Below are 54,876 nucleotides of genomic sequence, written 5' to 3'. Positions count from 1 at the left end.
ATTCAACCAGGCAAGCCCGCTCAGAATGCCTATGTTGAACGTTTTAACCGTACGGCCCGGCACGAGTGGCTCGATCTGCAAGGCTTTGCTAGCATTGAACACGCACAAGAGCTTGCGACTCAGTGATAATGGCAGTACAACAATAAGCGGCCGAATACCTCAATCGGAGGTGTCCCGCCACGGTGGCTACTACAGGCCGCATAACCCTCTACTTTTAACGGCGGTTTAAAAGTGGGGGGATTACACTCCACTGCGAGTAATCAATTTCACTTTCTAGCCTGTTAATTGGAGAAGCTGCGCTTTGCACGAAGAACCAGTGCCACGGTGATAGCGTAAATACAAAATAGCGTCGCAGTGAGTGTTTACACACTGAACATACAATTAGGATTGCGGACTGGCTTTGCTCGTAGATAACACCCCTCCCCGTACTGATCAATCTTTCTAGCTCCCTCACACGCCACCTTTTTACTCCCTGTTGTATGTTATTTGGAAGTGAGTGACTGAGCCCAAAGCTGGTTTGTATTGGGCATTTCACAAACATGGTGAATACAATTCTCGCCATTGACACGCCTGCCAAGTACCCTTAGGATATGCACTGATTCATTTTAATGTATACGTAAAGTGATCATTGTTGCTCAATAAGTATAACGTTTGAATTAATTGACGGTAGAAACATTAGATGGGAGCCATATGAAAAATCATAATAAGCTTAATAAATCATTACTCGCAAATACGATTTCCTTGCTTTTGGGTACAGCAGTAGTGATGCCCAGCACTGCTCAAGAGGTACAGGGTGATGCCCTAGCTGAAGTCGTCGTTACAGGTATTCGAGGAAGTTTACTCAGATCCATGGACATAAAACGCGATTCTGAAGGCGTAGTAGATGCCATCTCCGCGGAAGATATCGGCAAATTTCCGGCGACAAATTTAGCTGAATCACTTCAACGTATTCCGGGTGTTTCAATTGATCGCGTTAACGGGGAGGGGTCCCAAATAACCGTTCGTGGATTTGGGGCTGACTTTAATCAAGTCACTCTAAATGGACGAACAATGCCAACGGCAAATGTTCCAATTGTAGGGGCAGGTAATAGTGGAAATGCTTCAGGCGCTTCGGGCCGAGCATTTGATTTTTCTAACCTCTCCCCTGATGGCGTCCAAAAATTAGAAGTATTTAAAACAGGTAGAGCCGATATTTCTTCAGGTGGAATTGGTGCGACGGTCAATGTTGTTACAAATCGCCCCTTGAGTACGCCTGGGATTCAAGCCACTTTAAGCGCTAAAGCCATTCATGATACATCAGTCGATGGGGGAAGCAGCACCACTCCTGAGGTTGGAGGTTCATTTAGTTGGGCTAACGATGATAGTACTTTTGGTGTTAGTTTTTTTGGTAGCATGTCTAATCGTGATAGTTCCGCAGCAGGAGCTACATCTTCCTCTTGGAATGTTATTCCTTATTCTGAGTTCTTAGGGCTTACCACAGAGAGCACGCATATAGAAAATGCCCCTGCCGACCCAGGCCAATATGTCACACTACCTAGAGATAGTCGCTATCAATTTTCGGAATTTGAAAGAGAGCGTGCTAACGGTCAGTTAGTCTTACAATTTTCCCCTACTGACAAAATATCTTTGACCACAGATTATACCTATGCTGTAAATGAAGGAAAAGAGGAAAAAGTAGAGTTCAGTAATTGGTTTAATCGACCTTTTACAGAGGTTATTTTTGATGACAGTCCTGTTCCAACCGCAATTTACCTGAAAGAAAACGCTAGCAACAAAGGGGGAGCATTACCACAGATATTGAGAGCTACCAAAGATGAATTGAATTCATTAGGACTTAATATTGAATATAATGTGGATGAAACTCTCACGTTAACTTTCGATGGACATTCATCAGAAGCAGAGGTGACACCAAACACACCAATGGGTTATACGGAGACTAACGTAGGTCTGGACCATAAATATGGTATATCTGGTACAGACTCCGTATCTCATGCTGTTGACTATAGTGGTGATATTCCAATTCGAACAGTTGAAACATTGTCCGGTACTACTGTAATGCAGCCTGAAATCGTGGCTAGTCAAGTAGCCAATGGAATCCGTAAAGTCTCCCAGCTCAATGAAATAGATCAGTATGACTTTCGTGCTGACTGGGAGCTAGATGATGGGGCTACTTTAACGGTTGGCACAAATTACCGAAGTCAAACTAATACAGCTAATAGAAACAGCTATCAACAAATACTTGGGAATTGGGGGTCTGAGTTTCCTGGGGACGTAGAAGATCTAGCTCCAGGAGTACTTTCAACATTCTGTTTGTCGTGTAAATTCGACGGATATACCCTAGGAGGAGGAACAACTACTGTCGGCGGATCTCCAAATAGTGATGTTTACGCAATACGTGGCAATGCCGAAGATATTTTTTCGGCACTATCTCCTGCTTATGACGCTGGTTACTCTGGAGCCCCATCTCGATCTTTGACTACAACAGATAGCGCATTAGATATCATTGAAGAAGATGTAATGTCGACATTCATCCAACTGACGAATATGTTTGAAATCGGCGGTCTGAATGCCCACCTAAATATTGGCCTTAGATATGAGAAAACGGAGGTAACGGCGAGGACTGAGTCATCTCCTACATCGGCTATTATTTGGCAGGGAAACAATGATTTCGCAAGCGCTGCAGCTGCAGCCGGAACAGGCTATTCCTCAAACTCGTCATATGACAATGTACTTCCCAATATTGATCTTTCGGTTGATTTAACCGAAGAAATAAAAGTTCGAGCTTCTTACAGTAAGACCCTCGCGAGGGCCACTTACAACAACCTATATGCGAGTGATGAGGCTAACACACCATCCGGACCTACCGCATTAGGCAATATTGTAACAGGTTCCAAAGGTAATCCAGGGCTTCAACCGCTAGAATCAGATAATTATGATATATCGTTTGAATGGTACTTTGATGAAACTAGTTATGTCTCGGCTGGTTTATTCTCTAAGAGAGTACGAAATTTCGTGGGTCGAGAAACAATTAATGGTAGTTTATTTGGCTTACGCGATGCTACCTCAGGCGCTGCTGGGACACGTTCGGGAGCGGCGTTAGATATATTAGATAGCTTAGGTGTTTTAGCTAATGAAGACAATCTATTTGCCGCAACGGTTTATGTCGATCAATTAGGATCCATGGCTGACGCAAAGGCAATGTTTGTTAATAATCAGGGACCTGATGGTAATATTGATGAGGCGGAGTATGACCGATTAGAAGGTGGTTTTGAGGTGGTTGCAAACAGTAATGATCCACTGTTCAGTTTTGCACTGAKCCAGCCGATAAACAATGAAACAGCCGAAATAAATGGTATGGAACTACAGGCCCAGCATTTTTTCGGTGACACTGGTTTTGGCGTCGCTGGTAGTTATACCCTTGTTGACGGTGACGTAGAATATGATGTATCCGGTGCACCTGACGTATCACAATTTGCTCTACCAGGCTTAAGTGACACAGCAAACCTCACCATAATTTACGAAAATTATGATTTCTCAAGCCACCTTTCCTATAACTGGAGAGACGAGTTTCTTGCATCGTCGAATGATGGTAGTGGATTCAACAACCCTATTTTTATCGAGGAATACGGCCAATTAGACTTCAACATAAGTTACTCTATTAATGATAATTTTTCATTGTCTTTCGATGGAATTAACCTAACTGAAGAAGACTCTCGCTCGTTTTCTCGTTCGAATACAGACCTACATTTTCTGCGAGAAAACGCAGCACGTTATTACCTAGGAGCTAGATACAAGTTATAGCTGTTGGACCAATAAACCGCCTATTAAGGCGGTTTATTTTCTTCTATGAAAATTATCGAAGGTCTTTGTCATATAGAGAGTTTTAATGTAGGGATTAATTATTTGTAGGACTTGAAACCTGATTTTACTGATGCCCCGATGAACACAATGTTATTTTAAAATATGGTTCTCCGTGACAGCCCCATGAATAACAATAATGCATGGCAAGGGCTGTTTTAATATCATGTATCCGATGACAGCAGTGAAGTCAGGCGGCATTTACTACCTCATATGTGATTATTTCAGTAATTAGTTAAATCAATTTCTCGCGTGTTGTAAAAAATAATAAGAAGATTAACAGTTAATTCCTATTAGCTACTTATTCTAAACTCACTTTAAAGGATTCAGAAATGGAACCAGTTCAAAAAGTGGTCATTGCCGGTGGCGGTACAGCTGGATGGATTGCAGCCGCGACTTTGTCGAGTCAATTGGGAAGTTTGATTGATATCACCCTTGTTGAATCTGCGGAAATACCAACTGTTGGTGTTGGCGAGTCAACCATACCTACTCATAGAGCGTTTCATCGTCTTATTGGGATTGATGAGCAAGAGTTTATGCGAGAGACTCAGGCGACATTTAAACTAGGAATAGATTTTATCAACTGGGGAGATATAGGTGAACGCTACTTTCATGCCTTTGGTAAGATTGGTCGTTCAACTTGGATGGGTGACTTTCAGCACCTTTGGCAGCATGCTTATTTGTCTGGTCTATGCGGAGAATTTCACGATTATTCGTTTGAGTATCAAGCTGCAAAGGCCGGGAAATTTTCAACTAAAATCGACACAAGTATTAACTATGCATATCATTTAGATGCAAATTTATACTCATCCTTCCTAAAAAAATTTAGCCAACTTAGAGGAGTTGAAAGAATAGAAGGAACAATTGAAAAGGTAGAGCTAAACGACACAACGGGTTACATACGCCATCTTTTACTTAATAATGGAACAATAGTTTCAGGTGATTTGTTTATTGACTGTACGGGATTTAAGGGACTCTTAATTAACAAGGCATTAGGTGTGAATTTTGAAGATTGGTCACATTGGTTGCCTATGGATAGAGCTTGGTCGGTGCAAACTAGCGCTATACAAGATATTCCTCCATATACAAAATCAATTGCTCATGGAGCAGGATGGCAATGGAGAATACCTCTACAAAATAGAGTAGGAAATGGTTTAGTTTTTTGCAGTGAATACATCTCTGATGATGAGGCGCATCAATTACTTATGCGCAATCTAGAAGAAGATGCAACTTCAGAATCGAGATTTCATGAGTTTACTACCGGAAAAAGAGAAAAGATATGGAAAAAGAATTGTGTTTCTATCGGACTTTCTAGTGGATTCCTTGAGCCTCTAGAGTCTACTAGCATTCATCTTAGTCAAATTACAGCGATGCGTTTAGTGAAAATGTTTCCCTTCGGGGGTATGGACGCCTGCCTTCAAAAACAGTTTAATACTTATATTGACGGAGAATTTAATAGTGTAAAAGATTTTCTTATTTTACATTATAAGCTTACAAAACGGCCAGAGAGATTCTGGAAACAAGCTGCTGCCATGAAAATTCCTGATACGCTTAAACATAGGGTGGAGTTATACAAAAAAACATCAATTGCGATCAAAAACGACATGGATTTATTTGGAGTTGATTCGTGGAATCAAGTACTCCTAGGCCAAGGGTTGAAGATAGAGGGGTTTCACAAAATGGGGCAACTAGTACAAAAAGAACACTTACAAAAAGCATTCGATGATTTAAAGTCAAATATTGATCTCGCTGTTGATAGGCTGCCTCTACATTCACATTTTTTGCTTGATTATGAAATTATAAGTTCACGTTAAACGAAAATACATGATTCATATTAATACACTTAATCATATCATAATGTAGATAGACCTACCCTCTTCGCCCAAGTTACTCATGAAAAGTAGACACCCTGTATATTTATATTGACTCTATATGGAGGTGTACAAAATCACACGTAAAAAGCACCAGAACTACACTGAAGAATTTCGCAAAGAGGCCATTAAACGATCTGAGAAGTCAGGGGTCATTCAAGCCCAAATAGCCAAAGAGCTGGGCATCAGCGCTCAAAAGATCTTGAACTGGAAAAGGCAGTTCAACCGATTGTCGTATAAGCAGTTCAATTCCGTAGATGGCGTGGATTACTCGAAACAAGAAAGCGAAGAGCTTCGTAAACTCAAGCGCGAGAACAAACGCCTGAAAGAGGGGATGGAATTCTTAAAAAAGGTTTCGGCGTACTTCGCGAAAGACCAAGAGTGAAGTGCGCGCTAATCCTCGATCACGTGGGCCAATACAGCATCAGCTTGATGTGCGAGGTGCTGGGCGTTCATCGTTCTGGCTTCTGTCGCTGTCGATATGCTCCAGAAAGCAAGCGTGAGGCCCGCAAAGAACAGGTAACCTCATTGGTTAAAGATACCTTTGAAGCTGATTACGGCGCTCCTAGGATAGCGCAGGAGCTTAATGCGCTTGGCCACAAATGCTCCGTTAACTTCATCGTTAAAATTATGCAGGAGCAGGGCATAGAATGAGGAGCTTACAAGGATACGAACTGTATGGCTTAGTTACTATGTGACCTCGAACATATGATCAAATAATTTATCCTAGTCTATTGGCTATTCTTTACTTATATTGACTGTACCTGAAAATTTCCTGCGCCATGCTGAATGGTATTTTGTTATCCTTTGCTAAAATTCAAATTAATTTTTAAAAACAGATTGATGCCCATGAATAATATTCGTTGTTTTCTATATTTTCCGTTTTCGATATTGATTGCGTTGTTGTCCTGCCATACCCTCGCCGCCGCTGATAGCAGCGCCTTAGACTCGAGAGGTTGGCAAGTATTAGATGCCGAGGGCGTCCCAACGGCACGGCATGAGGCGTCGGCAGTGGCGTTTGGGGGTAAGCTTTACTTACTTGGCGGGCGACGTATCAACCCGACCGATGTATATGACCCAGCGACGAATCGGTGGGAGGCTAAAGCTAAACCACCCATAGAGATTCATCATTTTCAGGCGGTGACGTTGGGAGAAAAAATCTATTTGTTGGGAGCAATGACGGGTGGTTGGCCCAATGAAAAACCGTTATCCAAGGTGATGGCTTATGTGCCTACCGAGGACCGCTTTGAAGTGTTGCACGATATCCCGGCGGACCGTCAGCGAGGCGGTGCGGGTGTGGTGGTTTACAACAATAAAATCTATATCGTAGGCGGTATTATCAATGGCCATATGAATGGTTATGTCAATTGGCTTGATGAGTACGATCCACGTACAGGTGAGTGGCGTGTACTGCCCAACGCACCGCATAAACGTGATCATTTCTCGGCAGCAGTAATCGGCGATAAGCTATATGCGTTTGGCGGTCGACAGTCGAATCATGCGGTTGGTAATAACTTTGGTCCGTCACAGTTGTTTGGCGATATTTTTAATTTTTCGACAGGTAGATGGCTACCGACTGATGCCAGTATGGAGCTACCTACAGGGCGCTCTGGGTCGATGGTGATGACCTGGCGGGACCGATTGATAGTGGGCGGAGGCGAGAGTGATACTCAAGTCCCAGCTCACAATGATGTAGAGGCTCTTAACACCAATACCAGCTCCTGGAGCACGTGGCCTTCGCTCGCGCGGGGGCGTCACGGCACTGCCTTTGTGATTATCGATGGCTACGCTTACTTGGCGTCGGGCTGCGGTAAACGTGGCGGTGAACCAGAATTAAGCAGTATTGAGCGTTTTAAATTACCTCCATCAGATGACGCGGTGGCACGTGTTGGTACTGCTATTAAGCCTGTGTCCGAAACTGAGCCAGAGCAAAGCCAAAAGATGCAGTCAATGCAACATCACAGCATGACGCTGAGCTTTGAGGGCCCTGACACCAAAGAGAGTGCTAATGTAAACCCGTTTACCGATTATCGTCTTCTGGTTGAGTTTCGTTCCGGTGATAAGCGCCATTTAGTGCGGGGCTTTTATGCGGCCGATGGTAATGCGGCAAATACCGGCGCGAGTGCAGGTAATGTGTGGCAAGTGCGCTTTAGCCCAGAGACGACGGGTACGTGGGAATATAGTGCGAGCCTAAAGCAGGGCAGTAATATCGCGCTTGAGCGCGACCCGCTACTGGGTAAAAGTGTCGCGATTAGCTCGGAAAGTGGCCGCTTTGAGGTGCTTGAGTCAAACAAAAAGGCACCGGACTTTCGCGCTCCAGAGGCCGGCTTACTGCACACTCAAGATGGATACTTTACCTTTAAACAATCGGGTGATCATTGGCTGAAAGGTGGTACCAACAGCCCGGAAAACCTGTTGGCTTATGTCGATTTTGATAATACACGTAGATTAAATAACGAAGCTCGTAGCGGCGAGGCGGCGCCTGACAAAGCCATTCACAGCTACGGCCCCCACAAAAAAGACTGGCTTCCGGGTGACCCGACGTGGGGCGACGGTAAAGGCAAGGCAATTGTGGGGGCGATGAACTATTTAGCCTCGGAGGGCGTAAATGCGGCTTACTTTTTGACGTTAAATCTGAAGGGCGACGGAAAAGATGTGTGGCCCTACACTCAGCCCGATGAGTTTACGCGCTTTGATGTGAGTAAATTGGAGCAGTGGAATATCCTTTTTGAGCATATGCAAGCTAAAGGTATTCTGCTGCATATCGTGACGCAGGAGACTGAAAACGAGCTGTTGTTGGATAACGGCGATACTGGCCCGCTGCGGTCTTTATATTACAGTGAATTAATCGCCCGCTATGCACACAACCCCGGTTTGGTGTGGAACTTAGGCGAAGAGAACGGGCCGGTTCACTGGAGCCCCGAAGGTCAAAACGATGCCCAGCGGCGAGCAATGGCTGCATTTTTTAGTGCGAACGATCCTTATCAGCACCCAGTGTTTTTACACACCCACTCGCTTGCGGTTGAGAAAGACGAGGTTGTCGGGCCGCTGTTAGGGTTGCAAGCACTGAAAGGGCTGTCATTTCAGGTATCCAACCGCGCGACGGTAAACAGTGAGACGCGCAAGTGGCGCGAATTGTCTAACAGTGCTGGCGTGCCATGGGTTATTACTATGGATGAAATTGGCGAGTGGCACACTGGTGCTATACCCGATTCTTATGCCGGCACGCATACCAGCTTGCGACGCCACGCGCTATGGGGGCATTTGTTGGGCGGCGGGGCGGGTGTTGAATGGTATTTTGGCGCGCGCTTCCCATCAAATGATTTGTCGGTAGAGAATTTTCGTACACGTCACAATTTGTGGGCGCAAACACGGCACGCGCTGGACTTTTTTACCGCCTATTTGCCCTATTGGGAGATGATGCCGTGCACCAGCGGAGTTATTGATCGCAGCGACAGTTATTGTTTTGCTAAAGAGGGTGAGCTCTACTCGCTTTATTTGCCCGAGGGGCGTACCGGGGTGATAAAGCTTCCAGGGCCGCACCGCTATGAGTTAACGTGGTTTGATCCACAACACGGCGGCGGGTTACAGCTTGGCTCGGTGGAGTCTGTGCAAGGGTCTGATTTGGTCGAGGTAGGCTTGCCACCGGTGAATGATGGGCGTGATTGGGTGTTGCTTGTTGAGGAGCTGTAGAGTACTTAATAGAACTGACTAATTCTCAGATTTTTGTTCTATATATTGTGAAATATCAAAGCTAAGCTTTGGAAGCCAATAGAAATACTATGTGAGGTTGTAATCCCCCCAACTTAAAAGAAATAAATTAGAATTATTGGGGGGATTACAATCTAGCTCCATGTTTTGGGCAGATATGCTTGGTTTCTTAGTCCTTTACACAGCCGATTATGAGGGCCTGTGATTTAGGTATCGCTTCAGGGTGTACTAATGGTACCAATAGCGGCGACAACACCGCCCCTTGGATCGTTGACAGTAGAGGTCATGCGTATACCGCTCGACGATTGATCGAAGCGAGTTTGGCGCTTGTCATACATCTCTCGAAAAAGACGACTTAGGTCATTCGGTTGACTATCGAGAATCTGCATGAAGGTTCCGTTGTCGTTGACATATGGGACCGCAAACTGATGGGCAAACATCAAAGAGCTAGTTGTAGAGCTAAATACGATCACACCTTCGGAACCTCGCAATCCAAAATTTCGATCTGCAAAGTAAAGCCCGCCCCAAATTACATCATCTGGGTCGTTGGCTCCAAAAGAATTACGGCTTCTGATCTGAATTTTGGGTGAGTCTAGATCGCCAGTCGAATAGTCAGACATGAAGTTTTTCATTTCCCCATGTTCCATGTGAAGATTTCCGGAACTTTTGTTCCAGTTTTTTACTTCGAGCATGTCATCTGTATCATTGTAAATAACGCCAAGAATTTTCTTTGGGTTTTGTAGAAACAAGTACAATAAAACGGCAGCAAGAACGATAATTATGACAGTGATTGCAGTTTTCATGCCAAGAGAAGTGATACCGGTACGCGTTGCTTGAAGTAGAGTTTGACCTCCGCGCCATGCATTCCATGTCAGTTTTCCCCAAGCAGTTCCCACTGTAAACAACGAGCTTGCAACCGTTTCTACGGCTAATTGCCCAGGTGTCGTAGCGTTTGCCATTGATTCAAGTCGTTTGCTCAGCGTAAAAACATAGTCGTAGACTTTCTGCCCTTCATAGCTCCTAATAATGTCGTAGTTATTTCTGGTGACGCTGACATTGGGCTCAATCTCGATATCTTCTTGTGCTAGAATTTGATTAATTAGCGTATCGTTTTCTTTATCTATGATTTTATGCCCAGAATCAGAACTTAATTGGTCAAGCTCTGATATAGCAGCCTCCAACATTACCGCCCTCAGCTTTTTCAGTCGGTCGCTTTCGCTCATTGCTTCATTTGAAAGAATGGCGATCAAATCAAGATTCCAACGTTGATTTAAACGACCTGTAATATCTAGGCAAACATCTTTGGGGGTTTGGTTTTGATGATCTATTAATTGCATTTCAGGTCCCTCATAAAGATACATTTGAAAATAGATTGGATTAAAGGTGTAATGCTCAACATTACCGAGAAACAGCTTCAGGCTTATAAGCTGAATTAGCTATTACATTGGATTACACTACTCCTAATCTCAATGTAGTGGTCTAATAAAACCTAACTCATAAAGAGATCTCGATCGGCCTGACTCTGGGGCACTTTCCGCCTTGGGATGCTCACAACCCGGGGGGCATCCCAAGGGTGAGCGGGCCACTCACCCTTGATCTACAACATGTAATCCCCCGAATAATCCACAGCGGCTATCAGTAGAAAATTCCATTAAAATAGGATCAAGGAGTTTTCTAAGGGAACGTCATGTTACAGCGATGGGCGATACTGGCAATATTGAAGCAGAATGAGAACGGAGTGTCCGTTCCGGATTTATGCCGTGAGCACGGCCCGGTTCTACAAGTGGCGGTCTAAGTTCGGCGGTATGGACGCGTCGATGATGAAGCGTCTCAAGGAGCTAGAGTACGAGAATCGCCGGCTCAAGAAGATGTACGCCGAAGAGCGCCTTAAGGCCGAGCTACGACCGGAAGCCCTTGAGGGAAAGCTGTAAAGCCATCTCAACGTAAAGAGATGGCGCAACGCGTGATCGAGAGGCACGGCATCAGTATTCGACTTGCCTGTGTCACTTATGGCATCAGTGAGAGCTGTTACCGCTATCGACCAAAGCTCGGCGGTGAGAATGCGTTAATAGCTGACTGGTTGTTGCGTTTAACGGAGACCTACAAGCGGTGGGGCTGTGTTTTCTGTACCTTCGCAATGTGAAGGGTTATGGCTGGAATCACAAACGCGTGTATCGTATCTATCGTGATCTGGAGCTTAATTTACGCATTAAGCCTAGACGCATGATTAAGCGTGACAAGCCTGATGCGCTGAGCCTTCCTACCGCCATCAACCACGTGTGGTCCATGGATTTCATGTCGGACAGCCTGAGCGATGGCAGGAGCTTGCGCACATTCAATGTAATTGACGATTATAATCGTGAGTGCCTGACGATTGATGTTGACTTATCAATGCCGTCGCTTCGAGTGATTCGGGCGTTGGAGCAAGTGATGGAGTGGCGAGGAAAGCCCGCTGCTCTGCGCTGTGATAATGGGTCAGAGTATATTTCTGGGGCTGTGGTTAACTGGGCTAATCAACATCAGATTACACTGCTTATATTCAACCAGGCAAGCCCGCTCAGAATGCCTATGTTGAACGTTTTAACCGTACGGCCCGGCACGAGTGGCTCGATCTGCAAGGCTTTGCTAGCATCGAACACGCACAAGAGCTTGCGACTCAGTGACAATGGCAGTACAACAATAAGCGGCCGAATACCTCAATCGGAGGTGTCCCGCCACGGTGGCTACTACAGGCCGCATAACCCTCTACTTTTAACGGCGGTTTAAAATGGGGGGATTACAAGAGGCTCTTTTAATATTTGTCCTATTTTTTAACTCTTTGAAATATAATAAGTTATTCTATTGTGTTGAGTGAATAAAAGACCTCCGATGGGTCTCATTAAACAAAATGGCTTCTTTTTAACAGTGATAAGATGCACAAAAAGATGTCTTAATGCATTGAATTTGATAAAGATTTGGCGAAATAATGGATAAAAAGAGGCGTAAATTCATGTTGTATAACCGAAATTCTGTCTAATACACTGTTATATTGCCAAAATGGTTTAGAGCTTAATTATAACTAATGCACATTAGTATAGAGGGATAACATCATGGAAGATTTAGGTTTTGTATTTGAGCTGATTGGAGTGTCAATGGGGATTTCTGGTTTTACTTTAGCCATTATAACAATGAAAAAGGTGGATAAACTCAAAGAAACTAAAGTTTTAAACTCTGATTACAAGTCCAGTTAATTATCTATTTGGTATTTGTTTCACGGCAATATAACAAGTCCTTAAAGCAGGACAAAAAAACAGTTGGTTTTTGCTAGTGCCTCGCTTATTTTAACCAACTATCTTTTGCCTCTTAATGAGGTGTTAAGCGGCTTGGCGCATATCTGTCGTAACCTTGGCGTACTGCTGTCGTAGCTAAATTAAAGGCTTCTAACGATGATTGATTTCCACTAATCATCAATAGGAGCTAAAGAATGGATCAGATGATAAATACAAAGTTAATTAAAAAACTTCGCAATGAACGTGCATGGTCGCAAGAACAGCTTTCCTCTGTCTCAGGACTTAGCCTTCGTACTGTCCAAAGAATAGAAAATGAGGGGCGCTGTTCTCAAGAATCGAAAAAGGCCTTGGCCTCAGCATTTGAAATCAAAGCCTTCGAACTTGATATAGACCAGGTATCAGTCAATTCAATAGCAGCTAACGAGCGAGGTCGAAAATTCGGATTTGCGGGTGCATTTATAGGTCTGCTTGGTGCATATACTGGTATAACAATGGCCCTTGTTTCAGGTAGCATTAATTTCTCTGATGCGGGGCTTTACTACGGAAGTATTGGTGCATTTTGTGGTGTTTGTTGCGCCGTTATTGGCACCCTTTCGAACAAGTATCGAGCAGGCACCGCTTAACAATCCGCGGMAGAGCGACAGCCAACGCTACGCACCTTTTGTGTTACTCGCTGCGCTCAAACATTAACACAAAATGCGCTCCGCGCTGGCTGCGCCTGCGCTGGGCGTTAGCCGTATGGGTCAAGTATGTTAGATATCTTATGGGAAAGGCATAAAAGCATATGGAGTTGGTACATGAGGCCATTGTTTGGTTTTGTGCTATTTTATGGCGCATGGTTAAACGATTGGTTTGTTCTTATGGTCGGTTTTATTGGTCTCTCAACTAGTTGGTTTTGGTTCCCTAAGCCCAAAATGATCAGCCCTTTAGTTGAAGAATTTATTAATATTGAACGTAGTTTCCTCACGCCACCATGGCACAAGGCTAAAGTTGGATCACTTGTAGCAGTATTAATGTTTGTTGTCATTTCCATTTTTATCTTTTGGTATCGCTGGTTAGAGTTGGGCTTAGTGTTAATGTGCGTTGGCGGTTTAGCCAAATCATTTTGGAGTTTTAAGGTTGCAGGGAGGTCTGGTTATATAGCCGCATTTTTTGGGTTTTTCTGGGCTGGTATGTCTATTTTAATTTATATGTTGTATTCATACAGCTAACAAGCGACTGAGGTTCAACCCGTAGCTAAAAATATTTAATACGCCCACTCCTGACCATTACGAATCATAGCGTTTATGATGGTCAAGAACCTCCTCATGGCTGCTGTTAAAGCTACCTTTTTATGTTTCCCTTGTTTTACTAAGTGCTTGTAGAAACTTCCAATCACTGAGTTGCATTGCGTGGCGCTCAAGGTGGCCATATACAATGTGGTCATCACATTATTCGTGCCTCCTAGTATTCGTCGCTTGCCTTGTGATTTTCCGCTGTCGCGATTGATAGGGGCCAGCCCAGCGAGGGCGGATATCTGTTTGTGATTAAGTGTACCTAGTTCGGGCATTTCACTTAGTAGTGTCCTAATTAAAGCGTTACCTACATCAGGAATGCTTTCAAGCAGCTCTTTTCTTTCCTGCCATTCCGGCTCACCTTCTATCGCTTTAGCGAGTTTTTCCTCGGCCCACTCAATATCTTTATTAAGCGATTTTATAATCCGAATACATGAACGAGAGGCCACCTTACCCATGACCTTTGCACGATTTGTCTCTTGCGTACGCATGGCGATAGGTTGCCTTCGTCTTGTCACCAAGTCTTTGATTAATTGAAGGTTGGACTTCCCAGACTTTGCTAGACACTCAAAAAAGTTAAAATGTAACTCAAATAGAGGGTCATATGAGCAAGGGAAAACGATACACACAGCAGTTTAAAGAAGAGGCTGTTAAGCAGGTAGTCGAGCGAGGCTATTCTGTTGCCGAGGTCGCGGAGCGACTCGGTATTTGCACCAAAACCTTATACCACTGGAAGGCCTCCATGCATGGCACCCCCCAGCAGATCAAATCATCGGACGACCAGACTGAAATCGCTCGTCTTAAAGCTGAGTTGATGCGTGTCACGGAGGAACGCGATATTCTAAAAAAGGCCGTTGTAGATTCAACCTGTCAAGGCAACACCAAACGTTGTCACAGCTGACCAGGCACCCACAGCCGCCGCAGTACCCATCCCGGCCCCTTTGGTTCCATCGAGCACTGTGCTGATCGTGGTATGGGCTGTCTCAATTTTATCGACAATCTCTGCCCGGCGTTCCATCATGGCCTCAGGCTCAGGCATATTCACATCCATTTGTATATCACGGTATGCCTTCCTGAGAAGATCTGCCCCTTTTTCTGTTAGCTCAACAATTTCCAGAATGTATTCGCCTGATTGCTCCGTTAGCTGAGAGTTGAGAGTTGAGATTGATCTGACTATTTGCCGCACTGGTAGTCTTTACGTTTTCATCGTATGTTTTTTGGTAGACCTCCTGGGCATCTTTAAAGTTTCCATACTGGCCGAGGGTTGTTGTTTGTAAGGTGTAGTGCGTAGTGGTCTTGGCCCCTTTTTGGGTGGCGCTCCAAGCTCTGCTAGCCCATGATTTCTTGTTAGTCATCCAATCTCCTTATGGCGCTGTTTATTTGTCTGTTCTCCTGGTAACGGGCTTGGTGATTTTGGCCACATCCACCGCCTGACTGACGTCTAGGTTCGCATGAGCATGATTTTTCCACACATTGTGGCGTCACTCACCCCAGTCAAATCCTTATCAGCCGCGATACCTCACCGGCTTCCTCCTCGGAGACACCGGCTTGATCTGCGTAATCCTGCCAATGCTCCACAGCATCGATAACGGCTTCAGCACATTCAATAATTTCGTGTTTCCGCAGCCCCAATAACCGCGTTAGCTTCAAGGCCTCGGTAGGGCGAGGTGGCTCAAGGGAATACCCAAAACCAGCCAAGTGATATGCACCTCTATCGAAGGTAGGAACCATGTCGTATGCCGGTGACAACCGGTAACCCTGGCCATCGTTTATAAGGGAGAAATTCCGCTCGTGATCGTCGGTGTTGTGAATCGCCCGGTTAAACAGCATGACCTTGACGAGCTGTTGACAGTCATAGGTAAATCGAGTGGAGTAGAGTTGCAATAAACCGTGAATGTCATCGTATCGAAAGGCCTGGCCGGGATCGGCCAAGGTTTCTGGCTCCTTGAGCAGGCCATTTGCGGTGATTAGATGATGCCTATGGCCATCCTTTGTTACATCGAAACGGTTTAACAGTAAGACCTCGCGACCGTTGATGCCAGGCTTAACCGTACCGTCGAAACAATCAATGCCTGCGGCTTTGGCCATGCGTAAACATGCCAGCTCTACGCGAGCATTGTTGTAGCTGTCCGAATGACGGTTGAACTTGGCAAGGTATGTCCCGTTTTGATCGTAGACTAGGGCTTTGGGACGAGCCCCGCCCACGCCTGAGCCGTGGTTAGCGAGATGCAGCAGGCTCATTTCGTTAAGTGTGGCCGTATCTACTGAAAGATTATCCACATCCTGGGCCGCTTGCTCAGCCAGTGCGAGCATGTCAATAGAGCTGCCGCTCTCAAAGACACCAGGCTCCCCCTTAGGAACGATGTTCACAGCGCCGATCACGCTGGGGCCAAGCAGAGAAAGGGTATCGATGACGCTATTGCTGTTTAGGCGCTTTTTGTCCCGGTACAGCGCCACTTTGTTGAGCACCGAGCGTCCCCAGCGATCTGGTAAGTAGTCATCGAGCACAGCCGGTAGCCCTTTGACTCTCTCCCACTGGTATTCGAGGGTATCCAGTGGCATGTTTGCCGGGTCGAGAGCGATAGCGTGAGGGTGCTCCAAGTACTCGCTTCTGTATCGCACCCCCACAACATCCACACGGTTGGCTTCCTCAATCACCCCCAGTTCAGCGGCCACTACGGACCCAGTGGTAGGAAGATCTATGTAGAGGTCATAGCGCTTAATCATCGAACAGACTCGGCTTCAGCTCAAATAGCTTGGTAAACTGGGATTCCAGCTTTAGGACTTGAGCAGCCCCATAGTACTTGGAGAGACTTACGCTCAGGTCACCAGCCTCCATGCGCTGTAGCGTGGAGTGGCCAACGTCGATACGACGGGCGAATTCGCGCAGCGTGTCACCGGGAAAGCGGGTTTTGCGAGCTTTGCGTAACCGGTCGCCAAGGTCGGGGAGGTATCCCTGCTTTGTGCTCATATATGAATATTTTCAGCGTTAGTTTGCATATTATACCCATATATGAGTATTTTTAAAGCTAAATCTTTGGCTTAAGTACTGCGCCCGAGCTGATCCAGCAGTTTGTGCATCGTAGCGACAGGTATCCACAAATAATTAGGGTCACCCTCTGTCTCAACGCACATAAAACCAAAAGTCTCGTAGAACCTTCTTACTTTAGCGTCCTTCGCATTTACAAAGACGCCGACGATTGGGGCGGATATTTCGGCTGACTTCTTGGCCTTCATCAGTGCGTCGATCAATAAGTAGGTACCCAAACAGTTGTTTTGGTACTTCTTGTCTACAGCTAGGCGAGCTAGAAGTAAGCCTGGCACATCTGTTGGGTAGGATCGGTATGCGCGAGTTGGGGGCGGCTTTACGGAGGTGATTACCACCATATAAAACCCCATGATTTCTGAGGGCGTTTCCGAATTGACCATGACCATAGTGCGTGAAATATGGTTTGAGGCGTTGCGCCTCGCGGTCCTTTGTAAGAAACCGTTTAATTCTGGTACACCGCAATCAAACTCATTGCGGTTATGCTGCTTATCTAGCTGCTCGATAATTCCTTGTGTCATATTCGCCCTCAAAATATTGGGCAGCAGCAGCTTTTAGGCGCTCATTAGGCTCAGGCGGGTTATCAAAGGCAGCAAAGAAGCTATCCGCCCCCTCCATAGATAACTGAATCGTCTGTGCCTCACTAATGATCTTGGACGCTTTTGTTCTAGCAGCCTCGATCAAAAATTGTGATATTGTTACACCCGAAAGCTCTGCCGCATTTCGTATTAAATCCTGAGTTGTTTGCGAAACACGAGCGACTAATCGTGTGCTCTTCGCCTCAGGGGCTTCAAGATTCCCACTTAATGTTTTCTTCATTGGTATTGCTCTCCTACCGACACTTTCACCGAGAAGACGATGATTCCGGTCGGTACTCCAGTTTTGTTGATGATTTCGCTGAAGGGACGTATGGAGAAGTACAGCCCCTTTGGCAGCGAGGTGCCACAATGGCACACATAATGCCAAATAGCAATGCTGTGTGCCATTATGGCACACAGCATTGCAGGAAATGAGGCGAACAAGCGGCAATTAACGGAAGACCAGCAGGCACTATTAACCTGGTTTGTGCTGAATAAGCTCGGTATTGCCACTAAGGCGGGGCGCGTTGATCGCGCCGATGATGATGCTTTGATTGTACTATTTGGCTCTGAAGCTCAGGTTTACCAGCGCCAGTATTTGCCATCGACGGCTGGAAATACTACCCGTTGGAGCCTTTAGGCAGGGGTGAGTTTGATTTTTACAGCTACCCACGTCGGCCCAACGCCAAGTATCGCAAGCCGTTGAGTTTTTTACTTAGTCGAACACTCGCGCCGAGTAACCGGATTGCTACCCGAACGCTTCAGTGGTCGGGCCAAGAGGGGGGGCGGTGTTACGCTTAAGTACGATGAACGACGTATTCAGTGCTCGAGCCGCCACCCGCAAGTGGATTACTCAAGCTACTTTATGGCAAGCCCAGACCCTATCCTTGCGCAAAGTGCAAAGGAGGCGTTGCTGCCTCTCTTGGCGGGGAAAAGTGACCGGGAAATTGCCAATGCTTTGCTAAAATTGCTGCAGTTTGGAGTGGCTTATGAGGTGGATCAGGAGCAGTCTGGCAAGGAGTCTTATATGGAGCCTGCTCAGGTACTATTCTACCCAGCGGCCGATTGCGAAGACAAAGAGGCCTTGTTTGCCCAGCTGTTCAGGTTGTTTTCAAACGCGCCATTACAAGCAATAGCCAACACGTTGTGGCCGCTATTGCATTTGATAGAGCCGCCAGATCCAGCTCAATCATTGATAATGGAGACTATACAGTTGCGGACCCAACCTATATCGGCGCCAAGGTAGGGCAGGTAATGCCTTGGTGCCAAAGATATTTGGCGAGTATTGGCTGTGAGGTAGCTTGGGGTAGTCGTTTGACTGGGGAGGTGGCTGTGTATTCTTGGCCCAACTCTGGCGTTGTTTTCTGTAGTTTAACTCGATTTTAAGTTCCCACGGCTACAATCCATACGTCCTAAGGACGTATGGATTGTAGCCTAGGCGTGTTTTAAAGTCAACCCTTCGCTACTGGTATGATTTATAAGGGTTTTGTAGGCGAGGCGTACTGAAAGCAGCTGGATTATTTAAAAAATTTCTTGACGACCTATATAGCTTCTGCTATATGTCCTTAGGACATATAGCAGAAGCTAAGTGATAGAATGCAACCTTTAAAAGCACTCACATTATCCATTGGAAATATTGAAACGCCGGTAATAACCAAATACCAGCTGGGGCTGCTAGTGCACCGCTTATATTGTCAGAAGAAGTATGACGGTGAGCCGGTTAACTTGCATAAGCCTTATGCCGATAGTGCGGATTTTAATAAATATTTGAAGCAGCTGTTGGGTGAGGGTGTGCTGAGCCAGCGGCGGGATTTGCCCAGTGGCGTTTACACTTTGCTGGGGAGTACCCGGTGGGAGGCGGAAGACGCAACCTGCACGATTGACCCATTTTGTTATCTCTCGCATTTAAGCGCTATGTCATACCACGGCATAACAGACAGAATTCCCATTAAGTTATTTGTCTCATCCCCTGGTTCGATAGATTGGAAGGCGTATGCGCAGGAGCGTATGCGTAAAGATTTAAAAGAGGGGTTCGATTTCTATATTGAAGGTGGAATGCCCAGGCTGCAACGCATTGGTTTTAAAAAAGTGGGCCGGGTGGATGTCCACTGTTTTAATTCGGTTCATCACGGGGCATATAAAAACGTTAAAAATAGAACGCTTAGAGTCTCCACCATTGGTCGAACCTTCCTGGACATGCTTCGCAATCCAGAGCTGTGTGGTGGAATAAACCATGTGCTGGATGTTTTTGAAGAGTACGGCAAGCGCTATTTGCGGTTGATTACGGATGAAATTGATACGAACGGTAAAAAAATTGACAAGGTTCGCGCTGGCTACATTCTTGATGAACGCTTGCAGATAAAAAATGATGTGATTGATGGTTGGTCGAAGTTCGCGCAACGAGGCGGTTCGCGCAAACTTGACGCCAGCGCTGAGTATAAGCCCGAGTGGTCCGATAAATGGTGTTTGTCACTGAATGTATTTGAGTAATGGAGATAGCCTTTGACTGTGAAAGAGCATGATATCGGCGCGTGGGTGGCAGAGGCTGAGAGCGAATCAAACCAAGAATTTAGGGAGGCCGTTCATACCATACTTGCCGCTATAGCCTCGGAGCCTAAGCTTCGGGCGAGTATGGTGCTGAAAGGCGGCATTCTACTGGCAATACGCTACAACAGCCACCGATTCACCAAAGACATTGACCTGTCAACGGCTCAGACACTTGGGCAGGGGTTTTCAAAAGACGAGGTGGTTAAAAGCCTTAACGATAGCCTGGCGGTAATGGTGGAAACGCTGGATTACGACCTGGACTGCATTGTTCAAGGCGCTAAGGTTCAGCCGAAAGGTGAGAATGTTACCTTTCCATCTATTAAAATTAAGGTGGGCTATGCTTACAAGGGTTCAAACAAACACAAAAAATTAGTCGCTAATCAATCTCCTACCGCTATATCAATTGACTACAGCCTGAATGAGGCCACGCCCAATATCGATACCTTGAGGCTTGTGCAAGGTGATGAGTTGAACGTCTATTCGCTAACGGATTTGATTGCAGAAAAATATCGCTCTTTGCTGCAGCAAATAAAAAGAAACCGAAACAGACGGCAGGACATATTTGATTTGTATTTAGTGTTAACAACGCTTGCCGATATTGATCGAATTGAAAAGGCTAAAATCAAAGCCAGTTTAATTGAAAAATCCCGAGCGAGAGGTATTGAGCCCACGTTAGACTCTATGAACAACCCTGAAATTAAAACACGGGCGGGGCGAGATTACGAAACGCTGACAGATGAAGTTGAAGGGGATCTGCCCGATTTTGAAGAATCTTTTAAGTCAGTATTAGAGTTTTACCGCTCATTACCCTGGTAAAGATTTACTGAATCAACTGTAAGGGAACTGTTGGTACAATGTCTGTGTAGAGAGTTTCTTCCATTCGATGAAAGTAGAAGTGATTATCGGCGAGCCGTTACCAGGCAGAAAATTGATGCGGCAGCGGGGTGTTCGAATATATTGAAGTGACTATGCTCGAGCGCGGCGCCACAGTGCTTTAGGGTTTGTTAGTCTGAAGTTTTTAAGCAACAAAACCTCCCTAAGTCGAGTGTCTAATTTGGCTGGTAGGGAACATTTTCGAGTGGTTCTCTCATATTTAGAGCGAATATTGAGCATAGAAACCCAAAGAGGTATAGTGCAAACATGAATATGCAAGCCGCACTGATTGGAATGACAAGCATTATGGTAGTGACCTTTACGGTTATTGGCCTTACCTACTGCTACGCTGAGCGCCTTGGGGCGTGGTATGATCGACGAAGCAAAAAAAGAGGCTAAGTTTCAACCTCAACAGAAGGCGCACAGTGACTCACTTGTAGTAGCTCAGACTTGATCTGACAGTTACCCGTTTTTCATCCGGTGTCTGTCAGTTTAGATCTGAGCTAAATTTTTCTCGGCCCAGATCATTTTCCCATCAAGTAATGTATCCATCGGCGTTCTGCCACAGCACATTTTACCCTGATGCGTTCGTTGATTATTGTAGTATTCTATCCAATCGTCCAGATCTTTTTGAAGCTCCTCTAAGGTGCTGTAGAGTTTCTTGCGGAACGTCACCTGATAAAACTCGKTTAAAATCGTTTTATGGAAGCGYTCGCAGATCCCATTTGTTTGTGGTGACATGGCTTTGGTCTTTGTGTGTTCAACGTCATTAATCGCCAGGTAGAGTTGGTAGTCATGCTGATCGACGCGGCCACAGAACTCTGTTCCCCGGYCTGTGAGTATTCGCAACATGGGTAGATCATGAGCCTCAAAGAATGGCAAAACCTTATCATTGAGCGTGTCAGCAGCGGTAATTGGTGTCTTCGTCGTATAGAGTTTGCAGAAGGCAATTTTGCTGTAAGTATCAATGAATGTCTGCTGGTAAATACGGCCCACACCCTTGAGATTGCCCACATAAAACGTGTCCTGAGAGCCCAGATAACCTGGATGGGCTGTCTCAATTTCACCACAGGCCTCGTCGTCATTTTTCTTCTTCTCCAGAGCGGAAACCTGCGCATCGCTTAGGATAATMCCCTCMCTCTCGACCTTGGCCTCAAGGGCCGCCAGCCGCTTTTTAAAGTTCTCCAAGTTATGCCGTACCCAGATAGAGCGGACTCCGCTGCCAGATACGAAAATTCCCACCTTGCGTAATTCATTGCTCGTGCGATGCTGACCGTGAGCTGGTTGTTCCACGGCATACTCTACAACAGCTTGTTCTGTTGCCTCATCCACGCGATTTTTCGGGTTGGGAGTTCGACGGCTTTTGTTGATCAGGTTATCGATTCCGCCGTCTTCCACGAGCTCCTGATAGCGATAGAAGGTATCGCGCGATACCCCCATTACCTTACAAGCTTTGGATACGTTACCAAGTTCTTCCGCCAGATTGAGCAAGCCTGCCTTGTGTTTGATGATAGGATTGTTAGTATGGATCATGAGAGTTACCTTTTGTTTTGATTTAAGATTCGACACCTTTATCAAAACGGGTAACTCTCTCTTTTTCAAGAAGAAATGTCAGATCAGGTCTAAACTTCTACAACTCACTTTACGGTTTCCTTTATCTCACGCGATCGAACACCCGAGAAATTGATCCGCGAGGCCAACGCCCTAGGGGTTACTCCAGAGCAGCTCATCAAACGCTACATCGCTGCCGGACTTGCCACCACAAACACTGACTCGGGGCCAGCCATTCCCTGTCACTCTTTAGAAGACTTTCTCGTCCAAAACGGCGTCCTCAAGCCTCGCTAAACCCGCTGAAGTCAGTCTTGTACGCCTCTAAGAAGCTGAATGATCGCCTTCGATAATCGCAAACCTCGCCCCCCGCCTCCAAGCACACTGCAAATCATGATCACCGCACGAACGTCCACCCGTTTAGGGCGGTTGGATGCACCTTTACCCCCTAGTTTGGTGCACGCGGGCAGGGCGCCCGCCGGGGTTTGCGCCGCGCGGCGATTAGGTGTAAATTTGTGCCAAACGACCCACGATAATATGGGCTCACCCGTACCAAAGGAACTGGGCAAATGGTGCACCACACCCCCGCAGAATCGGCCTTTTTCGCCGCCGTCGCGCCGCGCCGTGAACGGCTGTTCCGGCCTGTCGAGCCGACCACGACCCCGTTCCCCATCCAGTCGGTTCAAATCGACTGGGATCGTCTCATCGCTAAACGGCCTGTCTTACTCAAGACCCTCGACGCCATGCCCTCGTACCTGCTCAAGCCCGAGGTGCTGCGGCTGCTCGCCGCCGAGACGCACCCGCGCGACCGGCTGATCCTGGATCTCATGTGGACCACCGGGGCCCGTGTGTCAGAAGTGCTGGCTCTGACCCCAAGCGCCTTTGTGGACGACGGCTTCGATTATGGTGTGGTCCTCAAAACCCTCAAGCAGCGACCCGGACGCCCCTCAAAGCGCGCCCTGCAACGCTCCGCCAAGCGCTATGTCCCCATCCTGGATCTCGACCTTCAGTCGCGGATTCAGAGCTATCTGTGGTTGGGGCAGTTCAGGAAGGATCAGCGGGTCTTTCCGATCTGCCGCCAGACGGTCAATCGGCACATCCACAGGTTGGTCGAGAGGGTAGGGGGCGCGCCGTTTCCGATCAGTGCCCACACCTTCCGCCACTCATTTGCGATTCACCTTTTATTGCACGGGCGGCCGCTCAAGGTCGTGAGCCAGCTGCTCGGGCACCGGAGCGTGGACGCCACCGAGATCTACACCAACGTGCTGACCTTCGATGGGGTGCATTTTTTGGACGGGGTGGCTTTTCATTGATCGTTAGGCCTATGTAGATCCAACGATATCGAAAGCTCCCCAATAAAGGATAGAGGTGCGATATCCGCACCCAGATACAGCCATGAACGAGAAAGTTAGCGTGGTAAACGAGCCTCATTCGAATAATATTATGGACCACCCTGTGGTGACTTGGGCTATTTCGGCGTTGATCCTGTACTCCGTGCTGTGTTTTTCGCTGAGTACTCTGCCAAATCTGGGGAAGTCTTTGACAACTTTCCTTCAGTATTCCGAGATTTTCATTGTGGTTCTTTTTACCCTGGAATATACCGTGAGAATCTATGTGTCACAACACAAGCTCAAATTCATCTTCAGTTTCTACGGTCTCATTGACCTGGTTGCCATATTGCCTTTTTACCTTGCTTTCTCCGTGGATCTACAAACGTTAAGGGTGTTACGGCTTTTGCGGTTAACGCGTTTATTGAAGCTTATTCGTTACAACGCGGCCCTCAAACGTTTCTCCATGGCACTGTATCTGGCGAAAGAAGAGTTAATTCTGTTCACGGCAGCCAGCCTCACCATGTTGTATCTCTCCGCTGTTGGTATTTACCACTTTGAGCATGCAGTGCAGCCGGAGATCTTTCGATCTATTTTCGATTGTTTGTGGTGGGCAGTATGTACATTAACCACAGTGGGGTATGGGGATGTGTATCCCGTCACGACGGGAGGCCGATTCTTCACATTCATCGTCCTGACAATTGGTTTGGGGCTAATATCAGTGCCTACTGGTATTGTTGCTTCTGCTTTATCGACAGTGAGACAGAACCAGGCCTAAGTAATCAAAACGGGTTTTTGAACAATCGATGGAAACTCAGGGAAGTAATAGAGATTTTCTGATGCTGAACTACCTATGGAGAATAAAGAAATGACATCGTTTATTTCAGAATAATGCTCATTGACGTCATCGTTGCATGAGTACTGATGTCACATCTAGCGACTCGCAGTCTTCTGAGTACGTGACGCAAAAACAATATTTACATGGGTTCAAGCCCGGTAAAGTACTTGGAACAAGGAGTATGTAGAGTATGGAGTTATTGAGCAAAATAGCCAGAATTCGTGCCGATCGAGTCGAGAAACTCCGATTTACAGGAGAAAGCTTGTATTCCACGCAGCTTAAAGAGCTGCTCGGTGATCTTGAGCCTGCTCAGATACCTAGAGGTGAGCGAGTCCGCCGACAGCTGATGACTCGTTCGCTACTGTTATCTGAAGGCATGTCACCCAAGGCTTACAAGGAAGCTCGTGAGTGTGCGTCGCGATTCGGCATAGAGTCCAGTGTAGAAATTTATCAAGCAGCTGGCTCTGAAAACGCGGCCATGCACTTCTGTGCCGAGCCGGTCCTACTGGAAGTTCAGGGACGATTGCTTGCCTTGCTCGACGATGAGAGTTTACGTGGGGTCATGGGGCATGAGCTGGGCCATTATTTGGCTCATGGTGTCGCCAACCCCGAGTGCGAAATCTCCCTCGCTGCCAAGCACATCCTATACTCTGAAACGGCCCCTGACTCCTTGGTCGAAGTAGCTCGTCGCTTGAGCATGTCTGCCGAGCTCACCGCAGATAGATTTGGTTTATTGGGATGCGGCAGCCTGGATGGCGCTCTCAGGCTGAGTATGGCGGTCGTCACCGGCCTGCCTTCCAACGAGCTTAACTGGGATACGGATGCTTATTTAGAGCAGTCTAAAGCGCTGATCGATTACATGCGCAAGGAAGGTGAAACTGCCGAAGGCACGAGCCATCCCGAGCATGGTCTGCGCGCTTGGGCGCAATGGCTGTTTAGTGAAACCGACGTTTACCGCGAACTCACCGGTCTTGGACCTGGCACTCGCACATTGGAAGATATCGATCGTGAAATCCTGGAAGTTTTAGGCACGCCTCACATCGAGCTCGACGATGCGCAGACTTTTGAAGAACCGCTTCCTGAAGTGCAGGAATGCGCGCTAGCGGCCTGCGTGCTGGTAGCCCACGCCGATGGTGAAGTCCATGAAACTGAAATCGAAGCCATCGAACGCGTCTTCGAACACCTCGTACCACATTGGCGAGAACTTCTCGACCATGAGACAGCCTATCATCGCTTTCAGGAGCTGGCGCCGATGCTTTATGTGGCTGGACCTAGAGCCCAGCGCAGCGTGTTCATGCTGCTATTCCATGTAGTAGCCGCGGATGGCGAAGTCGCCACAGTCGAGCTGGCCGAGATACTAAAAATTGGTAACGCGCTGGGCTGTTCTTTGCTGTTTCACCAGCTGCTCGTAGGTATGCTGGGCAAAGACCCGGTCAACGCCGCCGACCAGATCGCGATTCGAGAATCGATTCCCTTAGCAGCGGAGGCCAAGCAGGTTGACCACGCCCTTCAGGTGTTTTTTAAACGAATTCAAAGGCGAGGCGGGGGTGAAGTGACTGCCCGACGATTATTCCGTCTCACTGGGGAGTCCCGCTTTACCGAAAAAATTCGACGTAACTTACACCGCGCCGCTTCCCATGCCGGTGTTGACATAGAACCAGTGCTGACGGAAGACCTCGATGGGCAACATCGATTGGTAAGCCGGAAACCATTCAAGAACCCTATAACTGCCAAGCCTTCTGAGACTCCCGGTGAAGCCACACAGCGGCTATTGCACACTATATCCAAGCTACGGGAGAAGCTGGTCTCGGGGGATGGGCGCAGCCCCTCTGTACGTTTGCGCGAGATCCGCCGCGGACGTAATTTTGATTGCTATCAACTAGAAGGAATTTCGCTCGGTTTGGCAGAGCGTGTAATTGAGTTGGTTCGTGGCGAAGCAGAAGCTGTGCTGGTCAAAGCAGAAGATGCTTTAGGCCATGAAACCACCGCACGCTGTCAGCGCCAGCTAATAGACCTGCTTCGCGAACACAACAGCCGGATGGAGGAAACCGGTGCTGACGAGCTGTATCTGGGAACAACCTTTGTATCCGCTGTACTGAACCGTTACCTGTTACGAGCCCCTCTCATTCTCTACAACGTCGCCCTGATTCGAACGGCCTCCAGTATCAGTCTGAGTACACCACGCGAAGACAGTGCTCTCGCCAATCAGGCCTTACTGCAAACTATGGCGCGGTTATCTGGTAAATCCTGGACAGAAGCGCTTGCCGCACAGGCCGACGACGCGGCCCGTGAAGGACAGAAGGCAATGCTCGATTTTTTGCAACATCAGGGATTTAAGGTGATCGGGACGCTTGGCGAACTGCAACCGCTGCGTAACCGTAACTCCGAGTTCGAGAATTGGGTCGATGACCGTATTGAACTGGAAAGCTGCGCAGTGCTTGGCTTATTCCCTCAGTCTCGTTCGGACTTATTACACGACTATGATGGCCTGTTGGAACAGCTCAGCACAAAGGCATCCGCCGCGCCGTTGCTATCCAGCGCAGTCAATCTGTTGCCGAGTGAACTGAAAAACTTAGTAGCCGACGGCGACACTGTGCCACTGGAGGATTCGGAAACTCCCAAGTCTCTGCCAAACCTTCCAATCATTCAGGCAGATCCTGTTCAGCGACAGGTGATGGAGGCTGCTCGATCAACTCCTGCGATGGTCATTGATGGCCCGCCGGGAACCGGCAAAAGTCAGGTGATTGTCAATCTGATTGGAGACGCCCTGTTGCAGGGGAAAAAAGTTGCCGTAGTCTGTGAAAAGCGTGCTGCTCTTGATGTCGTAGTCAATCGAAAGCAGGCCGAAGGACTGCGCCACCTACTCGCGCTGGTGCATGATGTCAAAGACGATCGCAAAGAGCTGTATGCACAAATCGTTGAGCGCATTGAAAACAACGAACTTTCTACGACAGCTATCAATGAACCTCTAACCGACGTTATCGCTCAGCTGAACAGGGCGGAAAAGCCGCTGGCCGAGTTGCGCGCACCGCTTCGCCTTGAACAGGCGGGTTTAACACTGGGGCAAGCCGTCACCTTGATGAGCGGTCTTGATTTCGTGTCGGTAGCGGCTCCGGCTACTTTATGCCAAGTTCCCAGAAGTACCATCGAAACTCTGTCCTCGCAGTTTGAGGAATTAAAACCATATGCTCGGTTCTGGGCAAATGGTAGTGTCTGGAACAGGCCAAAAGAATCTACTGACAGGAGCAGTTTTGCGGATGCCAGCGACTCGGATCGCCAAGCTTTTCAGACCGACTTCGATAGGGCGGTCGTGGCGCGCGAGGCCTTTGACGCTGCCTTGCAGGCTAAAGGGCTTCCTTTAGACTCCAGCATCCTCAAGCAGATTTTGGCCTTGCGCAACCAGCTGCTTCCCTTTTTGGAGCTACAAGCGGAGACCGATAGAGCGCAGCAGGAACAAAACCAGGTGCTTTTCAGCTTGCTCCTGACACATGGGACTAAGTCGCTGAATGATTTTGAACACGCAACACAGCAACTTGAGCAAAATTTACTCGCGGCGGGGCTGGATTCTGAGCGAGCCACACTGCAAAAATTGGTGCAAGCTCGCCCCGTATTATTGGAGCTAAAGTCTTTAACAGAGCGTGATGACGCGGAGCTTCGGGCTGTGTCATCCTGGCTTCACAGCGACGATGCGAAAAAGCTTACTGACGCACACCTGCAGTGCGTGTCGTTATGGCAGCAGGCCAAAGGCTCTCTCGAGCAGCATCAAAACCGTGCTAAATGGAAAGATTCTGAAGCCTTCACGAGTGCTTATGACCGTATCAGACAGTCAGTAGGACGTTGGCAACGCTTTTTGAGTCCGGGTTGGTGGTCTGCGCGAAGTGTGTTCCGTTCTCAATTGCAATTGCACTGGAGTGAAAGTGACACCGTAAATCTATCACCGGCTTTTTTGGCCCGCTTCGAAAACTTTCGACAATCAGCGAAATGCTGGCAGTCATTGGATGAACTCCTGCATACCGCTGGTTTGAAGGATCACCCGGATACCGTTGATGAGGCGAGAAGCGTCCTGAGTGCAATCGATAAAGGTCGGGCGTTGGCCCGTGATATTACCGCTGCAGAGGAAAAGATTCAGCCTTTCGCACTGTGGCCAATTCCCGCAGCACCGGAAGCTTGGCGTGCCTGGGGTGAACGTATCGATACACTGCTACAGGTTCTGCCTGCCTTGGCGACGCTAACGCAGACGCGCAAAACGCTTAATACGCAAGCTCCTGAGTTGCAGCTTCCTGAAACAGCAACAGCTCTGCCTGCTTTCAAGCCGCGTACGTCGGCTATGATTGGGTTGCTGAAACAACGTGATACCTTGCAATTGTTGCAAGCCTGGCCGTCAGATAACAAGTCCAACACCGCATTACCTGAGCTAGTCCAATCTGCGCAGCAGCTGAATACAATTTGCAAAACCTATGCGTCGCTTCGAGCCGCGCTGGAGCCACTACAGCCAAGTTTTCCCTGGTTATCGATTGGAAGCAGTCTGCGCCGGTTACGTGATATGCAAAGGCATTGGAGTAATGATTTCGATGACTTGGTTAAAGCTGACCAAAGGCTAGCACAATGTGTGGATCAGTGGGCTGAGTCACCTGAATTACTTACATTACTGGCTTCGTTGGAAGACAGCGAACAACTGTCTTGGGAGGTTCAGGTTACCGGTCTATGGGCCAGAGAGGTGGCGAATCAGTTGCTGCAGTCGCAGCCACAGTTGAGTGCCACTAGCCGCCTAATGAGCGATCAAGAGAAGGAACTGGCCGCGCATTTTCGTTCCCTGCAAGGCGCTTCACATACACACGTCGGCAGAGCGGTAATAGCATCCCAAAATGACAACCATTGGTACCGCGAACCACCTGCAGAAAAAGGAGCGAGACGCAGTACCATCCAGTCGGTCAAGGAAGCCATGCTGAAAGAAGCACGCAAACAGCGCCGTATCATGCCGCTGCGTAGTTTTGTTCGGCAATATGTAGACAAGGGGTTGCTGGATGCGATGCCGGTTTGGTTGTTATCGCCGGAAACCATGGCACAGCTCTTTCCCCGGGAGCCGGTATTTGACCTCGTGATCATTGACGAAGCCTCACAGTGCACTGTAGAGACCGGACTGCCAGTTCTCATGCGAGCGAAACAAGTAGTGATCGCCGGTGATGAACACCAGATGCCTCCGAGCAACTATTTCAAAGCTAGCGCCGACAGCGATAACGAGCAGGAAGAAGAACGGGAAATACCAACGGATGTCATGGACGCCGAATCTCTGTTGGTACTGGCACGTGATCGTTGCTTCCATCAAAGGCTGGCATGGCACTACCGTTGCCAATACGAGGAATTGATTGCCTTTTCCAATCATGCAATTTACCAAGGCGATCTACGCAGCATTCCGGCCACCCAAAGCCGTCAGGCTCCCGCAGCGATCTCGTGGCATAAAGTCGAAAACGCAAGCTACGAGGAGGGCACAAACCCGAAAGAAGCCGCTGCTGTTGTTGAACTTATGTATCAGCTACTTTGTGATAACCCTGCATCGTCAATCGGTATTATCACCTTCAACTTGAAACAGCGACGTGCCATTCTCGACGAGATCGACACCCGCATGGCGGAAGATGACTCCTTTGCCAAGGTTGTTCAGAAAGCAATCACGACCGAACAGATGGATCAGCGTCCGTTTGTCAAGAATCTGGAGAATGTTCAGGGGGACGAACGTGATCAGATCATCTTCTCCCTAGGTCACGCCCCTCGTCAACGTCGACGTAAAGATGGCAAAGGTGATTGGTACGTGCCAGCACGTTTTGGCCCCCTAGGCCAGAGAGGCGGCGAGCGGCGCCTGAATGTCGCGGCTTCCCGAGCCAAGCAAGGGATCCATATCGTATCCTCCTTTGAACCCAGTATGCTTTCTGTCGCGAACGCAAAAAACAATGGTCCCCGCCTGTTCAAAGGGTTTCTCGAATACTGCCAGCGCATGGCCGACGGTCGTCGCAGCGAAGCCGAACGTGTGCTCGACGTACTGCGTGGTAACCGTCTCAGTAGCCGCACAGGGGTCGAACTTCCGAATCCTCATTACGTACCGTTGAAGGTCCAGCTTCTCTTGGAACTTGAAGCAATGGGTTATGCTGTTGAACTAGATGTGGGTGACTCTGATTTTCGTGTGCATGTGGCGATTATCGACCCACGCGATAGCGGGCAGTATGCTGTTGGGTTAATGTGTGAGGAAGGTAGTAGCGTTTTCGATCCGTTTGAGGCTCATGTACATATCCCGGCTGTATTAAACTTGCGCGGGTGGGATTTAGTGCAAATCAATGCGGTCGATTGGGGGCTTCGGAAAAAAGCCGTTCTTGCTCAAGTTATCGAGTTAGTAGGCAGACCGAAGAAAAGTAAGGTTTGATTAAGAATAGGTAGCGGGGAACTCCAGGTTAAAAAGCTTCCTTACTCATAATTCATTTCAAGTCGTAAACATAATTCATCCTTTGTTTATGGCTTAACAAATAATTATTACTAGTGAAGTTCCGCTGTCGATCCAAAGCGGACCTATAGTAATTAACAATCAAGGACAACTACCATGTACCTAGCCGAGCTTACCATTACCAATTTTAGATCATTTGGCCCTGACGGTATCACGGTTAAATTGCGGGAAGGGTTAACAGCTCTTGTGGGTGAAAATGACTCTGGCAAGTCTGCAGTAATTGATGCACTGAGATTTCTCCTCGGAACAACCGATCAAGAATGGCTTCGATTTAGTGATGATGACTTCCACAAGGCACCTGCGGGTGTTTCTGAATCAAGTGATATTACAATATCAGGTACATTCAAAAAATTAGCAATCGGCGATAAATCAGGATTTGCAGAATACTTAACCTATGGACTTCGACAGGGGGATGAACCAGTCCTTCACCTAACATTAACAGCAAAGCGCATGGGAACTAGGGCTGGAAGACCATATATCGCCACAAGCCTTCGATCTGGTAAGAATGGAGAGGGGCCAAATCTGGATCACAACTGCCGCCTATTGCTCGCAGCTACATATCTAAGGCCGCTTCGCGATGCTGAGCGAGAACTTTCGTCTGGGCGTAATTCTAGGCTTTCGATGGTGTTAAATTCACTTGGTGGTGTAGAAGTGGGCGATTTGTTTGATGCCGCAAGCGCTGACCTTTCTTCATTTGGTGCCGATGACATTAAAAAGCTGGGTTTGCTAGGGCTAGGTGATTTCTTCAACAAGCTTATCGAAAGCCATAGTCATATTAAGAAGGGAAAATTAAAAGTTAATAGCCATCTAGAAGGCTTGCAGCTTCATGGGGATTCACTAACGAGCTCGATATCGGTTAGTCAGAATGGTTCGGACTCTCAGAGGCTTAGACAACTTCTAGAGAAGCTAACTCTTAATCTGAATAATGCGCCTGGGCGAATGGGGTTGGGGTCAAATAACATCCTTTTTATTGCATGTGAATTGATCCTTCAAGCAGATGATCAAGATAATTTCCCGTTATTGCTAATAGAGGAGCCTGAGGCACACGTGCATGCACAGCGACAACTTAGGCTAATACAGTACCTTCAGAAAATAGTTGACTCGCGAGGTGATAAAGCAAACAAACCACAGATAATAATCACAACTCATAGTCCCAACCTAGCTTCTGAAATTGATCTCAATAATTTAGTTATTCTTCGGTCCGGTAAGGCTTTTTCTACCGCTGATGGTGAGACTGAGCTTGAGTCAAATGATTATAAATTTCTCGCGCGTTTTTTAGATGTAACCAAAGCCAATCTGTTTTTCGCTCGTGGTGTCATGATTGTAGAGGGCGATGCGGAAAATATTTTGATGCCTACCTTGGCAAAGTGCATTAGGAAAGATTTTACGGAACATGGAGTTTCTATGGTCAATGTCGGAGGAGTTGGACTGCGACGATACGCCAAAATTTTCATGAGAAATAATCCCGATCAAGATGGAATTCAGTCTACGCCGGTTGCTTGTGTCACCGACTTGGACGTTATGCCGAACTGTGGCCCTTATATTGTTAAGAACATGGTAGACGAGAGTGATTGGCCGCCTACTGAAGGGAAAGGGGCAAGAAAATGGCGCGTGAAGCGAGATTTTGAGCCCAAGGATAAAGAATTAAACAAGTATAAGGAAAATATTATATCCAAAGCCAATGGGCAGTGCGTCAAGTCATTTGTAGCTGATGAATGGACGTTAGAATTTGATCTTGCATTTGCAAACGACAATGCTTTGGCTGAAGAGGTCTATGTTGCCGCTCAATTAGCGATATGGGATGAGAATGATAATTTTTCTGAAAAAACACTCGAAGAAAAATTTGAAAAAGCCAAGATGAGTTACGTTGCAATCACAGAGGAAGCTAGAATACTTGCAGAAGATAAAAATTGGAGTACAAATGAAGTTTTAGCCTGCAAAGTCTATGCAATGTATGTCACAGGCACTAAAGCTTCAAAGTCCATCGCGGCTCAGTATTTGTGTGGAATTATCTTGGATAAGGTGAAGTCTGATAAATGCTATGATTTAAGGGCTAAACTCCCAGGCTACCTTGTTGATGCAATAGACTTCGTTACATCGAGTCTTAATCCCGCACCAGAGGGCGAGATTCGTGGAAGTTAATCTGCCAAAGATTACGGATGATGATATCGCTTGGGTGGTGAGTATATTAGGCCTGCCCGATGATGCCTTTTCTACGGAAAAAGATGGAGGCGCTAGAGAGCGAATACTCAAGTCCGTGGGTGAAACATTGGATGTGTCGGCTTGCCCTGGCAGCGGTAAAACAACGTTGCTTGTTGCAAAGCTGGCGATACTAGCTCGTAACTGGCCGTATCGGCGTAAAGGCATGTGTGTTTTATCGCATACGAATGTAGCGAAAGAAGAAATTGAAAAGCGCCTAGGGGGAACGGAGGTCGGCCAAGCGCTTCTGTCATATCCACATTACATTGGGACTATCCATGGGTTTGTTAATGAATTTTTGGCTCTCCCTTGGTTGAGATCAAAGGGGTTTCCCATAAAAGTTATTGATTCCGAAATCGCATATAGTTGGCGCTGGGATAAATTATACCCGTGGACTAGGGAAAACGCAGAAAAAGCTCGTGTGTCTAAATCTGTGATAAAGGCTACTAATAGTCAACTCTCTATTGGTCAAGTACCTTGGGGGAAAGGCGTGCTGGGTATAGAGACAAAACCATATCTGAACATGTCAAATTCTTGTCGAGAATCTATCCAAAAATTCGGTATTCATACGCATGATGAAATGTTTATGTGGGCAAACGATCTTATCGACTGTTCATCTACCATAAAGCAGCATCTTCGAGATCGCTTTCCTCTAGTATTTCTCGACGAAGTTCAAGATAACAGCGAAGCTCAATCATCTATACTTCACCGGATATTCATGGAAGGCGATGGGGCAAGCTGCAGAATGCGATTCGGCGATAGTGATCAGGCAATATTTGATCATGCTGGTAAGGTAAACAGGGCAAAAACTGATAAATTTCCATTAGATGAAGCTAAGTATGACCTCCCAAATAGCCATCGCTTTGGTCAATCTATAGCACATTTAGCTTCTCCCCTATCGATAGGAAAAATGAGCTTGGCAGGCCAAGGGCCCAAATTCGGTGAATCAAAAGATACCGCTCACGCTATATTCCTCGTTGACGAGGCTAGCACTGGGGCCGTGTTAAAAGCCTACGGGCAGTATCTGCTCTCAGTATTTGATGAAGAACAAGCGTTGTTGGATCAATTGACTTTTACTGCTGTTGGGGGCGTGCACCGTGATAAAGAGGGCGCAGAAAAATATAGGCCCCACAATGTGTCTCACTACTGTGCTGAATACGATCCAGATATAACTAACAAAGATCCAAAACCAAAAACATTTTTGCAATATGTAAAAGCTGGTCATCGGTCGGGAGGCCAGTTTGCACTGGAAGGAACTGGAGGCGAATCATTCACTGCAGTAGAGCGTATTGCTATCGGAATCATTAATTTTTCCAAAGAAATGTCACCTCAATTCAATCCTAGGCCAAGAAAAAGAAATCATCGGTTTATTTTGGAGTCTCTGAAGGATGACAGTGCGAATTACGAGAAATATCTTAAGCTTGTTAGTTATTTTGCGGTTGACCGAAAATTCCCTTCGGAGGCCGATTGGAGTACTACATGGAGAGGTATTTTAATTGATATTGTTACATCGTTATCTAGCATTACTCCACGGAATGATCATGCTTTTTTACATTATCAACAACAGGCGGGGCTGGCTGAGAATCATAAGAATACCCAAAGCAATACTCAGGTGGTGGAGGGCGGCGGAAGGAAAGCGACTATTCGCTTAGGATCAATTCATTCTGTAAAAGGTGAAACGCATACCGCGACTTTGGTGTTAGACACTTATAATATATCGCATCATTTGAAAATGATTTTTCCATGGATAAAAGGGAAACCCAAAAAGACAGTTTCCGATTCTGACGAAAAGCGATTAAAGCTACATTACGTTGCTATGACACGGCCCTCGCATTTGCTTTGTCTTGCAATTAAGAAAAGCACACTTGAAAAAGATGGGACGATAAATAAAAAGGCTATTGATGAATTAAAAAGTCACGGCTGGGGTAAAGTCGCTGTCGTGGATAAAGCTGGCAACTGTGAGTGGCTGTGATGCACCCAATGTCCGCTTTTGCCCGACAGTGGACTAACCTAGTCAGGTGGCTCTCCGATGATTAAAAGTAGTGAATGGATTTACATGCACAGAATTAACAAGGTTTCTAATTTTTTATCGGCAGATGTCATCCTCCGCATTCCGAGATAGATGCGTGACAACCTCTTTCGGCTTGTCCCACTCGAGCTTTTGCGTTAATTCTGCCATCCCCCCACGTTTGGCCTGAATACGCTTAGCGTATTGAGTTAGCATCGCCATGGATTTCCAGCGTCCGGATAGCATAATCTTTGCCGAATCAACATTTCCTTCGACCATCTCTTGCGCCGCGCCGACCCGGTTGGAATGCCCGGAGAAGACGGATGGTTCCAACCATAAACGACCGGCGGTGCGTTTAAAGCAACGGGACACCCCACGCTCTGACAGGCGATCGCCCATTTTGCCGCTGGAGTATATCCCCCGAAAGATCGCGCCCGAGCTCTGGCCGCTGCGACGCTGCCAACCCAGAAGCAAATCGGTGGTGTTGCGAGAGAGGTACAGATACGTGCCGTCACCGTCTTGGTCGGTTTTATGCCAATCGAGCTCCAGTAAGCTGGAGCCGTCCGAGTCGAGGCGCAAGTCCTCCCAATCGAAACGAACCAGCTCGGACTGACGGCAAAGCGTTTCAAAGCCGACGAAAAGTAGGGCGATATCCTGGCAGTCGCGGGCAATGGCAGGATCGAATAGCGAGAGGGCCTGCTCCAGGTGAACCACTCGCAGGCCTTCTGCTTGGCGCCGTTTATTTTTTACCATCTTTCGAATACGGCCCAGCCGGTTCTTAACCTTGAAAGAGGCGCGCGGGTCGTCCAGCTCGAGTGCGTGGGCCCAGGCCACCAAGCTGGACACCCGGCGATCGATGGCCGAGCGTTTGCGGCCTTCGGCCATCATGTAAGACAGATAGGCATCCACGACGTAGTCCTCAAAAGGCAACGGCGGGTAGTCCATACGAACGCAGTATTCGACGTACTGGCACAGATCGCTGTAGCGCGCGATTTCGGTGTTGTCGGAGACTGTGTCCAGCATGTCCATTGAGCGGCGATCGAAGCGTTCAAATAGCTCCCACGGCAGTACTTGCTGCAAGCTTTTGAGCAAACGGTCGCGATAACCAGCGATTTTTAATTGATGGGGCGTTTTACGCGGAATAATGGCTTGAGCGTCCAGCGTGCCATTCACTCGGTGGTCGGACCGCTGCCTCACATTCTTTTTACCCGCGGCGACCCGAGCGGTGTTTTTGTCGCGGCTCTCGACAGGGAATTCGCTCATTCAACGACTTCTCATGTGTGGTTGATTATTGATCACATAATGGCATTTTTATTTATATATGTCAAATAAGTACAATTATAGGACATATGTAATTAGACAAGAAACTTGCTCGAAATATGGCTCATATCGGGCTAAGCAAGGCAGTGCTAGGTCATTACTTCTCTAAGAAAGGCGAGCTTCTGATCCAAGGCACCTAATTCTTCCAAGGCCACGAGGCGATCGGCCTCAATCTTATTTTGTAGGAGCGAATGTCGGCGCACTTTATTTTTCATCGATTTCCAGGAAAGCCCAAGAGGATCTTGGCGCCATTTAATAATTTAATCGATATGGCCCAGGAAACATTGAACAAATCAGCTCCTTTCTGCGTAGTGATTTTGGCATGTAATGTGGCGAGCTCGCCCGTATTTACATCGAGCAGCTCTCTGAGCGCCGCCACCAATATCTGAAGAGCCGAAATTGGCCCACTGAACAAAGAGGTGACGCCCGCAGAGTCAGTGGCCCTCAGGGACTGAGCCTCAGCGCTAGCATTCAGAACTGCCAACAGCTTCTTACTAGCGAATCTAGCAACAGCATTATCATGGCTGTTACCGCGCCGACTAATCAAAGGCTTAAGATTATGCTTCTTCATAAACGCTAGGTGGTCGACACTGGCATACTGACGTCCCTGGTTGCCATTTAGGCTCACTACGCCTTTGGGCGGGCGCTGCTAGATCGCCATCAGCAAAGCATTAATCACCAAGTGGCGATCGATGTCCTTGTCCATTGCCCAGCCAACAATGCGGCGGAAGATCAAATCCAATAGGGAAGTGTAGTATGTACCATTCCCTGTGCATTGTTTAATATGGATGCAGAGTACTCATTTAAAATGCCATCACCCAGCTGTGAACCAACTATTGTTGAATTTGAGGCTGCATATAGCTCTGTGGATACTGATCCCTGTCCGGTGCCCTACTATGGGCCGCATGAAATCAATGTATCGCTTCATCCAGAAGGCCACCTAGGCGTGGATTGAATTTGGACAAATCAACACACGTTATCAGTAATGGGCAGTGTGAAATCACTGTCTTTTTGTGTCAGAACAGGTCTAAACTTCTACACCTCAATGGATCTTGATCGCCATAGATATACGAGACAAGCACATAAAGCCACAAATACCAGCCATCCAGTAGAACTGGTTGTTGTGGCATATCAACACTCGCACTCACTCCCATCGCCGCGATACTTTCGGCGGTTCAGCCCATGATCGCCTGCATTTCATAGTCTGTATGAGTCGTTATTCATTGCGTATCCGCCTCGTTAATTTCAAGCCTTAGTTTATTCTCCTTCATGGTAAGTCGAGGTTTTTTTTGTGACAGAGCCAAACACTGTCTTAATTGTCGCAGCGATACCTCAGGATAGTAACCACTGATGTTGTCGAGTGATTTATCACCCACAATCAGAAAATTGCCTTCTCTGCGCACTGCACTGCTCAACCATCTACCTCTTCCTGCAAGCATCATTTTTTTTAGTTGCTCGATACACTCATCCGGCGTCGTGGTCTCTGGAAAAATAGTTTCTCTATCAATCACCGTTCTATTATCTTTAATTCGCCTAGCCTGATCTTTTTCTGACTCTTCATGCGTTATTTCTGGCCTTTTCGATGGCTTCTGTCGGGGTTTAACCATGGGCCGTTGTTTAGTGTCGTGTGCTGATGGGACATCTTTACCGCTGCCCTGGCATCTAGGTAGATCCAGCTGAACTTGAGCTGATTCGCCGTTTTTGCTTGAGCTCTTGGTCGCACTTGAGTGCTGAACTCGATTCTTTGCAGCCGTATCTTTGGACTTAGGCTCCTGAATATTTTTATCTTTACCACCTGATCGCGGTGGCAACTTCTGACCCTCGTCCACGTTACTTGGCTGGTCTTCCTTCTTACTCACGGGCGCAGAGTCTTTGGGTTTTCCTTGCTTCTCGGGCTTCGATGCTTGGTTTATCTGCTTCTTATGGCTCTTCACGGCAGCAGAGACAATCGCTGTCAGCCCAGGCGATAAAACGACTCCTCTAGCGCCCTTCACATTTTGTATTTTGCGGCCCGGTATCATATGATCTTCCTCAACCCCCCCATCCTCATCAAGTCCGTTGATAAATGATTTTTCATCGTCTTTCGACAGCCCCGGAGCGTCCAGGCAACGCTTGATTCCTTTTGGGTACCATATCGCTGGACGCCCTTGAAGCATGAATAAATCGCCATCCATGCTTAGTTCAGCCTTATTGGTAATGACCGGCTCAATCACTAACTTTATGGCGGTCTTTGTGTGTTCAGAGCAGTTGGCGAGCTTTCGCTCTAGCCGGTCTACCGGTGAGAGTCCCTGGGTAGGACTGGAGGCGCCAGTTTCTGCACTGACCGTGGTGAGAATTCCAGTGGTCTTGTTCTTCTTAGCCGGGGCGCTGAACGCCTTGCCCGAATTAGCTTTGCCGGAATTGGGCTTACGAGGCTTCTTGGAGGCGCGGGTACCGGGTTTTGTAGCCGGGGAAAAAACATCACTAGACGCGGCATCATCACTTAATGCCACTGGCTCTTCGTCATCTTGGATCTGTTCCGTTAATACATCGTGATCTTTCTCGCCGTTACGGGGCTCACCGTGTGAATCTTCTGGCCCGGCCTGGTCTTGCTCTTGTCGGTCGGGCGCCTCACCGATAATGACACCCTCAACCGGTGGGGGTGGCTCGTTAGTGAAGACCAGATCTGATGACTCAAACCTCAAGCCCAATATTTTTACTTCTTCAGCGTCACCCCTAGGCTGTAATTCGGCTGGGCATATCTCCCAGTACCTATATTTTTCAGGGCTGCCGTTAGAGGTTACGTTATTGGGAATTGCAAAACCGCGCTCGATAAGAATATCTGCCAGGGTATCGGGGTCACGGGGAATGCCGGGTATTTGATCCGCTTCTAATAGTTCGTGCAGGTCTCCGATATTGCGCCACTGGATAAACACGCCATTTCGGAGGTTCCAAACCTTTGCTCCTCGCTCGTTAACCTTCCATTTGCCCGATTTCACGAGGCGACGGATAGCATCAAACACATAGCGCTCAACCAACACCCCGTAAGAGAACTCATCGACATCAAGACGGCTTTGCTTAAGATCCTGAGACACACTTATTCGATCAGCCTTGAGCATCAGCTTGGTCACCGGCTGATTTACGCCGGTACCAGCGATTGCTTCAAGCATGGCCTCTACAATCTCAGGTCCCGCATCGGATAAGTACTGTAGAGACTGCTGAGGAATGATTCTCTCAACCGCCAGCAGCGAGAATCGCTCATGCCGTTTATGCCGCCCCTCGCGCCAGCGAAGGTAATAGCGGTTGAGTTTGTTTTCGTCCGCCCACTCATAAAGGCTTCCCGAGTATGGGTTCCAAGTGGATGTGCCATCTTTATCCGTAACGGACACATCGGACAAGGGTTTACCCACATCGTGCATAATCCCGGCAAAACAGCTGGCCAAGCGCCAGCGCGGCTCATTGTTGCGCCGCTCACGAGGGCTCCCTTCCATTGAGTAAATGACAGACTCGGATATCTGAGCCACCCAAAACCCGACCTCCAGGCCGTGGCGAAACAGGCCACCTGCACCGCGATGATGGTGTGCCTCCGATGCGGGTAACAAATGTACAAACTCGGCGTAGCGCCTGATAACAGGCATTATCAACGATTCGTGTTCGTCCTTAGTAAAACCCAGCGCTATTCTGAGTTTTTGGATCAGCTCAGCCTGTGATTCCAAAAGCTTATCAAGATCCTCCACCGGAAAACCTTTAGCAGATGGCGGGTATCGCGGTATCTCTTCACCGAAATCCAGGCCAGGCCTTTGTGCTGCGCCTTTGGTAAACATGTTCTTTAGTGCATTTAACATCTTTTCAGGTCCTATCCTCATGTGGACATATGATCTCAGATATAAACCGCGTACTCGTCGATCAGAGGCAACCACTGCGCTTTGGGGTGACGTGTTTTCATGTGAACCTCCGTAGTATGAAAACTGGGAGGCTACTTGGCTAAATTCAGGTCGGGTAGTGGTTGGTTTGGCGCTTACCCACCTTCATGCTGGAGTAACCAATGTCTAATCCAAAAACAGACATATCTCACTTCAATTAATATCACCTGAAGACATCAATTATACTGGGGTAACTTGAGCTCAAACCGGAGAAGAGCGGCCAATTGGGACGCAAAACCCTGAAAAACACCTTATTGGCCCTAAAAAAACCAACAATAAGTCCCTATTGGGACTCCCGAGAGACTCTTCCAGAATGCAATGTTAGGTTTTAAAGAACCAACTAGATGTTGAGCGCGAATTAACTCTCCCGCTGACGGTGGTTACTTATTTATTTGGGTAAATTCAAATCTGCTGATCTTAATCTGTACTAGGTAAACAGCTACGCTTTTAACAAAATTAATCTGGTAAACAGCCCTACGTTACATAAAAATCTATACATGGTTTATGATGTTAAACAGACCACCTATTTACCAGATAGATAGTTATATGGTTAGTGGGGGTAGTTCATACCTAAGAGGGATGTGGATGAAAATTGACACAGAAACTGATGTCCTTGACCTACTTCAGCCAGGCTGCATCTCGGAACGGATGCTCATTGGTTCTGACCAGATAAAGCAAAACGGAGCCAGGTTTTGCGAGGAAATGACAAAGCGGCTTAACCTAGAAATATATCGAACTGCTCTTGAGGCGCAGAAGGCCGCAGACTGGTACTGGATGGAGAATCAGGCTGAGCGAGAGAACCCCGGCAGTGAAACCTGTTACATCGGCACAAGGGTCAAGCTAAATCGAGGATCGGTACAGCTAATGTGGTACAGAAACAGAACTGTGCCTGTAGATAAAGCCAAGCCATCAGGTCCACGCAAAGTAATGTCAACCTACATACAGACAAAGAGCTCCCGCAAAGCAGGCCCGCAACATTACGACATGAGAACGTTTAAAAACGAACCTGGTTGGGCCAAAGAAGTAATTGAGAAGGTCGAGGAAATTTATCGAAGAGTGAGAAAGCGGATCTACCGCCTTCAAGAATCAAAGAGGCACATCAAACAGTACCGCCTAATGCTTGAACAAGAACTTAATGAGCAAAAGTATCACGAGCAATAAAAAGAGATCAGTAAGCAGCCTTAAGGGCCGCACAGCACCCACAAGGGGGGGGCGACCGCCCTCACGCGCTCCGAGAAACTAAAACGCGACGACAGAACCTCACGGGCAGCTCAACGTGGCATCATGGAGCACACCTACTTCGAGAATCAATCTGATGCCCATCTGCGAACAATAGGTCTCGAGGATACAAAGCGCGAAGTGGTGCTAGGTTTGACGGTCATCGCTTGCGTTATTGCACTGACACTACTTAAAGACCCGCTAATACCAAGTACCGGTATTAACTGCACTCACACGACAAAGAAGCCCGTTCCGGAGTAACCATATCGACCGAGCAAAAAACGTATTTGCTTGGGCTTCAGGAAAAGCTCAAGAGGGAGCCCCACACATCAAACACCATCGACGTATACGTTGCCTCCACAAAGCATGTGCTCTGAAAGATCCGATAACACAAACATCCAAAGGAAGCTTACTTCGAGCGCCAATTTAAACGTCTAGGACAAGTGTTATCGGTCAAGATACGACCGGCCCTAATTGAAAAAAACGGCAAGTCGGTACTGGTCTACCCCGGATCCCGCGAAGAGGTAGTCGAGGACTGCTTGAGAAAGCTAACCGTAAACGGAAGTGGCGGCATGATCAACGGCCTGCTGGTGTTGAATTTACGCTCTACGAGCTGCGCAAGGAGCTTGAGCGAGTGGGTCACTCCAGTACCATCCCCGCCATCAAAGAAGCCCTACGGTAGTGTTCATTAATCTGTGTCATTTCCCTAAACTGTGTAAAACAGGAGATGACACAGTCCCGAAAAGACATCGATTTTGACCTCAACCAAGCCCTTGAGGACCTGAAGGCTGGCAAGCCCATGAACGGCAAGGACGGCTTTCTGACCCCGCTGATCAAGCAGCTCACTGAAGCGGCGCTCAAGGCCGAGCAAGAGCAGCACATCGCCGGTGATGAGCAGCCCGCAAGAACGGCTCACCTCCAAGACCGTCAAATCAGCCTCTGGGAGCTTTGAGCGCGATACCCCTAAAGGTCGTTCTGGCACCTTCGATCTCCAGTTCGTCAAGAAGAATCAGACCCATCTGACCGACGACCTAGAGCGCAAGATCATCGCTCTTTACGCCCACGGCAACAGCTATCAGAACATTCGCGAGCACCTGAAAGACTTCTACGATATCGACTTCTCCAATGGCACGCTCAATGCCGTTACCGACAAACTCCTCCCCAAGTTGGAGAGCTGGCGAGAGCGTGACCTGGACCCGGTGTACCTCATCGTCTGGCTCGATGCAATTCACTACAAAGTCCGGGAAAACGGCCGCTATGTCAGCAAGGCCACTTACACCATTTTAGCCCTGAACATTGAGGGCAAGAAAGAGCTGATCGGCTTGTACCTGTCGGACGCTGAGGGCGCTCATTACTGGCTCAGCGTGCTGACTGATCTGCAGAACTGAGGCGTCAAGGATATTCTGATCGCTTGTGTCGATGGCCTCACCGGCTTCCCGGAAGCCATTGAGACCAGTTACCCCGAAATCGAGGTCCAGCAGTGCATCATCCACCAGATCCGCAACTCAATGAAGTACGTGGCCTCGAAGAACCAGAAGGCCTTGATGGCCGACCTGAAAGCTGTTTATCGGGCTGTCACCAAGAACGCGGCGGAGACCGCTGGACGCCAAGTGGGGCAAGCAGTACCCGGTGGTTATCCGTTTCTGGCGCAAGAAGTGGGACAACCTATCTGTCTACTTCAAGTATCCGGAAGATGTCCGTAAAGCCATCTACACCACGAATGCTGTTGAAGCGGTGCACCGTCAGTTCCGTAAACTGACCAAAACCAAGGGCGGTTTCCCCAATGAGAACAGCCTTCTAAAACTGCTCTATGCTGGTATCCTCAGCGCTTCGGAAAGGTGGACCCACCCGGTGCAAAACTGGAACCTGACATTGTCGCAACTGGTGATTCACTTCGAAAACCGTATTGAGCCGTACCTGGATATTGAACCCAGCATCAGGCTACACTGGTAACCGGCGGGCAAACGTTCGCCATTGTCTGACACAGATTTTTGAACACCCTCAGCCCTACAGGTATGCCGGGGCAGCATTATCGAGTGCTACTCGTCGGACGACGAATCATTCATCAACTCCAGCCTATTTGGTTTTTTGTCTTTAACGAACAAACCAGAGCTGAAATCGAAGGGCCGCGAAAACGCCCGTTGTTATATTCAGTTCAACCCCTTAGTAAATAAATCGATCATGGCAATGACCTATCGTAGCTATGACTATCAGTTGGGCATGGAGATCAGTTCTCCGCTCGCAGGATACATCTACAAGCGGATGGTTCAGTGCTGGACACAAGCCAGCAAAAACAACCCCTACACCTTCAAGCTCATCAGCTTTCTTGAAAAGAGCCCTAGAGGGCTGACAGCACGTATGAGCGAGAATCTACGCGCTATCCGCACCGCCCTGGACGTACTCATAAAGCGCGATGTAATAGAAACCTACGGCGGGAGTAAGATCCTTCAAGGCAAGCAAAAAGTCATTAATGCAGAATACACCTTGTACCCCACCCCAACTCGTGAATAAGGTTGTAATCCGTCCAATAATCCAACCGCAGACAGAAGGATCTTAACGAACTCGAAGCAGTTTAGAATTAGTCCGGTCACCTTCTCGACCTAAGATCGTGGTCGCAGGCAGATAGGGGTGTAGTGGTCAACTAAAACTGGCCACCGTGTTATAAGTTTTTTGATACTCTTGCTCAGCCATTATGGGCGATAACCCATCCTTGTGCTGATGCGGGCGATAGCGATTGTAATAGCCGTTATATAATGCGACATTGCATTGCCCCCTTCGATGAATGAGTCGTAGCCTGATTTTGGCATCTACTCGCGTTTAAGGCTTCTAAAAAAGCGCTATGTCGGCGCATTATCCCAGTAATTTCCGCGTCGACTGAGATTTTGTCGAATGCCTGAGCGCCACAGCATCTGACGGCAGCTTTTGCTGGTGTATTGGCAACCTTGATCGCTGTGAAATAGCAGGCCTTTGGGTTTTCCTCGGCTTTCATAAGCCATTCTCAGTGCCTTTTTAGTCAGTTCACTGTCAGGGCTTTTTGATGTCGCAAAGCCCACAACCCGTCTACCGAACAAGTCGATAACCACCGCAAGATACATCCAGCCCGAGCGGCTCCAAACATAGGTCACATCAACACTCCAGGCCTGATTGGGCTTGTTTGGTTTGAAATTTCGACCCAGTACATTGGGTATGCACAAGCGCTCATTTTCCGATTTAGCGTACTTGTGCTGCGGCAGCTGCAGACGGACTAAGCCTTCTTGCTGCATAAGTTTCTTAACCAGCCAGCGACTTACATTGAAGCCTGATGTGGCCAGTAATGACACCAGCGTGCGCTGCCCCGCAGAGTTCATGCTCAGACCAAACCAACGCTTCAGCTCTGCGATGAGCTTAAGCCGATGTGGCGACACTTTTTCTGGGCGATCACACCAGTAACGATAATTGCTGCGGTTGACGTCAAGCACGCGGCATAACCGTGATACGGGCTGGCTCTCTTGTTGCTCGCGAATTAGCGAAAATCTTTGATCGAATCCTGCATCAAGAGATGCGGAAGCCTTTTTAAATTTCATTCTCGCCTTCGAGCAATTTAATTGTGCGTTCAAGTTCGCGAATCTTTAATTGATCCGGCGTCAGAGGTGTGGCGTTGGATAGTTGGCCATTGCGCTCTTACTTGCGTTGCCTGGCCCACTTGTCGACAGTGAATTTTCTTGATCGAGGCTATGAGCAACATCCCGGATGCTCCGCCTTTTTTCGACGACCTCTTGAGCGACTTCGCAGCGAAATTCTGGTGAATAGGTAGGTCTAGTTCGTTTTGTCATTGGGTCACCTGTATGAGTGCGGTGATATTATCACCTCTAATCAGGTGGCCATATTCAATGTGCCACTACACCGCCTATACCCGAGTGTTCGATAACGATCTGACTGGTGAGTATTAAACGTACTGTAAACTTCCCCGTCAATTAGACAACCCATCACTGGAATATTCGGCTGGCGTTAAAACCTCTGCGGGCATCAGTTCACAGAGGTTGTCATAGTCTCGTTCTTCGTTATATTCGAGCATCTAAGCCCAACTAATTTATTGCACCTCGTCCATGCTTCCAAATAGCCATGTGTTCAATACCTCGTCGCGGCGGGTCCCATTGAAGCGATCAACGTAAGCATTCTCGTTTACCCAGCTCAATATAATCAATCGGAACCCCATTATCCTGGCACCATTGAGTGAAAACATCTCTAAAAAATCAGGGCCGTTGTCGGTGCGCAATACATCAGGTAAGTCTCGCTCGGTTTTAATTTGTTCGAAGATACGAATCAGTCTTGCACTTGGCACCGAGGTATCCACCGCAATAGCTAAAGCCTCACGATTAAAATCATTCAATACAGATGCGCATCGAAATCGATAATCGGAGGATTCTTAGAGCTAATTCTAATGTTCTTCCTTAGCTCGACGGAGCGTGCAGTTCACCTTTGCGCTCAGTAAGCGCGGCTTCAATATCTTGCATATGCTTATCGCGTAATGGATAAAACAACAATACCCCGACTTTAATAAAGGCCAAGGCAGCTGGAATTAAGCTAAAACACAGTAAGATTCCTAGCAGGGAACGCTCACTTTGCTCGGCATTGGCTTCAAAACCATAGGCGGCGAGCACCCAACCTGCTATCGCACCGCCCATAGCTAAGCCCATTTTTAGCCCAAACAGGGCAGCAGAAAAAATCAATCCGGTATTGCGATGACCGTACTGGTGTTCGCCATAGTCGGCTGTATCGGCATACATCGCCCAAATTAATACGGGTAGTGGGCCTATCGCTAAACCGTTTATCACCTGCAAGGTAAATAAAGTCAGGTAATCGGCATTAGCGACAAAATAGAAGCCAGTCATCACCACACCATTTAACAGCGCTGACCCAATTATTACACTGCGTTTATCAAAAATACGCACTAGGTTTTTAGTCAAGCCCGCGCCCACTAAACTAGACAGCAAGCTGGTAGCCAGGAACAAGGTTGAAAAATCGAAGATTAGAAAAACAGCTTCACCATTGTCACCCACCCAGTATTTAAAGAAGTGAATCGTGACCGCACCATAAATAGTGTAATAACAACCGTGAATTAAAAATGATAAGGTAAGAATCTGCCAGGGTCTATTTTTTATAAGACTAGAAAAGTCTTTTTTCCAGCTGGATTTTTGAGTAATAGCAGGTTTAACGCGTTCTTTACAAAACCAAAAGGTCACCCAGAATAACAAGACCGAAATCACTGCAAATAGTGCCATGGTTATACGGAAGCCTTCAGCCTCGTTGCCGCCACCAAGTGCTTTTACAAGTGGCCGGGCTAGCAAGGTAAGTAGCAGGCCGCCGCCAAAGGCCCCCATAAAACGATAGCTAGATAAAACCGTACGTTCGTAGGAGTTCGGAGTCATTACTCCTGTCATCGCAGCGTAAGGGATATTTATTGCAGTAAATGCCATCATCATTAACGAGTAAGTGATAAATGCATACCACAATTTCCCCTGTTCACTGAACTGGGGATTTAAAAACATTAAATAGCCAAAGATTCCGTAAGGGATGGCAATAAACAATAAATAGGGCCGATAACTTCCCCAGCGACTGCGGGTTCGATCCGCAAGGATTCCCATGGCCGGGTCGGTAAACATATCCAGAATACGTGATGCCAGAAACATTGTGCCAATTACGCCCGCCGATAAACCTACTGAGTCGGTGTAGTAATAAAACAAAAAAAACTGAAAAAACTTAAAGAAAAAGTTAGTGGCCGCGTCGCCTGAGGCATAGGCGATCTTTTCAGTTTTGGACAAATAGAGCTTGTTTGAATTGTTCATTATTGTTGGCACCCTTATTGAAAATAAATATCAAAGCCAAATTCATATTCGCCGGGATGGATGCGATATTTTTCAAGCACGTCAGGGCCGCAGGCAGCGTTTCCTAAGCCGCGTTGAGCATAATCAATATTCACAATCACTTCTCTTCTAGGTTCAAGATCAACCGTGTGTTTAGCTTGTTCTAAATCGGTACTTGAATAATGGCTGGCAGAAAAGTTTAGAGGTGTATGACCCATCACTTTCAGCGATTCGTTCGGTGTGCTTAGTTGAAACCAGCGAGTATCTGTATGATTTCCGTGCTCTTGCGGCAATATGTACGGCACATATTGCTCGCTCACCAAGCTGTTAAATTTGCTTAGCCAGACGCCGGCATTGCGATCGCTGTAGGATTCATGTGGGCCATGTCCGTACCAGATAAGCTGTTGAAACCGTTCGGTCAATGACATTTCAATTCCCACTCGAGGCAAATCGGGAAGGCTGGCATCAAAACAAAATTTGAAGTTGGCGCTAAGTACGCCGGCATTGTGAAAGCGCCACTTGGTCTTTTGGTTAAATCCAAATTTACCCGCGAACCTACCTTCGTGTTCGACGTCAATGTCGATGTAATCCGGAATTATATTTTTCTTCATGCTAATTAGGTTTAGACTCATGTCATCTAAACCAGCGTTACGCCAATTTCCCAAGGGTTTTGGTCGTGTTTCTTTTCGTAAACGCAAACCGTCATTATCAACCGGACAGCGCCATATATTGGCTTTAGGTGCACGTTTTAATATTTCCCTATTACTTTTACGCCACGATAACCATTCACCCGATTCATCATTGAATTCAAACACAAAGTTTTGCCAATAAATCAAACCGTTTCTATCAACATTCAACGCGGATTCTTCGTTTTCATTGGGCTCTGATGGCGGGCTAACAATGCGACGTTCGGCTATTGTTATTTGCTCCCAGCCTATTTCTTCGTTTTTATCATGTGCAAAACTTGCAGTAGAAGCTGTAAAGCTGAAGCGAATAAAGGCTTCTTTACCGCTCTTCTGAGCGCGATTTATAACATCAATAGGAACAGAAACTGTAGCGCTACTTTCTGGCTCAACATTACAGTTTTCAATCGATCTCGTTTCTATCATTTCACCTTCGACTTCGACTCTCCAATGCAGGGCGACGTTGTCTAAAGTAGTAAAATATTTTTTACTGCGTAAAGTAAATTCACCCTTTGCTAAATCGCTGCTGATAATCGAAAACGGCTGGGCAAGCTTTTTAAATTCATATAATGCGGGGTGGGCGCTTCGGTCAGGCCAAACCAAGCCGTCGATCACAAAATTAATATCATGTGGATGATCGCCGAAGTCGCCACCGTAGGCCCAATATTTACGCCCGTCTTCGGTGTATTTAGCAAGGCCATGATCAATCCATTCCCAAATAAAACCTCCTTGCAGGCCGGGCAAGGTTTCGAAAGCCTCGATATATTCTTTTAAGTTTCCGTTGGCATTACCCATTGCATGGCAGTATTCGCAAGGGATACACGGGCGCGAATCGTTCGCATTTTTAGAAAATTCTTTTAATTTTTCGATTGTTGGGTACATCGGGCAGATAATATCGGTGGCCAAGAAGTGATCTGGGCGGTGTGGGCGGGTTTCCATTACATGGGTATCGAAGTTGTCATCCCAGTGCATATCACGCGTTGCGCCTTCATAGTGAAGTATGCGTGATGGATCGTATTTTCGAATCCATGCTGCAAGGGCATCGTGATTGCAGCCATATCCCGCTTCGTTGCCAAGCGACCACGAAATAATAGAAGGGTGATTTTTATCGCGTTGAACCATACGCATGCCACGGTCTAACCATGCGGCGGCGTAGCGCGGCTCGTCACATAAATTTAAGCGAAAGGCGTGACTTTCAATGTCGGTTTCATCAATCACGTACAAGCCGTACCGATCACACAGTTCGTAAAAATAACTGTCGTTGGGGTAGTGAGCGCAACGTACAGCATTTACGTGAAATTTTTTCATCATTCGCACATCGGCTTCCATTGCTTCACGCGGTATGGCTTTGCCTTCAGTATCGTGATGGTCATGGCGATTTACACCATGAATAATCACGCGCTTACCATTGATTAATAGCGAACGTTCTTTAATTTCAATGCGACGGAAACCGACCTGTTGTTTGACGACTTCAACAACAGTGCCGTTTTCATCAATTAACTCGGCGATAAAATAGTATAAATTAGGTTGTTCGTGACTCCATAATTTCGGCTCATTAACGGTTTTTTGACCCTGCATTTGCCACCACGTCTCACGTTCGATATACGACGCAGCTTCAAAGTTCAGAGTCCACACTTGTGGCCAAACATCTTGGCTATGCTCGTCCAGTAAACGCGCGCGTATTTTCCAAGATCCAAAAGGGATACCTTCGAATTTTAAACGCACCTTTAGTTTTAATTCGGCGTTCTCGAGAGATTCTTCAAGCCCAGGATCAATCGCAAGATCTTCAATATTTACTTTGGGCGTGGCGCGAATAAATACTTCTCGAAAAATACCAGCCATCCACCAATGGTCCTGATCTTCGATAAAGCAGGCGTCCGACCACTTCACCACCATCGCCGCTAGGACGTTTTTGCCGCGTTGACAGTGCGTTGTAATATCAAATTCAGCCGGCAAGCGAGAGCACTTGCTCAAGCCAACAAAAGTGCCATTTAACCATAGTGAAAGCACGCTTTCGGTTGCGCCGACATGAAGAATTTGGCGTTTGCTTAGGCCGGATTTCTGTAATTCAAACTCGGTGTAATACAGTCCAGTAGGGTTTTCGCTAGGGACCTGTGGTGGAAACTCGGAAAAAGGCATGCGCACATTGGTGTAATGTGGCTGACCGTAACCTTTCATTGTCCAGTTTGAAGGTACTGTTAATGTGGGCCAAGAGCGATAGTTAAAATCGGGGTTACCAAAACCCTGCGGCGCATCATTAGGGCTGGAAAGATAGTTGAAATACCATTCGCCATTTAATGAAAGAAAATTTGTTGAGTCTTCTTGTTGTTGTGAGGTAATTGCTGTATCAGCGTCGTCAAATGACATCATACGTGGGCGCGAAGCAATACGATGAATATTTATCAGTTCGGGTGCTTGCCAAAAATTGGGAGCTAAAGCGGTAGGTAATGGCATAAGGGCTACTTGCGAGTGAGATTTATATTGACACGTAAGATGATTATTTACGAGTGCTATAATTTAAAAAAGCGCCTGGCGAACCAGKCTAATTTCTGCCGAGGATGGAGAGGAACCAACAGCGAAGAAAACGGGTATTTTCACACCCGTAACAACATCTAACTTCAATTTAAAAATTTGCGAGAATACCTAAAGTATACCTCGAACCCGTATCCACGAGCGAAACGACATGGTTTGAGTAGCGGCCAGATGTTCGTTCAACCTCTTCGGTTAAATTGATTCCTTCCAAAATGATTGTCACGGAATCATTAATGTCGTAACTCGCACTCATATCGTATTGTGTATAGTTATCAACGTAGGATGGATTGTTACCTGTGGGGTTTCTTAGGGTTTGTAGAAATTCTTTACGTTCATTTCGCGCTATGCGGAATTGAATTGGACCTTTTTCATAGAAAAGCACAAAGTTCATTGAGTCGCCTAATCCAGTCAGTGCGTATGACTCGTTGATATTGTCAATATCAAGCTCTTTATTGCTGTTCACAAAAGTTGCGTTGACCATAACCCCTAAGCCGTCAAAAACACTTGGGAGCATATCGAAGGTTTGCTGGTAAGCAAATTCTAAGCCGTCCACTGTCAACGTGTCTGGCGAATTAACCACACCGGATACACTCCAAACGGGGCTGGATCCGTCAGTTGGTTCAACATCTTCACCGGTTTCCGGATTTTGGAAGATTTCGTTGCGTGAACCAACCACTAAGAAATTATCAACTGATTTGTAAAAATAGGCGGCCGATACAAAACTCGCATCATCGAAATACCAGTCGACACCCAAGTCGAAATTTTTCGCTTCAAAAGGATCAACCGCTGGATTTCCTGCACTTGCCAGCAATGCATTTGGGCTCAATACATCGTAACTGGTTTGTGGTGCAATATTTCGGAACGTTGGACGAGTTACCGTATGGGAATAGGCCGCACGAGCAACAAGTTCTTCGGTTAACTCTAAACGAAAGTTCGCTGTTGGTAACACATTCGAATAGTCATTTTCAGTAGAAACTGGAATTACATCTTCCGTAAGTTCAGCACGCAATAACGTAGGATCATTCGGAATTTCGTGTAGACCAATAAGTGAAGCTTGCTGACCGTTCGCAGTCATCTCGGTTTGTGAGTAGCGTAATCCCAGCTCAGCAGACCAGGGTAGTGAGCCAATCTGTCCCGCCAAATTGAACTCAAAATAAGCCGATAGAATATCATCGGTAATTGAGAATGAATCTGGTCGATACTGTGGTATAAAGCCATTGTTTTGGCTCAATACTGCCTGTGTTGTGCCAGGTTCGTTGCCGATAGTCTGATCTAAAGCTGTGGCGGCGGCATCAGACGCTAAAAAGTCAATGTAGGCGTCGCCATCGATCTTCAGCCAGCTTGTTGGGATATTTGAAACATCCGCACCCGACATAAAACCGTCTACGCTAAATGGCGACAGTAATTCCGATGGCACAGAAATCTGATACCCACAATACAAACACAGGACGTCATCTGAAGTTTTATAATCAGTTTGCGTTTTTGTTCTCTCGTGGCTAGAAAAACCGAATTTACCCGTTTTGACAATACCAGCATCAATCTGCCAGGTGGTGTCGAATTTTATTTCTGTAATTTCATCTTTAATGCCTAGCCCTTCATAGTTGGCGATATGAGAAGAACCATCATTTGGGTCAAGTTCCGGTACACCATACAGCTCAATGTACTCACCATTGTTAACTTGGGTTACACCATCATTACCAAAACCAATGACCGCAAAGATGTCGTTGCCGGCATTTTTTGATTCGGCTTCAGACTGAGAGATATCAAACTGAAGGTTTAGCTCTTCATTCACATTCCAGTCAAAATTTAGACCAGTACCCAATGTTTCAGTCGGACGATTAAAGCTTCGCGCAACAAGGTCGGTTGCAGCGCTTGCGCTTTGGGCGAACTCTACCACCGTGCCGTTATCATCGACCTCGACTTGCGAGTTGCCGTAGTCCCATACCCAGTGACCAATTGCTGTTGCATCTGACTCGACATCAAAATCGGAGTAGATCGCATCGGCAGTGATGGTGAGATTATCTGTGGGCGCATATTGCACAACTGCCGTGCCGCCGGTGCGTTTACGTTTTTGAAAATCGACGATTTGATCGTTGGTTTGTTGAACAAATGAACTTTCAGCACCGCCAACATCAGATAATTCTATATCGCTTAAAAATCCGCGATAGTTAAGCTCGTCAACACGCGCATCACGCTCTTGATACGAGAGAGAGAGCAGCACGCCAACTGTGTCGTCTGCAAAAGTTGAACTGATTAATGCTGCGGCTTGTGGCGAGGTCTCCCCGGATTTGCTTTCATGCAGCCCCTTTACGCTGGCCATTGCCTTGAAACTATTATAATCAAAAGGTCGGGCTGTTTTTACGTTAACCGTCGAACCAATGCCGCCATCCATCATTCTTGCGGAATAGGTTTTGTATACGTCTATGCCGCTAACTAGTTCTGAAGCTAAGGTGTCAAAACTAAAATCACGCTCTTGATTTTCGGTGGCCATGGTGCGGCCATTAACAAGTACTGTATTAAATTCCGGACCGAAGCCGCGCACGGTAATGCGTTGACCTTCACCACCGCTTCGATCAATCGATACGCCTGGAATTCGCTGCAAAGATTCCGCAACGTTTTGATCGGGGAACTTACCAATATCTTCTGCCGAGATTGAATCAACTGTGCCTGCCGCGTCGCGTTTAATATCCATTGCGCGCTGCAAGCTACCGCGAATACCAGTGACCACTACCTCCTCTAAGGGTTCTATCTCTTCTGCCTGGGTTTGAAAGGAAAGACCAGCTATAAGACCAGTAATTGCGATTGCTAACTTGCTTGGTGTGTACATGTGTCCACCTCTGATGTTGGGCATTATTGTTATCGAAGTAGCGGTTTGCTCCATCATGCCAACTGCACAAGCCGACACTTTGAATATGGTGTCGGATCACAAAGCGAACGAAGTGCCGGTCAGGGCGTACCGCATAATTAGGCATTTTACACCTGAGAATTCATTATGCAAGCGCTTACATTTGAAGGTTAATTAACTCTCATAAATGTTCAATATAATCAATATGATATAGTATGTAAGCGATTCCAATGAAGAGCCGAATAAAACAAAACAATCTTTAAAGCTCGGTTTACGTATAATCTATAATTCACCATACAAATGGGTATTAATGAGAGAGGGCTATTGCGTGGTTACACTCAAACACGTAGCGGAAAAGGCGGGGGTATCAACCGCGACGGTTTCACGCGTAATCAGCGGCAAGCAGGTTGTAGCCGCTGATGTAAAATCTCGGGTCGAGCGTATTATTGAAGAGACTGGCTATCGCCCGAATCAAAATGCCCGCGCACTGGCGCAAAATCACTCCAACCTACTCGCGTTAGTAACGCCAGACTTATCGCAGTCTTTTTTTGGTGCCCTTGCATCAAGTGTGATTGAAGAAGCCGAGCAACTTGGGTTGCATGTTAGTATCAGTAGTCCGGCCAAAAATGAAGCATCAAGCCTGGAAGCTATTCGCGCAGTTAGGCGCCAAGGTTACAAGCATGTGCTAGTAGATAATAGTTGGAGCAGCAGCGCGCAAAGTTTGGTTCAATTGAGTGAAGAAGTGCCCGGTTTAGTGGTGTTGAATCGATTTATCCCCAGCATTGCCAGTCGCTGTGTATGTGTCGATAATGCCATGGGCGGTATGATCGCGGCGAATCATATGATTGAACAGGGGCATTCGCGCATTGCGTTTATTACCAGTAATTCACACATTCAAGATCCACTCGATCGCTTGTATGGAGCAAAACAAGTCTTTAATCAGCAAGGCATTGCTTTTATCGATGCACTATCAGTCAGTGCAGAGCCGACCCTTGAAGGCGGAAAAGCAGCCGCTATTCAACTGTTAAACAGTAACGAAACATTCACCGCGGTGGTCGCTTACAACGACAATATGGCCATCGGAGCAATGAATGA

The 54,876-nt window shown here is 47.2% G+C and carries 35 protein-coding genes and 5 pseudogenes; 25 read left to right on the top strand and 15 right to left on the bottom strand.

The genetic code is table 11. The features are described 5' to 3' along the window. The 5 genes and pseudogenes from SD69_RS19255 to SD69_RS18995 all read left to right on the top strand — a co-directional run. Positions 1-204: pseudogene (locus SD69_RS19255) on the top strand (integrase core domain-containing protein); the annotation flags it as partial. A gap of 486 nt (positions 205-690) precedes the next feature. Then, on the top strand, positions 691-3,801 hold the full coding sequence (locus SD69_RS17720) for a TonB-dependent receptor (protein WP_041525023.1): 3,111 nt from the start codon (positions 691-693) through the stop codon (positions 3,799-3,801). A gap of 389 nt (positions 3,802-4,190) precedes the next feature. Beyond that, on the top strand, positions 4,191-5,672 hold the full coding sequence (locus SD69_RS17715; protein ID WP_041525022.1) for a tryptophan halogenase family protein: 1,482 nt from the start codon (positions 4,191-4,193) through the stop codon (positions 5,670-5,672). 118 nt (positions 5,673-5,790) lie between these two features. Continuing rightward, positions 5,791-6,114, top strand: a complete 324-nt coding sequence (locus SD69_RS17710; RefSeq protein ID WP_041525021.1) for a transposase — start codon at positions 5,791-5,793, stop codon at positions 6,112-6,114. A gap of 464 nt (positions 6,115-6,578) precedes the next feature. Further along, positions 6,579-9,422, top strand: coding sequence for a Kelch repeat-containing protein (locus SD69_RS18995; protein WP_198144162.1), 2,844 nt, complete (start codon positions 6,579-6,581; stop codon positions 9,420-9,422). A gap of 236 nt (positions 9,423-9,658) precedes the next feature. Here SD69_RS18995 and SD69_RS17695 read toward each other — a convergent pair whose 3' ends face one another. Further along, positions 9,659-10,777, bottom strand: coding sequence for a hypothetical protein (locus SD69_RS17695; RefSeq protein WP_041525019.1), 1,119 nt, complete (start codon positions 10,775-10,777; stop codon positions 9,659-9,661). A gap of 350 nt (positions 10,778-11,127) precedes the next feature. Between SD69_RS17695 and SD69_RS17685 the strand changes: the two are divergent. From SD69_RS17685 to SD69_RS17675, 4 genes and pseudogenes are all read left to right on the top strand, one after another. Next, a pseudogene (locus tag SD69_RS17685) lies at positions 11,128-12,181 on the top strand (IS3 family transposase). Between the two features lie 348 nt (positions 12,182-12,529). Then, positions 12,530-12,670: a hypothetical protein gene (locus SD69_RS18990; RefSeq protein WP_198144161.1), complete on the top strand. Its 141-nt coding sequence runs from the start codon at positions 12,530-12,532 to the stop codon at positions 12,668-12,670. A gap of 233 nt (positions 12,671-12,903) precedes the next feature. After that, positions 12,904-13,332, top strand: coding sequence for a helix-turn-helix transcriptional regulator (locus SD69_RS17680; protein ID WP_041525018.1), 429 nt, complete (start codon positions 12,904-12,906; stop codon positions 13,330-13,332). A 126-nt stretch (positions 13,333-13,458) separates the two neighbouring features. Then, positions 13,459-13,920: a hypothetical protein gene (locus tag SD69_RS17675; protein ID WP_157471834.1), complete on the top strand. Its 462-nt coding sequence runs from the start codon at positions 13,459-13,461 to the stop codon at positions 13,918-13,920. 35 nt (positions 13,921-13,955) lie between these two features. Here the strand turns inward: SD69_RS17675 and SD69_RS17670 are convergent, their stop codons facing one another. Further along, a complete protein-coding gene (locus SD69_RS17670; protein ID WP_052481432.1) occupies positions 13,956-14,474 on the bottom strand; it encodes an IS110 family transposase in 519 nt (172 codons plus the stop codon). A gap of 113 nt (positions 14,475-14,587) precedes the next feature. Here SD69_RS17670 and SD69_RS17665 point away from each other — a divergent pair. Further along, positions 14,588-14,833 (top strand): annotated as a pseudogene (locus SD69_RS17665) (transposase); the annotation flags it as partial. 644 nt (positions 14,834-15,477) lie between these two features. Here SD69_RS17665 and SD69_RS17655 read toward each other — a convergent pair. From SD69_RS17655 to SD69_RS17640, 4 genes are all read right to left on the bottom strand, one after another. Then, positions 15,478-16,710, bottom strand: a complete 1,233-nt coding sequence (locus tag SD69_RS17655) for a type II toxin-antitoxin system HipA family toxin (protein ID WP_041525014.1) — start codon at positions 16,708-16,710, stop codon at positions 15,478-15,480. Next, on the bottom strand, positions 16,703-16,954 hold the full coding sequence (locus tag SD69_RS17650; protein WP_041525013.1) for a helix-turn-helix domain-containing protein: 252 nt from the start codon (positions 16,952-16,954) through the stop codon (positions 16,703-16,705). Before SD69_RS17650 ends, SD69_RS17655 begins: the two co-directional genes overlap by 8 nt. A gap of 71 nt (positions 16,955-17,025) precedes the next feature. Continuing rightward, positions 17,026-17,550 (bottom strand): GNAT family N-acetyltransferase, encoded by a 525-nt coding sequence (locus SD69_RS17645; RefSeq protein WP_041525012.1) that lies wholly within the window; start codon positions 17,548-17,550, stop codon positions 17,026-17,028. Next, the gene (locus SD69_RS17640; RefSeq protein ID WP_052481430.1) at positions 17,519-17,848 is read right to left on the bottom strand and encodes a type II toxin-antitoxin system TacA family antitoxin; all 330 of its coding nucleotides are present in this window, start codon (positions 17,846-17,848) and stop codon (positions 17,519-17,521) included. The genes SD69_RS17645 and SD69_RS17640 overlap by 32 nt, the downstream gene beginning before the upstream one ends. A 168-nt stretch (positions 17,849-18,016) precedes the next feature. On the opposite strand from SD69_RS17640, the gene SD69_RS17635 reads away from it, so the two are divergent. From SD69_RS17635 to SD69_RS19250, 5 genes and pseudogenes are all read left to right on the top strand, one after another. Further along, the gene (locus SD69_RS17635) at positions 18,017-18,247 is read left to right on the top strand and encodes a hypothetical protein (protein WP_157471832.1); all 231 of its coding nucleotides are present in this window, start codon (positions 18,017-18,019) and stop codon (positions 18,245-18,247) included. Between the two features lie 225 nt (positions 18,248-18,472). Next, positions 18,473-18,853 (top strand): hypothetical protein, encoded by a 381-nt coding sequence (locus SD69_RS17630; protein ID WP_041525010.1) that lies wholly within the window; start codon positions 18,473-18,475, stop codon positions 18,851-18,853. Between the two features lie 350 nt (positions 18,854-19,203). Beyond that, the gene (locus SD69_RS17625; protein ID WP_041525009.1) at positions 19,204-20,097 is read left to right on the top strand and encodes a type IV toxin-antitoxin system AbiEi family antitoxin domain-containing protein; all 894 of its coding nucleotides are present in this window, start codon (positions 19,204-19,206) and stop codon (positions 20,095-20,097) included. A gap of 18 nt (positions 20,098-20,115) precedes the next feature. Then, positions 20,116-20,970 carry a nucleotidyl transferase AbiEii/AbiGii toxin family protein gene (locus SD69_RS17620; protein ID WP_041525008.1) on the top strand — a complete coding sequence of 285 codons (855 nt, stop codon included), beginning with the start codon at positions 20,116-20,118 and terminating at the stop codon, positions 20,968-20,970. Positions 20,971-20,992: 22 nt separating this feature from the next. Next, positions 20,993-21,163 (top strand): annotated as a pseudogene (locus SD69_RS19250) (IS3 family transposase); the annotation flags it as partial. A 356-nt stretch (positions 21,164-21,519) separates the two neighbouring features. Here the strand turns inward: SD69_RS19250 and SD69_RS17615 are convergent. Next, positions 21,520-22,560, bottom strand: a complete 1,041-nt coding sequence (locus SD69_RS17615; RefSeq protein ID WP_041525007.1) for an IS481 family transposase — start codon at positions 22,558-22,560, stop codon at positions 21,520-21,522. Between the two features lie 584 nt (positions 22,561-23,144). Between SD69_RS17615 and SD69_RS17610 the strand changes: the two genes are divergently transcribed. The 5 genes from SD69_RS17610 to SD69_RS17590 all read left to right on the top strand — a co-directional run bounded on the left by SD69_RS17610 (position 23,145) and on the right by SD69_RS17590 (position 35,402). Next, entirely contained in the window at positions 23,145-23,888 is a 744-nt protein-coding gene (locus SD69_RS17610; RefSeq protein WP_041525006.1) for a tyrosine-type recombinase/integrase, read from the top strand. Between the two features lie 82 nt (positions 23,889-23,970). Continuing rightward, positions 23,971-24,681, top strand: coding sequence for an ion transporter (locus tag SD69_RS17605; protein ID WP_052481429.1), 711 nt, complete (start codon positions 23,971-23,973; stop codon positions 24,679-24,681). A gap of 250 nt (positions 24,682-24,931) precedes the next feature. After that, positions 24,932-31,153, top strand: a complete 6,222-nt coding sequence (locus tag SD69_RS17600; protein ID WP_041525005.1) for an AAA domain-containing protein — start codon at positions 24,932-24,934, stop codon at positions 31,151-31,153. Positions 31,154-31,327: 174 nt separating this feature from the next. Then, on the top strand, positions 31,328-33,373 hold the full coding sequence (locus tag SD69_RS17595; RefSeq protein ID WP_041525004.1) for an ATP-dependent nuclease: 2,046 nt from the start codon (positions 31,328-31,330) through the stop codon (positions 33,371-33,373). Continuing rightward, positions 33,363-35,402: a UvrD-helicase domain-containing protein gene (locus SD69_RS17590; RefSeq protein ID WP_052481428.1), complete on the top strand. Its 2,040-nt coding sequence runs from the start codon at positions 33,363-33,365 to the stop codon at positions 35,400-35,402. The genes SD69_RS17595 and SD69_RS17590 overlap by 11 nt, the downstream gene beginning before the upstream one ends. 114 nt (positions 35,403-35,516) lie before the next feature. Here the strand turns inward: SD69_RS17590 and SD69_RS17585 are convergent, their stop codons facing one another. From SD69_RS17585 to mobH, 3 genes are all read right to left on the bottom strand, one after another. Continuing rightward, positions 35,517-36,701: a tyrosine-type recombinase/integrase gene (locus tag SD69_RS17585; protein WP_041525003.1), complete on the bottom strand. Its 1,185-nt coding sequence runs from the start codon at positions 36,699-36,701 to the stop codon at positions 35,517-35,519. 268 nt (positions 36,702-36,969) lie between these two features. Continuing rightward, positions 36,970-37,329 (bottom strand): DNA-binding protein, encoded by a 360-nt coding sequence (locus tag SD69_RS17580; RefSeq protein WP_157471830.1) that lies wholly within the window; start codon positions 37,327-37,329, stop codon positions 36,970-36,972. A 649-nt stretch (positions 37,330-37,978) separates the two neighbouring features. After that, complete coding sequence (mobH, locus tag SD69_RS18855; RefSeq protein ID WP_052481427.1) at positions 37,979-40,582, bottom strand: MobH family relaxase; 2,604 nt, start codon at positions 40,580-40,582, stop codon at positions 37,979-37,981. A gap of 663 nt (positions 40,583-41,245) precedes the next feature. Here mobH and mobI point away from each other — a divergent pair. The 4 genes and pseudogenes from mobI to SD69_RS18285 all read left to right on the top strand — a co-directional run bounded on the left by mobI (position 41,246) and on the right by SD69_RS18285 (position 44,389). Next, entirely contained in the window at positions 41,246-41,821 is a 576-nt protein-coding gene (gene mobI, locus SD69_RS17570) for a conjugative transfer protein MobI(A/C) (RefSeq protein ID WP_041525001.1), read from the top strand. A gap of 784 nt (positions 41,822-42,605) precedes the next feature. Beyond that, the gene (locus SD69_RS19245; RefSeq protein WP_408606050.1) at positions 42,606-42,830 is read left to right on the top strand and encodes a hypothetical protein; all 225 of its coding nucleotides are present in this window, start codon (positions 42,606-42,608) and stop codon (positions 42,828-42,830) included. Continuing rightward, a pseudogene (locus SD69_RS17565) lies at positions 42,769-43,831 on the top strand (IS256 family transposase). The gene SD69_RS19245 and the pseudogene SD69_RS17565 overlap by 62 nt, the downstream one beginning before the upstream one ends. Before the next feature lie 228 nt (positions 43,832-44,059). Continuing rightward, positions 44,060-44,389, top strand: coding sequence for a hypothetical protein (locus SD69_RS18285; RefSeq protein WP_157471826.1), 330 nt, complete (start codon positions 44,060-44,062; stop codon positions 44,387-44,389). A gap of 326 nt (positions 44,390-44,715) precedes the next feature. Here SD69_RS18285 and SD69_RS17555 read toward each other — a convergent pair whose 3' ends face one another. The 5 genes from SD69_RS17555 to SD69_RS17535 all read right to left on the bottom strand — a co-directional run bounded on the left by SD69_RS17555 (position 44,716) and on the right by SD69_RS17535 (position 53,763). After that, positions 44,716-45,474 (bottom strand): IS3 family transposase, encoded by a 759-nt coding sequence (locus SD69_RS17555; RefSeq protein ID WP_269745038.1) that lies wholly within the window; start codon positions 45,472-45,474, stop codon positions 44,716-44,718. 473 nt (positions 45,475-45,947) lie between these two features. Next, entirely contained in the window at positions 45,948-46,247 is a 300-nt protein-coding gene (locus tag SD69_RS17550; protein WP_052481425.1) for a hypothetical protein, read from the bottom strand. Between the two features lie 61 nt (positions 46,248-46,308). Beyond that, complete coding sequence (locus tag SD69_RS17545) at positions 46,309-47,703, bottom strand: MFS transporter (protein ID WP_041525000.1); 1,395 nt, start codon at positions 47,701-47,703, stop codon at positions 46,309-46,311. Between the two features lie 14 nt (positions 47,704-47,717). Beyond that, a complete protein-coding gene (locus SD69_RS17540; protein WP_052481424.1) occupies positions 47,718-50,858 on the bottom strand; it encodes a glycoside hydrolase family 2 TIM barrel-domain containing protein in 3,141 nt (1,046 codons plus the stop codon). A 169-nt stretch (positions 50,859-51,027) separates the two neighbouring features. After that, positions 51,028-53,763, bottom strand: a complete 2,736-nt coding sequence (locus SD69_RS17535; protein WP_052481423.1) for a TonB-dependent receptor — start codon at positions 53,761-53,763, stop codon at positions 51,028-51,030. A 328-nt stretch (positions 53,764-54,091) separates the two neighbouring features. Between SD69_RS17535 and SD69_RS17530 the strand changes: the two genes are divergently transcribed. After that, positions 54,092-54,876 (top strand): LacI family DNA-binding transcriptional regulator (locus SD69_RS17530; protein WP_157471824.1); only part of this gene is annotated, 785 nt, incomplete at its 3' end.

Source organism: Gilvimarinus agarilyticus (assembly GCF_000832015.1).
In the GTDB taxonomy this organism is placed as follows: domain Bacteria; phylum Pseudomonadota; class Gammaproteobacteria; order Pseudomonadales; family Cellvibrionaceae; genus Gilvimarinus; species Gilvimarinus agarilyticus.
This window is presented reverse-complemented; position numbering and strand designations above follow the sequence as displayed.

What these genes read in the sequence shown, in the direction of transcription:
- SD69_RS19245 (WP_408606050.1), top strand. Translation starts at nt 42,606, where the DNA reads ATGACACAGTCCCGAAAAGACATCGATTTTGACCTCAACCAAGCCCTT.
- SD69_RS17695 (WP_041525019.1), bottom strand. Translation starts at nt 10,777, where the DNA reads ATGCAATTAATAGATCATCAAAACCAAACCCCCAAAGATGTTTGCCTA.
- SD69_RS17580 (WP_157471830.1), bottom strand. Translation starts at nt 37,329, where the DNA reads ATGAAGAAGCATAATCTTAAGCCTTTGATTAGTCGGCGCGGTAACAGC.
- SD69_RS17585 (WP_041525003.1), bottom strand. Translation starts at nt 36,701, where the DNA reads ATGAGCGAATTCCCTGTCGAGAGCCGCGACAAAAACACCGCTCGGGTC.
- SD69_RS17540 (WP_052481424.1), bottom strand. Translation starts at nt 50,858, where the DNA reads ATGCCATTACCTACCGCTTTAGCTCCCAATTTTTGGCAAGCACCCGAA.
- SD69_RS18990 (WP_198144161.1), top strand. Translation starts at nt 12,530, where the DNA reads ATGGAAGATTTAGGTTTTGTATTTGAGCTGATTGGAGTGTCAATGGGG.
- SD69_RS17605 (WP_052481429.1), top strand. Translation starts at nt 23,971, where the DNA reads ATGAACGAGAAAGTTAGCGTGGTAAACGAGCCTCATTCGAATAATATT.
- SD69_RS17545 (WP_041525000.1), bottom strand. Translation starts at nt 47,703, where the DNA reads ATGAACAATTCAAACAAGCTCTATTTGTCCAAAACTGAAAAGATCGCC.
- SD69_RS17600 (WP_041525005.1), top strand. Translation starts at nt 24,932, where the DNA reads ATGGAGTTATTGAGCAAAATAGCCAGAATTCGTGCCGATCGAGTCGAG.
- SD69_RS17655 (WP_041525014.1), bottom strand. Translation starts at nt 16,710, where the DNA reads ATGATTAAGCGCTATGACCTCTACATAGATCTTCCTACCACTGGGTCC.
- SD69_RS18285 (WP_157471826.1), top strand. Translation starts at nt 44,060, where the DNA reads ATGGCAATGACCTATCGTAGCTATGACTATCAGTTGGGCATGGAGATC.
- SD69_RS17535 (WP_052481423.1), bottom strand. Translation starts at nt 53,763, where the DNA reads ATGTACACACCAAGCAAGTTAGCAATCGCAATTACTGGTCTTATAGCT.
- SD69_RS17635 (WP_157471832.1), top strand. Translation starts at nt 18,017, where the DNA reads ATGGCACACAGCATTGCAGGAAATGAGGCGAACAAGCGGCAATTAACG.
- mobH (WP_052481427.1), bottom strand. Translation starts at nt 40,582, where the DNA reads ATGTTAAATGCACTAAAGAACATGTTTACCAAAGGCGCAGCACAAAGG.
- SD69_RS17670 (WP_052481432.1), bottom strand. Translation starts at nt 14,474, where the DNA reads ATGCGTACGCAAGAGACAAATCGTGCAAAGGTCATGGGTAAGGTGGCC.
- SD69_RS17710 (WP_041525021.1), top strand. Translation starts at nt 5,791, where the DNA reads ATGGAGGTGTACAAAATCACACGTAAAAAGCACCAGAACTACACTGAA.
- SD69_RS17640 (WP_052481430.1), bottom strand. Translation starts at nt 17,848, where the DNA reads ATGAAGAAAACATTAAGTGGGAATCTTGAAGCCCCTGAGGCGAAGAGC.
- mobI (WP_041525001.1), top strand. Translation starts at nt 41,246, where the DNA reads ATGAAAATTGACACAGAAACTGATGTCCTTGACCTACTTCAGCCAGGC.
- SD69_RS17715 (WP_041525022.1), top strand. Translation starts at nt 4,191, where the DNA reads ATGGAACCAGTTCAAAAAGTGGTCATTGCCGGTGGCGGTACAGCTGGA.
- SD69_RS17625 (WP_041525009.1), top strand. Translation starts at nt 19,204, where the DNA reads ATGCAACCTTTAAAAGCACTCACATTATCCATTGGAAATATTGAAACG.
- SD69_RS17645 (WP_041525012.1), bottom strand. Translation starts at nt 17,550, where the DNA reads ATGACACAAGGAATTATCGAGCAGCTAGATAAGCAGCATAACCGCAAT.
- SD69_RS17650 (WP_041525013.1), bottom strand. Translation starts at nt 16,954, where the DNA reads ATGAGCACAAAGCAGGGATACCTCCCCGACCTTGGCGACCGGTTACGC.
- SD69_RS17595 (WP_041525004.1), top strand. Translation starts at nt 31,328, where the DNA reads ATGTACCTAGCCGAGCTTACCATTACCAATTTTAGATCATTTGGCCCT.
- SD69_RS17680 (WP_041525018.1), top strand. Translation starts at nt 12,904, where the DNA reads ATGGATCAGATGATAAATACAAAGTTAATTAAAAAACTTCGCAATGAA.
- SD69_RS18995 (WP_198144162.1), top strand. Translation starts at nt 6,579, where the DNA reads ATGAATAATATTCGTTGTTTTCTATATTTTCCGTTTTCGATATTGATT.
- SD69_RS17675 (WP_157471834.1), top strand. Translation starts at nt 13,459, where the DNA reads ATGTTAGATATCTTATGGGAAAGGCATAAAAGCATATGGAGTTGGTAC.
- SD69_RS17610 (WP_041525006.1), top strand. Translation starts at nt 23,145, where the DNA reads ATGGTGCACCACACCCCCGCAGAATCGGCCTTTTTCGCCGCCGTCGCG.
- SD69_RS17630 (WP_041525010.1), top strand. Translation starts at nt 18,473, where the DNA reads ATGGCAAGCCCAGACCCTATCCTTGCGCAAAGTGCAAAGGAGGCGTTG.